This window comes from Pseudomonas sp. W2Aug9 (genome assembly GCF_023127755.1).
GTDB classification, from domain to species: domain Bacteria; phylum Pseudomonadota; class Gammaproteobacteria; order Pseudomonadales; family Pseudomonadaceae; genus Aquipseudomonas; species Aquipseudomonas synxantha_A.
In genome coordinates this window covers 1-57,671 of the sequence record NZ_SPKL01000001.1, presented here as the reverse complement: position 1 = coordinate 57,671, position 57,671 = coordinate 1, and the positions used below count along the sequence as shown (strand labels likewise).

The 57,671-nt window shown below is 58.9% G+C and carries 49 protein-coding genes and 2 tRNA genes (1 of these 51 running past the window's edge); 33 read left to right on the top strand and 18 right to left on the bottom strand.

All coding sequences use genetic code 11. From position 1 onward, the window contains the following. The 3 genes in view from carB to E3O56_RS00245 are tightly spaced (at most 28 nt apart) and all read left to right on the top strand, a layout consistent with a single transcriptional unit that may run on beyond the window. A protein-coding gene (carB, locus tag E3O56_RS00255; RefSeq protein ID WP_005791497.1) for a carbamoyl-phosphate synthase large subunit crosses the window boundary here: on the top strand, nucleotides 1–2,970 show its 3' portion. Its footprint begins 252 nt before the window's first position; 2,970 of the gene's 3,222 nt are visible here — the last part of the coding sequence; its start codon lies off the left edge, out of view; its stop codon occupies nucleotides 2,968–2,970. Further along, nucleotides 2,967–3,443 (top strand): transcription elongation factor GreA, encoded by a 477-nt coding sequence (gene greA / locus E3O56_RS00250; RefSeq protein WP_005791494.1) that lies wholly within the window; start codon nucleotides 2,967–2,969, stop codon nucleotides 3,441–3,443. The genes carB and greA overlap by 4 nt, the downstream gene beginning before the upstream one ends. A gap of 28 nt (nucleotides 3,444–3,471) precedes the next feature. Beyond that, the gene (locus E3O56_RS00245; protein ID WP_032879441.1) at nucleotides 3,472–3,876 is read left to right on the top strand and encodes a hypothetical protein; all 405 of its coding nucleotides are present in this window, start codon (nucleotides 3,472–3,474) and stop codon (nucleotides 3,874–3,876) included. 9 nt (nucleotides 3,877–3,885) lie between these two features. On the opposite strand, the gene E3O56_RS00240 is transcribed toward E3O56_RS00245, so the two are convergent. Then, a complete protein-coding gene (locus tag E3O56_RS00240) occupies nucleotides 3,886–4,194 on the bottom strand; it encodes a YhbY family RNA-binding protein (protein WP_003176146.1) in 309 nt (102 codons plus the stop codon). A gap of 106 nt (nucleotides 4,195–4,300) precedes the next feature. On the opposite strand from E3O56_RS00240, the gene rlmE reads away from it, so the two are divergent. The 16 genes from rlmE to E3O56_RS00160 all read left to right on the top strand — a co-directional run bounded on the left by rlmE (nucleotide 4,301) and on the right by E3O56_RS00160 (nucleotide 20,516). After that, nucleotides 4,301–4,951, top strand: coding sequence for a 23S rRNA (uridine(2552)-2'-O)-methyltransferase RlmE (gene rlmE / locus E3O56_RS00235; protein WP_003194199.1), 651 nt, complete (start codon nucleotides 4,301–4,303; stop codon nucleotides 4,949–4,951). 200 nt (nucleotides 4,952–5,151) lie between these two features. Beyond that, a complete protein-coding gene (gene ftsH / locus E3O56_RS00230; protein ID WP_032803717.1) occupies nucleotides 5,152–7,062 on the top strand; it encodes an ATP-dependent zinc metalloprotease FtsH in 1,911 nt (636 codons plus the stop codon). 8 nt (nucleotides 7,063–7,070) lie between these two features. Then, the gene (folP, locus tag E3O56_RS00225) at nucleotides 7,071–7,922 is read left to right on the top strand and encodes a dihydropteroate synthase (RefSeq protein WP_248127565.1); all 852 of its coding nucleotides are present in this window, start codon (nucleotides 7,071–7,073) and stop codon (nucleotides 7,920–7,922) included. Nucleotides 7,923–7,938: 16 nt separating this feature from the next. Beyond that, complete coding sequence (gene glmM / locus E3O56_RS00220; protein ID WP_005791485.1) at nucleotides 7,939–9,276, top strand: phosphoglucosamine mutase; 1,338 nt, start codon at nucleotides 7,939–7,941, stop codon at nucleotides 9,274–9,276. A gap of 66 nt (nucleotides 9,277–9,342) precedes the next feature. Continuing rightward, the gene (tpiA, locus tag E3O56_RS00215) at nucleotides 9,343–10,098 is read left to right on the top strand and encodes a triose-phosphate isomerase (protein WP_005791483.1); all 756 of its coding nucleotides are present in this window, start codon (nucleotides 9,343–9,345) and stop codon (nucleotides 10,096–10,098) included. Nucleotides 10,099–10,102: 4 nt separating this feature from the next. After that, nucleotides 10,103–10,486 carry a preprotein translocase subunit SecG gene (gene secG / locus E3O56_RS00210; protein WP_003194191.1) on the top strand — a complete coding sequence of 128 codons (384 nt, stop codon included), beginning with the start codon at nucleotides 10,103–10,105 and terminating at the stop codon, nucleotides 10,484–10,486. A 22-nt stretch (nucleotides 10,487–10,508) separates the two neighbouring features. After that, nucleotides 10,509–10,594: transfer RNA gene (locus E3O56_RS00205), tRNA-Leu, on the top strand. Nucleotides 10,595–10,690: 96 nt separating this feature from the next. Next, nucleotides 10,691–10,767, top strand: a tRNA-Met gene (locus E3O56_RS00200). A 140-nt stretch (nucleotides 10,768–10,907) separates the two neighbouring features. Next, nucleotides 10,908–11,366 (top strand): ribosome maturation factor RimP, encoded by a 459-nt coding sequence (rimP, locus tag E3O56_RS00195; protein ID WP_003235029.1) that lies wholly within the window; start codon nucleotides 10,908–10,910, stop codon nucleotides 11,364–11,366. 47 nt (nucleotides 11,367–11,413) lie between these two features. Then, complete coding sequence (gene nusA / locus E3O56_RS00190) at nucleotides 11,414–12,895, top strand: transcription termination factor NusA (RefSeq protein WP_005791481.1); 1,482 nt, start codon at nucleotides 11,414–11,416, stop codon at nucleotides 12,893–12,895. A 27-nt stretch (nucleotides 12,896–12,922) separates the two neighbouring features. Then, entirely contained in the window at nucleotides 12,923–15,439 is a 2,517-nt protein-coding gene (infB, locus tag E3O56_RS00185; RefSeq protein ID WP_032879444.1) for a translation initiation factor IF-2, read from the top strand. Nucleotides 15,440–15,598: 159 nt separating this feature from the next. Next, complete coding sequence (gene rbfA, locus E3O56_RS00180) at nucleotides 15,599–15,994, top strand: 30S ribosome-binding factor RbfA (RefSeq protein ID WP_003176137.1); 396 nt, start codon at nucleotides 15,599–15,601, stop codon at nucleotides 15,992–15,994. A gap of 3 nt (nucleotides 15,995–15,997) precedes the next feature. After that, nucleotides 15,998–16,915, top strand: coding sequence for a tRNA pseudouridine(55) synthase TruB (gene truB, locus E3O56_RS00175; protein WP_005791476.1), 918 nt, complete (start codon nucleotides 15,998–16,000; stop codon nucleotides 16,913–16,915). 115 nt (nucleotides 16,916–17,030) lie between these two features. Continuing rightward, nucleotides 17,031–17,300, top strand: coding sequence for a 30S ribosomal protein S15 (gene rpsO, locus E3O56_RS00170; protein WP_003177875.1), 270 nt, complete (start codon nucleotides 17,031–17,033; stop codon nucleotides 17,298–17,300). Nucleotides 17,301–17,495: 195 nt separating this feature from the next. Continuing rightward, entirely contained in the window at nucleotides 17,496–19,601 is a 2,106-nt protein-coding gene (pnp, locus tag E3O56_RS00165) for a polyribonucleotide nucleotidyltransferase (protein ID WP_005791474.1), read from the top strand. Nucleotides 19,602–19,895: 294 nt separating this feature from the next. After that, nucleotides 19,896–20,516: a BON domain-containing protein gene (locus E3O56_RS00160; protein WP_032879445.1), complete on the top strand. Its 621-nt coding sequence runs from the start codon at nucleotides 19,896–19,898 to the stop codon at nucleotides 20,514–20,516. Nucleotides 20,517–20,810: 294 nt separating this feature from the next. Here the strand turns inward: E3O56_RS00160 and E3O56_RS00155 are convergent, their stop codons facing one another. The 13 genes from E3O56_RS00155 to dksA form a co-directional block, all read right to left on the bottom strand. Next, the gene (locus tag E3O56_RS00155; RefSeq protein WP_248127563.1) at nucleotides 20,811–23,726 is read right to left on the bottom strand and encodes a DUF748 domain-containing protein; all 2,916 of its coding nucleotides are present in this window, start codon (nucleotides 23,724–23,726) and stop codon (nucleotides 20,811–20,813) included. Nucleotides 23,727–23,813: 87 nt separating this feature from the next. Further along, on the bottom strand, nucleotides 23,814–24,830 hold the full coding sequence (locus E3O56_RS00150; RefSeq protein ID WP_223018239.1) for a class I SAM-dependent methyltransferase: 1,017 nt from the start codon (nucleotides 24,828–24,830) through the stop codon (nucleotides 23,814–23,816). A 93-nt stretch (nucleotides 24,831–24,923) separates the two neighbouring features. After that, on the bottom strand, nucleotides 24,924–26,861 hold the full coding sequence (acs, locus tag E3O56_RS00145) for an acetate--CoA ligase (protein WP_032879448.1): 1,938 nt from the start codon (nucleotides 26,859–26,861) through the stop codon (nucleotides 24,924–24,926). Between the two features lie 105 nt (nucleotides 26,862–26,966). Beyond that, a complete protein-coding gene (pgi, locus tag E3O56_RS00140; RefSeq protein WP_032879450.1) occupies nucleotides 26,967–28,631 on the bottom strand; it encodes a glucose-6-phosphate isomerase in 1,665 nt (554 codons plus the stop codon). 223 nt (nucleotides 28,632–28,854) lie between these two features. Continuing rightward, on the bottom strand, nucleotides 28,855–29,706 hold the full coding sequence (gene panC, locus E3O56_RS00135; RefSeq protein WP_032879451.1) for a pantoate--beta-alanine ligase: 852 nt from the start codon (nucleotides 29,704–29,706) through the stop codon (nucleotides 28,855–28,857). Then, complete coding sequence (gene panB / locus E3O56_RS00130) at nucleotides 29,703–30,503, bottom strand: 3-methyl-2-oxobutanoate hydroxymethyltransferase (protein ID WP_032879452.1); 801 nt, start codon at nucleotides 30,501–30,503, stop codon at nucleotides 29,703–29,705. The genes panC and panB overlap by 4 nt, the downstream gene beginning before the upstream one ends. Nucleotides 30,504–30,865: 362 nt before the next feature. Further along, nucleotides 30,866–31,351 carry a 2-amino-4-hydroxy-6-hydroxymethyldihydropteridine diphosphokinase gene (gene folK / locus E3O56_RS00125; RefSeq protein ID WP_216092106.1) on the bottom strand — a complete coding sequence of 162 codons (486 nt, stop codon included), beginning with the start codon at nucleotides 31,349–31,351 and terminating at the stop codon, nucleotides 30,866–30,868. A 2-nt stretch (nucleotides 31,352–31,353) separates the two neighbouring features. Further along, nucleotides 31,354–32,757, bottom strand: a complete 1,404-nt coding sequence (locus E3O56_RS00120) for a polynucleotide adenylyltransferase PcnB (protein ID WP_032879455.1) — start codon at nucleotides 32,755–32,757, stop codon at nucleotides 31,354–31,356. Between the two features lie 697 nt (nucleotides 32,758–33,454). Continuing rightward, nucleotides 33,455–34,894 carry a sigma-54 dependent transcriptional regulator gene (locus tag E3O56_RS00115; RefSeq protein ID WP_032879456.1) on the bottom strand — a complete coding sequence of 480 codons (1,440 nt, stop codon included), beginning with the start codon at nucleotides 34,892–34,894 and terminating at the stop codon, nucleotides 33,455–33,457. Nucleotides 34,895–34,916: 22 nt separating this feature from the next. Continuing rightward, a complete protein-coding gene (locus tag E3O56_RS00110) occupies nucleotides 34,917–37,871 on the bottom strand; it encodes a sensor histidine kinase (RefSeq protein WP_005791453.1) in 2,955 nt (984 codons plus the stop codon). Next, entirely contained in the window at nucleotides 37,855–38,031 is a 177-nt protein-coding gene (locus E3O56_RS00105; protein ID WP_003176118.1) for a hypothetical protein, read from the bottom strand. The genes E3O56_RS00110 and E3O56_RS00105 overlap by 17 nt, the downstream gene beginning before the upstream one ends. A gap of 62 nt (nucleotides 38,032–38,093) precedes the next feature. Then, entirely contained in the window at nucleotides 38,094–38,981 is an 888-nt protein-coding gene (gluQRS, locus tag E3O56_RS00100; protein WP_228308968.1) for a tRNA glutamyl-Q(34) synthetase GluQRS, read from the bottom strand. Between the two features lie 82 nt (nucleotides 38,982–39,063). Continuing rightward, nucleotides 39,064–39,498, bottom strand: coding sequence for an RNA polymerase-binding protein DksA (gene dksA / locus E3O56_RS00095; protein ID WP_005791430.1), 435 nt, complete (start codon nucleotides 39,496–39,498; stop codon nucleotides 39,064–39,066). A gap of 319 nt (nucleotides 39,499–39,817) precedes the next feature. On the opposite strand from dksA, the gene E3O56_RS00090 reads away from it, so the two are divergent. Both E3O56_RS00090 and sfsA read left to right on the top strand, forming a co-directional pair. Then, complete coding sequence (locus E3O56_RS00090; protein WP_223018243.1) at nucleotides 39,818–40,990, top strand: pyridoxal phosphate-dependent aminotransferase; 1,173 nt, start codon at nucleotides 39,818–39,820, stop codon at nucleotides 40,988–40,990. Further along, nucleotides 40,990–41,703 (top strand): DNA/RNA nuclease SfsA, encoded by a 714-nt coding sequence (sfsA, locus tag E3O56_RS00085; protein ID WP_005791427.1) that lies wholly within the window; start codon nucleotides 40,990–40,992, stop codon nucleotides 41,701–41,703. The genes E3O56_RS00090 and sfsA overlap by 1 nt, the downstream gene beginning before the upstream one ends. On the opposite strand, the gene E3O56_RS00080 is transcribed toward sfsA, so the two are convergent. Beyond that, nucleotides 41,700–42,017: a Rieske (2Fe-2S) protein gene (locus tag E3O56_RS00080; RefSeq protein WP_032879462.1), complete on the bottom strand. Its 318-nt coding sequence runs from the start codon at nucleotides 42,015–42,017 to the stop codon at nucleotides 41,700–41,702. The genes sfsA and E3O56_RS00080 overlap by 4 nt on opposite strands. Before the next feature lie 156 nt (nucleotides 42,018–42,173). On the opposite strand from E3O56_RS00080, the gene E3O56_RS00075 reads away from it, so the two are divergent. Genes E3O56_RS00075 through E3O56_RS00065 form a run of 3 tightly spaced genes read left to right on the top strand, consistent with a single transcriptional unit; the run spans nucleotide 42,174 to nucleotide 44,853 of the window. Continuing rightward, the gene (locus E3O56_RS00075; RefSeq protein ID WP_248127561.1) at nucleotides 42,174–43,052 is read left to right on the top strand and encodes an ABC transporter substrate-binding protein; all 879 of its coding nucleotides are present in this window, start codon (nucleotides 42,174–42,176) and stop codon (nucleotides 43,050–43,052) included. Between the two features lie 50 nt (nucleotides 43,053–43,102). Continuing rightward, nucleotides 43,103–44,086 (top strand): iron ABC transporter permease, encoded by a 984-nt coding sequence (locus E3O56_RS00070; protein WP_177327434.1) that lies wholly within the window; start codon nucleotides 43,103–43,105, stop codon nucleotides 44,084–44,086. Continuing rightward, nucleotides 44,086–44,853, top strand: a complete 768-nt coding sequence (locus E3O56_RS00065; protein ID WP_078822315.1) for a heme ABC transporter ATP-binding protein — start codon at nucleotides 44,086–44,088, stop codon at nucleotides 44,851–44,853. Before E3O56_RS00070 ends, E3O56_RS00065 begins: the two co-directional genes overlap by 1 nt. Nucleotides 44,854–45,096: 243 nt before the next feature. Here the strand turns inward: E3O56_RS00065 and E3O56_RS00060 are convergent, their stop codons facing one another. The 3 genes from E3O56_RS00060 to E3O56_RS00050 form a co-directional block, all read right to left on the bottom strand. Then, on the bottom strand, nucleotides 45,097–45,369 hold the full coding sequence (locus E3O56_RS00060; protein WP_005791418.1) for a TfoX/Sxy family protein: 273 nt from the start codon (nucleotides 45,367–45,369) through the stop codon (nucleotides 45,097–45,099). Nucleotides 45,370–45,571: 202 nt separating this feature from the next. Next, nucleotides 45,572–45,916, bottom strand: coding sequence for a pentapeptide repeat-containing protein (locus E3O56_RS00055; RefSeq protein ID WP_032879466.1), 345 nt, complete (start codon nucleotides 45,914–45,916; stop codon nucleotides 45,572–45,574). 90 nt (nucleotides 45,917–46,006) lie between these two features. Then, nucleotides 46,007–47,563 carry a bifunctional aminoglycoside phosphotransferase/ATP-binding protein gene (locus E3O56_RS00050; RefSeq protein ID WP_032879467.1) on the bottom strand — a complete coding sequence of 519 codons (1,557 nt, stop codon included), beginning with the start codon at nucleotides 47,561–47,563 and terminating at the stop codon, nucleotides 46,007–46,009. A 118-nt stretch (nucleotides 47,564–47,681) separates the two neighbouring features. Between E3O56_RS00050 and mrcB the strand changes: the two genes are divergently transcribed. The 9 genes from mrcB (at nucleotide 47,682) to msrQ (ending at nucleotide 57,500) form a co-directional block, all read left to right on the top strand. Continuing rightward, a complete protein-coding gene (gene mrcB, locus E3O56_RS00045; protein WP_248127558.1) occupies nucleotides 47,682–50,006 on the top strand; it encodes a penicillin-binding protein 1B in 2,325 nt (774 codons plus the stop codon). 16 nt (nucleotides 50,007–50,022) lie between these two features. After that, on the top strand, nucleotides 50,023–50,757 hold the full coding sequence (locus tag E3O56_RS00040; RefSeq protein WP_005791411.1) for a tetratricopeptide repeat protein: 735 nt from the start codon (nucleotides 50,023–50,025) through the stop codon (nucleotides 50,755–50,757). Next, entirely contained in the window at nucleotides 50,757–51,086 is a 330-nt protein-coding gene (locus E3O56_RS00035) for a YqcC family protein (protein WP_103734791.1), read from the top strand. The genes E3O56_RS00040 and E3O56_RS00035 overlap by 1 nt, the downstream gene beginning before the upstream one ends. Nucleotides 51,087–51,517: 431 nt before the next feature. Next, a complete protein-coding gene (locus tag E3O56_RS00030) occupies nucleotides 51,518–53,242 on the top strand; it encodes an acetolactate synthase 3 large subunit (protein ID WP_005791407.1) in 1,725 nt (574 codons plus the stop codon). A 2-nt stretch (nucleotides 53,243–53,244) separates the two neighbouring features. Next, nucleotides 53,245–53,736, top strand: coding sequence for an acetolactate synthase small subunit (gene ilvN / locus E3O56_RS00025; RefSeq protein WP_003176102.1), 492 nt, complete (start codon nucleotides 53,245–53,247; stop codon nucleotides 53,734–53,736). 47 nt (nucleotides 53,737–53,783) lie between these two features. After that, on the top strand, nucleotides 53,784–54,800 hold the full coding sequence (gene ilvC / locus E3O56_RS00020; RefSeq protein WP_003194132.1) for a ketol-acid reductoisomerase: 1,017 nt from the start codon (nucleotides 53,784–53,786) through the stop codon (nucleotides 54,798–54,800). 145 nt (nucleotides 54,801–54,945) lie between these two features. After that, nucleotides 54,946–55,803, top strand: a complete 858-nt coding sequence (pssA, locus tag E3O56_RS00015; RefSeq protein WP_005791399.1) for a CDP-diacylglycerol--serine O-phosphatidyltransferase — start codon at nucleotides 54,946–54,948, stop codon at nucleotides 55,801–55,803. Nucleotides 55,804–55,866: 63 nt separating this feature from the next. After that, a complete protein-coding gene (gene msrP, locus E3O56_RS00010) occupies nucleotides 55,867–56,880 on the top strand; it encodes a protein-methionine-sulfoxide reductase catalytic subunit MsrP (RefSeq protein WP_032879471.1) in 1,014 nt (337 codons plus the stop codon). Then, entirely contained in the window at nucleotides 56,880–57,500 is a 621-nt protein-coding gene (gene msrQ / locus E3O56_RS00005) for a protein-methionine-sulfoxide reductase heme-binding subunit MsrQ (protein ID WP_248127556.1), read from the top strand. The genes msrP and msrQ overlap by 1 nt, the downstream gene beginning before the upstream one ends. Nucleotides 57,501–57,671: the final 171 nt, after the last annotated feature.

Sequence of the window (57,671 nt, the reverse complement as noted above, 5' to 3'; positions counted from 1 at the left end):
GCGCTGCTGCCAACCATGGGCGGCCAGACTGCATTGAACTGCGCCCTGGACCTGGAGCGCGAAGGCGTCCTGGAAAAGTTCGGCGTAGAGATGATCGGCGCCAATGCCGACACCATCGACAAGGCTGAAGACCGTTCGCGTTTCGACAAGGCCATGAAGTCCATCGGCCTGGCGTGCCCGCGTTCCGGTATCGCCCACAGCATGGAAGAAGCCAATGCGGTCCTTGAGACCCTGGGCTTCCCGTGCATTATCCGTCCGTCCTTCACCATGGGTGGCACCGGTGGCGGCATTGCCTACAACCGTGAAGAGTTCGAAGAAATCTGTGCGCGTGGCCTGGACCTGTCGCCGACCAAAGAGCTGCTGATCGACGAATCGCTGATCGGTTGGAAAGAATACGAGATGGAGGTGGTCCGCGATAAAAAGGACAACTGCATCATCGTCTGCTCCATCGAAAACTTCGATCCGATGGGCGTGCACACCGGTGACTCGATCACCGTAGCTCCGGCGCAGACCCTGACCGACAAGGAATACCAGATCCTGCGTAACGCCTCCCTGGCGGTACTGCGCGAGATCGGCGTTGAAACCGGCGGTTCCAACGTTCAGTTCGGCATCTGCCCGGACACCGGCCGCATGGTCGTGATCGAGATGAACCCGCGTGTATCGCGTTCTTCGGCGCTGGCCTCGAAAGCTACCGGCTTCCCGATTGCGCGTATCGCTGCCAAGCTGGCTATCGGCTACACCTTGGACGAACTGCAAAACGAAATCACCGGCGGCGCTATGCCGGCGTCTTTCGAGCCGTCTATCGACTACGTTGTGACCAAGCTGCCACGCTTTGCCTTCGAGAAGTTCGCCAAGGCTGATGCGCGCCTGACCACCCAGATGAAGTCGGTCGGCGAAGTCATGGCGATCGGCCGCACGTTCCAGGAATCCCTGCAGAAAGCCCTGCGCGGCCTGGAAGTCGGTGTTTGCGGCCTGGACGAGAAGCTCGACCTGAGCAATCCGGAAAGCATGAGCATCCTCAAGCGCGAGCTGACCGTGCCGGGTGCCGAGCGTATCTGGTACGTGGCTGACGCCTTCCGTGCCGGCCTGAGCGTCGAAGATATCTTCGGCATGAACATGATCGATCCGTGGTTCCTGGTGCAGATCGAAGATCTGATCAAGGAAGAAGAGAAGGTCAAGACTCTGGGCCTGTCGTCTATCGACCGCGACCTGATGTTCCGCCTCAAGCGCAAAGGCTTCTCCGACCAGCGCCTGGCCAAGCTGCTGGGTGTGACCGAGAAGAACCTGCGTACTCATCGCCACAAGTTGGATATCTTTCCGGTCTACAAGCGCGTTGACACCTGCGCCGCAGAGTTCGCCACCGACACTGCCTACATGTACTCCACCTATGAGGAAGAGTGCGAAGCCGCGCCGTCGGATCGCGACAAGATCATCATCCTGGGTGGCGGTCCGAACCGTATCGGCCAGGGCATCGAGTTCGACTACTGCTGCGTACACGCCGCCCTCGCCCTGCGCGAAGACGGGTACGAGACCATTATGGTCAACTGCAACCCGGAAACGGTTTCCACCGACTACGACACTTCCGACCGTCTGTACTTCGAGCCGGTAACGCTGGAAGACGTATTGGAAATCTGCCGCGTCGAGAAGCCTAAAGGCGTGATCGTCCAGTACGGCGGCCAGACCCCGCTGAAGCTGGCGCGTGCCCTGGAAGCTGCCGGCGTGCCGATCATCGGTACCAGCCCGGACGCTATCGACCGTGCCGAAGACCGTGAGCGCTTCCAGCAGATGGTTGAGCGCCTGAACCTGCGTCAGCCGCCGAACGCTACTGTGCGCAGCGAAGACGAAGCCATCCGTGCAGCCAGCAAGATCGGCTACCCGCTGGTGGTGCGCCCGTCCTACGTACTGGGCGGTCGCGCGATGGAAATCGTCTACGAAGAAGACGAACTCAAGCGCTACCTGCGTGATGCGGTGAAAGTGTCCAACGACAGCCCGGTGCTGCTGGACCACTTCCTCAACTGCGCCATCGAAATGGACGTGGATGCGGTATGCGACGGTACTGACGTAGTGATCGGCGCGATCATGCAGCACATCGAGCAGGCCGGCGTTCACTCCGGTGACTCCGCGTGCTCGCTGCCGCCGTACTCGCTGCCGGCGCACATCCAGGACGAGATGCGCGAACAGGTCAAGAAAATGGCCCTCGAGCTGGGTGTGGTCGGCCTGATGAACGTTCAGTTGGCGCTGCAAGGCGAAGACATTTACGTCATTGAAGTCAACCCGCGTGCCTCGCGTACCGTGCCGTTTGTATCCAAGTGCATCGGTGTGTCCCTGGCCATGATCGCTGCCCGTGTGATGGCCGGTAAGACCTTGAAGGAAATCGGCTTTACCAAGGAAATCATTCCCAACTTCTACAGCGTGAAAGAGGCGGTGTTCCCATTCGCCAAATTCCCTGGTGTGGACCCGATCCTGGGCCCAGAGATGAAGTCCACCGGTGAAGTGATGGGTGTGGGCGATACCTTCGGTGAAGCGTTCGCCAAGGCCCAGATGGGTGCCAGCGAAGTGCTGCCGACCGGCGGTACTGCATTTATCAGCGTGCGTGATGACGACAAGCCACTGGTTGCGGGCGTGGCCCGTGATCTGATCAACTTGGGCTTTGAAGTTGTCGCGACTGCCGGGACCGCCAAGCTGATCGAGGCTGCGGGCTTGAAAGTACGTCGCGTGAACAAGGTGACGGAAGGCCGTCCGCATGTGGTCGACATGATCAAGAATGACGAAGTCACGCTGATCATCAACACCACCGAAGGTCGTCAGTCGATCGCGGATTCCTACTCCATTCGTCGTAATGCCTTGCAGCACAAGATCTACTGCACCACCACCATTGCTGCTGGCGAAGCTATCTGCGAAGCGCTCAAGTTCGGTCCGGAAAAGACCGTGCGTCGCTTGCAGGATCTACACGCAGGATTGAAGGCATGATCAAATACCCAATGACCGTCCAGGGCGCCAAGGCCCTGGAAGAGGAGCACGCCCATCTGACCAAGGTTGTACGTCCGAAGCTGAGCCAGGACATCGGTACGGCCCGCGAGCTGGGTGACTTGAAGGAAAACGCCGAATACCACGCTGCTCGCGAGCAGCAGGGTATGGTCGAGGCGCGGATTCGTGATATCGAGGGCCGCATGCAGAATGCGGTGATCATTGATGTCACGACCATCCCGCATACCGGCAAGGTGATTTTCGGCACGACCGTGGAAATCGCCAACGTCGAGACTGACGAAAGCGTGACTTACCAGATCGTGGGTGAGGATGAGGCTGATTTCAAGCAAGGCAAGATCTCTGTCGGCTCGCCGATCGCTCGCGCCTTGATTGCCAAGGAAGAGGGTGACGTCGTTGCCGTGAAAACGCCGAGCGGCGTCATCGAGTACGAGATTGTCGAAGTCCGCCACATCTGAAAGACGGCGCCCGCTACGTGCGGGCGCCATGCTTTGGCAGCTCTCTCAGATGCTTTGGGTGGGCGGCCTGTGGCTGTTGCATATGGGTGTATTACCGGTGCTGGGCCTTATTGGTCTGGCACCGTTACTGATCGATGAGATCGACAAATTGCTGAGCGCGCTGCTGGTGGGTTTTGCGGCGGCGTGTGTGTTGCTCCAGGCGTTAGTGCTGGTCAAGGCTGAGGGCTTTGAGAGTTTGTGGCGGGACATTCGCGGGCAACTGCTGTTGATGGCGCTGTATGCGTGCGCGATGTTTTGCGTGGTGTATATTTGGCTGCCGCAAGCGTTGCGCTGGCAGTTATTCAGCTATCTTGTGCTAGGGTTTTCCGGTTTGGTGCTGGTCATGCAGCCGGCGCCGGGGTGGAGTGGCAGGGCGCGCGAAGCACGCCCGTGACCCTTTTCATCATTTGAAGCGATGAACGTTCGACAGTTGCTTGTTGACGCTGAAGTTCTTGCGATACAGCAGCGCCATCTTGCCGATGACCTGAACCAGGTCCGCTTTGCCCACCTTGCACAGTTCTGCAACGGCGGCCAAACGCGCTTCGCGATCAAGGATATTGACCTTGATCTTGATCAGTTCGTGATCGTTCAGTGCGCGTTCAAATTCGGCTAAAACACCTTCAGTCAACCCGTTGTCTGCCACAATCAGAACTGGTTTCAGATGGTGGCCAATGGATTTGTACTGTTTCTTCTGCTCTTGAGTGAGCGGCATAATCTGACCCCTGCGTCTGATCTTGTAAAAAGCGGCGGCCAGTTTACCCGAGCGAGTCCGGGACCGCCCAGTTAATCACGACCCGTTTTATTTTTCGAGGTGGCCCGTGGCCCGTTCCAAAACCAGCCTTAAGTGGCTACAAGAACATTTCAATGATCCTTACGTCAAAAAGGCGCAAAAGGACGGCTACCGTTCCCGGGCCAGCTACAAGCTGCTGGAGATCCAGGACAAGGATAAACTGATCCGTCCGGGCATGAGCGTTATCGATCTCGGCGCGGCCCCCGGTGGCTGGTCCCAGGTGACCAGTCGTCTGATTGGTGGGCAAGGCCGATTGATCGCTTCCGACATCCTCGAGATGGACAGCATCCCGGACGTGACCTTTGTTCACGGCGACTTTACCGAAGACAAGGTATTGGCCGAGATCCTGGAGGCTGTGGGAAATTCGCAGGTAGACCTTGTGATTTCCGACATGGCCCCCAATATGAGTGGATTACCGGCTGTTGATATGCCGCGTGCCATGTTCCTGTGTGAGCTGGCGCTGGATTTGGCAGGTCGGGTATTGCGTCCGGGTGGCGATTTCCTGGTGAAGGTCTTCCAGGGCGAAGGTTTCGACGAGTACCACAAGAACATTCGCAAGTTGTTCGACAAGGTGCAGACCCGTAAACCGGACTCTTCCCGTGACCGGTCCAGGGAGCAGTATCTGCTGTGCCGTGGCTACCGCGGTGTGGAAGGCGCAGCGAGCGAAGAGCGTTTTTGAGAAATTCGAGGAGGGCGATAGGTTTTTTTATATCGCTTTCGTCACGAAGCTTTACGAATATTGTGTAGTCAAAGTTTCACAAAGGGTTACAGACGGCGCCTGCCAGAGTTGTAGGTAATGTAGTAAGTTAGGCCGGTGAATATCATGCGAAGCGCGCGCCAGTAGCGGAGCTTGCTTCAGAGGGTAGTTAATTGAACGATATGGCAAAGAATCTGATCCTGTGGTTGATCATCGCGGCTGTCCTGGTGACGGTGATGAACAACTTCTCCAGCCCTAACGAGCCGCAGACCCTCAACTATTCCGACTTCATCCAGCAAGTTAAGGATGGCAAGGTCGAGCGCGTAGCGGTTGATGGCTACGTGATTACCGGTAAGCGCAACGACGGCGACAGCTTCAAGACCATTCGTCCGGCAATCCAGGACAACGGTCTGATCGGTGACCTGGTGGATAACCACGTGGTTGTCGAAGGCAAGCAGCCTGAACAGCAAAGCATCTGGACTCAGCTCCTGGTGGCAAGCTTCCCGATCCTGGTGATTATCGCCGTGTTCATGTTCTTCATGCGCCAGATGCAAGGTGGTGCGGGAGGCAAGGGCGGGCCGATGAGCTTTGGCAAGAGCAAGGCACGTCTGCTCTCCGAGGACCAGGTCAAGACTACCCTGGCTGACGTTGCAGGTTGCGACGAAGCCAAGGAAGAAGTGGGTGAGTTGGTCGAGTTCCTGCGTGATCCGGGCAAGTTCCAGCGCCTGGGTGGTCGTATTCCTCGCGGCGTGTTGATGGTAGGTCCACCAGGTACCGGTAAAACCTTGCTGGCCAAGGCGATTGCCGGCGAAGCCAAGGTGCCTTTCTTCACTATTTCCGGTTCTGACTTCGTCGAGATGTTCGTCGGTGTGGGCGCCAGCCGTGTTCGCGATATGTTCGAACAGGCCAAGAAGCATGCGCCGTGCATCATCTTCATCGATGAGATCGATGCCGTTGGTCGCCATCGTGGCGCTGGCATGGGTGGTGGTCATGATGAGCGTGAGCAGACCCTCAACCAGTTGCTGGTAGAGATGGATGGTTTCGAGATGAATGACGGCATTATCGTCATCGCCGCGACCAACCGTCCGGACGTACTGGACCCGGCGTTGCTGCGCCCGGGCCGTTTCGACCGTCAGGTCGTGGTTGGCCTGCCGGATATCCGCGGTCGTGAACAGATTTTGAAAGTACACATGCGCAAGGTGCCAATGGGTGACGACGTGGCTCCGGCTGTGATTGCCCGTGGTACGCCTGGCTTCTCCGGTGCCGACCTGGCCAACCTGGTCAACGAGGCTTCGTTGTTTGCTGCCCGTACCGGCAAGCGCATTGTTGAAATGAAAGAGTTCGAATTGGCAAAAGACAAGATCATGATGGGCGCTGAGCGCAAATCCATGGTCATGTCCGAGAAAGAGAAGCAGAACACGGCTTATCACGAAGCCGGTCACGCCATTGTTGGTCGCGTTGTGCCTGAGCATGACCCGGTCTACAAGGTGTCGATCATTCCTCGTGGCCGTGCGCTGGGTGTGACCATGTTCCTGCCGGAAGAGGATCGCTACAGCCTCTCCAAGCGTGCATTGATCAGCCAGATCTGTTCGCTGTATGGCGGGCGGATTGCCGAGGAGATGACCCTGGGCTTCGATGGCGTCACCACAGGCGCTTCCAATGACATCATGCGTGCCAGCCAGATTGCACGAAATATGGTGACCAAGTGGGGCTTGTCGGAAAAACTCGGTCCTTTAATGTATGCAGAGGAAGAGGGTGAGGTGTTCCTCGGTCGTGGTGGTGGCGGTCAAAGTGCCAGCTTCTCCGGTGAGACTGCCAAGCTGATCGACTCCGAAGTTCGCAGCATCATTGACCAGTGTTATGGCACGGCCAAGCAGATCCTCACCGATAACCGCGACAAGCTTGATGCCATGGCTGATGCGCTGATGAAGTACGAGACCATTGATGCCGATCAGATCGACGACATCATGGCCGGTCGTACACCGCGTGAGCCTCGCGATTGGGAAGGTGGTTCAGGTACTTCGGGTACCCCACCCGTCGTTCAGAACGAACGCCCTGAGACCCCGATCGGCGGCCCGGCAGCTGACCACTAAGGTTTGAAATGACTTCTGCTTTGTCCTCTACCCGGTTGCCTTGCGGCAACCGGGTTCTTGATTTGGCCCATACGCATGTCATGGGTATTCTCAATGTAACTCCCGATTCCTTTTCCGATGGTGGCCGTTTCAGCCAGCTGGATGCCGCGTTGCGTCATGCCGAGGCGATGGTGGCTGCCGGCGCGACCTTGATTGATGTGGGCGGCGAGTCCACTCGGCCTGGGGCTCGTGTGGTATCCCCGTTGGAAGAGCTTGAGCGGGTAGCGCCCATTGTCGAGCGTATCGCCCGCGAGCTGGATGTGATCATTTCTGTGGACACTTCAACTCCCGCGGTAATGCGTGAAACCGCGCGTCTGGGGGCGGGGCTCATCAATGATGTGCGTTCGTTGCGGCGTGACGGTGCTCTCGATGCAGCTGCAGCGACCGGCCTGCCGGTGTGCCTGATGCACATGCTGGGTGAGCCCGGTAACATGCAGGACAGTCCTCACTACGACAACCTGGTCGGCGAGGTCACTGGCTTCCTGGCAGACAGGATCGCTCAGTGTGTCGAGGTGGGCATCGCGTGCGAAAAGATCATCCTTGACCCGGGGTTTGGCTTCGCCAAGACCCTGCAACATAATTTAAGCCTGTTCAAGCATATGGAGGCGCTGCATGCCCTTGGTCGGCCGCTGCTGGTCGGTGTGTCGCGCAAGAGCATGATAGGGCTGGCCTTGAATCGCCCGGTGGGTGAGCGCTTGTACGGCGGCCTCGCGCTTGCAGCGCTTGCCGTGACCAAGGGCGCTGGTATTTTGCGTGTGCATGATGTCGCCGAGACGGTGGATGTGGTGCGCATGATTGCCGCTGTAGAATCAGCCGAATAAGAATGATGGAGCACTTATGACTAAAAAATACTTTGGCACCGACGGCATCCGTGGTCGGGTCGGCGAGTTTCCGATTACCCCTGATTTCATGCTCAAGTTGGGTTGGGCGGCAGGCATGGCGTTCCGCAGCATGGGGGCGTGCCGGATCCTGGTTGGCAAGGACACCCGTATTTCGGGTTATATGTTTGAATCCGCGCTTGAGGCAGGCTTATCTGCTGCCGGCGCCGACGTAATGCTGTTGGGGCCCATGCCGACGCCAGCGATCGCTTACCTGACGCGTACCTTTCACGCTGAAGCCGGTATTGTGATCAGTGCGTCGCACAACCCGCATGACGACAATGGCATCAAGTTCTTCTCGGGGCAGGGCACCAAGTTGCCTGACGAGATCGAGTTGATGATCGAAGAGCTGCTGGATGCGCCGATGACGGTGGTCGAATCCAGCAAGCTGGGCAAGGTGTCGCGTATCAATGATGCGTCCGGCCGTTATATCGAATTCTGCAAAAGCAGCGTGCCGAGCAGTACCAATTTTGCCGGGCTGAAGATCGTTGTCGATTGTGCCCATGGTGCGACCTACAAGGTAGCGCCAAGTGTTTTCAAGGAGCTGGGAGCGCAGGTCACTGTACTATCGGCTCAGCCTAACGGCTTGAACATCAACGACAACTGCGGCTCCACGCATATGGAGCAACTGCAGGCGGCGGTTCTGGCCGAACATGCGGACCTGGGTATCGCGTTCGATGGCGACGGCGATCGTGTGCTGATGGTGGATCACACCGGCATGATTGTGGATGGTGATGATTTGCTGTTCATCATTGCCCGTGATCTGCATGAGCGTAACAAGCTGCAGGGCGGCGTCGTGGGTACCCTCATGAGCAACCTGGGGCTTGAGTTGGCATTGGCGGAGTTGGGTATTCCGTTTATCCGCGCCAATGTCGGCGACCGTTATGTGATCGCCGAGCTTCTGGAGCGTAACTGGCTGGTAGGCGGCGAGAACTCGGGACACGTCGTATGCTTCCAGCATACGACTACGGGCGACGCCATCATCGCTGCGCTGCAGGTGCTTCTGGCCTTGCGTCGTCGTGACGAGAGCCTGGCGCAGGCGCGTCAGGCCCTGCGCAAGTGTCCGCAGGTGCTGCTCAATGTGCGTTTTGCCGGTGGTGAAAATCCGATCGAGCACCCTGCCGTCAAAGAGGCTTGTGAGCGTGTTACCCAGGCAATGGCTGGGCGTGGGCGTGTGTTGTTGCGCAAGTCGGGCACTGAGCCTCTGGTGCGTGTCATGGTCGAAGGCGAGGACGAAACTCAGGTTCGCGGCCATGCCGAAGACCTGGCAAAACTGGTAACTGAAGTTTGCGCCTGAATTCGGCTTGCCAGTGATGGTGTGGTTGGGTAACATCTGCGCCCACTTTGACCGACGGGGTACAGCATGCGTCGCACTATGGTAGCTGGTAACTGGAAGATGCACGGTACCCGCGCCAGTGTCGCTGAGCTGATCAATGGCCTTCGTCACTTGGCCTTGCCTAGCGGTGTTGATGTCGCGGTTTTCCCACCTTGCTTGCATATCAACCAAGTGGTTGATGGCTTGAAGGGCAAGTCGATCCAGGTCGGCGCGCAGAATTCTGCGGTGGAGCCCATGCAAGGCGCATTGACCGGTGAGATTTCGCCGAGTCAGTTGGTTGATGCGGGTTGTGCCTATGTACTCGTTGGGCACTCCGAGCGCCGTCAGATGATGGGCGAGCGGGATGCGACGCTCAATCGCAAGTTCGCCGCGGCACAGGCTTGTGGCTTGGTTCCGGTGTTGTGCATAGGGGAGACCCTTGAGCAGCGCGAATCGGGCAAGACTCTTGAGGTTGTCTCGCGTCAGCTGGGCAGCATCATCGAGGAGTTGGGTGTTGGTGCGTTTGCAAAGGCGGTTATTGCTTACGAGCCGGTCTGGGCCATTGGCACCGGACTGACTGCTACACCGCAACAGGCGCAGGATGTGCACGCAGCCATCCGCGCGCAGTTGGCGGCAGAGAATTCTGAAGTCGCGCAAGGTGTGCGGCTTCTATACGGCGGCAGCGTGAAGGCGGCCAATGCGGTCGAACTGTTCGGCATGCCGGATATCGATGGGGGGCTCATTGGTGGAGCTTCCCTGAATGCAGATGAGTTCGGTGCGATCTGTCGCGCCGCGGGAAACTGAAAAAATGCTGGAAACAGTCGTAGTCGTTTTTCATCTGTTGGCTGCCCTGAGCGTAGTTGCTCTGGTTTTGTTGCAACAGGGTAAAGGTGCGGATGCTGGTGCGTCTTTCGGTGCAGGTGCTTCAAATACTGTGTTCGGAAGCCAAGGTTCCTCTACCTTTCTTAGTAAGTTTACTGCTATACTTGCCGCAGGTTTCTTCATAACCAGCTTAGGGTTAGGTTACTTTGCTAAAGAGAAAGCTCATGTGCTGACTCAGGTAGGTTTGCCAAACCCAGCAGTGTTGGAAGTTCCAAAAGCAAAACCGGCTTCTGATGATGTCCCGGTGCTTCAAGAGCAAAAGTCGGCTACTCCAGCGACTGACGTACCTCCAGCTCAAGAGCAGAAGTAAGAAGGGTTGTAAGCGCTGTATTGCCGAGGTGGTGGAATTGGTAGACACGCAACCTTGAGGTGGTTGTGCCCATAGGGTGTAGGGGTTCGAGTCCCCTTCTCGGTACCAATTATCAGGAGAGCCCGCTGTTGCGGGCTTTCTTGTAGGTGGAAGGTTACATTGACCCTGTAAGGGATCGGTCGTATACTTCCGCCCCAGCTTTGTCGCGGGGTGGAGCAGTCTGGTAGCTCGTCGGGCTCATAACCCGAAGGTCGTCGGTTCAAATCCGGCCCCCGCAACCAGTTTTAGCGGAGCCCCTTTTAAGGGGCTTTTTGTTAGCTGGACACTTTCAACGCCGCTGTTCGACGGCGTTTCAAGGATGGGCGTTTCGCCCATTTTTTTATTTTGCACAGCATGCACATACATGCACGAGGGGGTTCAGGTGTCGAGCAAGCTAGAAGAGTTGCAGGCCTTGCTGGCCCCGGTGGTCGTGGCCCTAGGCTATGAATGCTGGGGTATTGAGTTTTCGGCTCAAGGTCGCCACTCAATGTTGCGCGTTTATATCGATAAAGAGGGCGGCGTGCTGGTGGACGATTGTGCCATTGTCAGCCGTCAGATCAGCGGTGTGCTGGATGTTGAAGATCCGATTTCCGTTGAGTACACCCTTGAAGTTTCCTCGCCAGGCATGGAACGCCCACTGTTCACTATTGATCAGTTTGCAAAATTTGCCGGTGAACAAGTGAAGATCAAGCTGCGTTCGCCCTTCGAAGGGCGACGCAACTTTCAGGGCCTTCTGCGCGGTGTAGAAGAACAGGATGTCGTGGTGCAGGTAGAAGACCATGAGTTCCTGTTGCCGATCGATATGATCGACAAGGCCAACATTATTCCCAGTTTTGACTGAGACGCGGATCCCGCGGATCCAATGGCTTGCGAAAGGCGAGGCGTACGATGAGCAAAGAAGTACTGCTGGTTGTTGAGTCGGTATCCAATGAAAAGGGCGTACCGGCAAACGTGATTTTTGAAGCGCTGGAGCTGGCCCTGGCCACTGCTACCAAAAAGCGTTTTGAAGACGAAGTTGATCTGCGTGTGGAAATCAACCGCCACACCGGTGCCTATGAGACTTTCCGTCGCTGGACGGTCGTCGAAGAAGCCGATCTTGATGATCCGGCCATCGAAACCTGGCCGAGCAAGGTTGCGCAAACGCACCCGGGCGCCCAGGTCGGTGATGTCGTCGAAGAAAAGATCGAATCGATCGAATTCGGCCGTATTGCTGCACAGACCGCCAAGCAGGTCATCGTGCAGAAGGTTCGTGAAGCCGAGCGAGCTCAAGTCGTTGACGCTTATCGCGAGCGCCTGGGGGAAATCATCTCCGGCACCGTGAAAAAAGTTACCCGCGACAATGTGATCGTCGACCTGGGCAACAACGCCGAAGCGTTGCTGGCCCGCGAAGACATCATCTCTCGCGAAACCTTCCGTGTCGGCGTGCGTCTGCGTGCGCTGCTCAAGGAAATCCGCACCGAGAACCGCGGTCCTCAGCTGATCCTGTCGCGTACCGCGCCGGAAATGCTGATCGAGCTGTTCCGCATCGAAGTGCCGGAAATTGCCGAAGGTCTGATCGAAGTCATGGCTGCGTCCCGCGATCCGGGTTCGCGTGCCAAGATCGCGGTTCGCTCCAAGGACAAACGCATCGACCCGCAAGGCGCTTGCATCGGTATGCGCGGTTCGCGCGTCCAGGCAGTGTCGGGCGAATTGGGCGGTGAGCGTGTGGATATCGTCCTGTGGGACGATAACCCGGCGCAGTTCGTGATCAACGCCATGTCGCCGGCTGAAGTGGCGGCAATTATCGTTGACGAAGATGCCCATGCAATGGACATCGCCGTTGGCGCAGACAATCTGGCTCAGGCCATTGGTCGTGGTGGTCAGAACGTGCGTCTGGCCAGCCAACTGACCGGCTGGACCCTGAACGTGATGACCGAATCGGACATCCAGGCTAAGCAGCAAGCTGAAACCGGTGACATCCTGCGCAACTTCATCGAAGAGTTGGAAGTCGATGAAGACCTGGCACAGGTACTGGTAGATGAAGGCTTCACCAGCCTGGAAGAGATTGCCTACGTACCGTTGGAAGAAATGCTCAACATCGACGGCTTTGACGAAGACACCGTCAACGAGCTTCGCGCTCGGGCCAAGGATCGTTTGTTGACTAAAGCCATCGCTACTGAGGAAAAGCTGGCAGACGCCCATCCGGCCGAAGACCTGCTCTCGCTTGAGGGTATGGACAAGGATTTGGCGATGGAACTGGCGGTGCGCGGCGTAATTACCCGCGAAGACCTGGCCGAGCAGTCTATTGACGATCTGCTCGACATCGACGGCATTGACGAAGATCGTGCCGGCAAGTTGATCATGGCCGCCCGAGCCCATTGGTTCGAGTAATTAGGCGCGGCCTGAGGAGAGAAGTGCATGACGCAAGTCACGGTGAAACAACTGGCCGATGAGGTCAAAACACCGGTAGAGCGCCTGTTGCAGCAGATGCGTGAGGCAGGTCTGCCGCACACCGCCGCCGATGAAGGTGTGAGCGATAGTGAGAAGCAGTCTTTGCTGACTCACTTGAAGAGCAGCCACAAGGCGAAAGTGGAAGAACCGCGCAAGATTACATTGCAGCGCAAAACCACCAGCACCCTGCGTGTTGCGGGTAGCAAGAGCATCAGCGTAGAAGTACGCAAGAAGAAAGTCTTCGTACAGCGCAGCCCGGAAGAAATCGAAGCCGAGCGCAAACGCGAGCTGGATGAACGTCGCGCAGTAGAAAATGCTGCTCGCCAGAAGGCTGAAGAAGAAGCCAAGCGTCGCGCCGAAGAAGAAGCGCGTCGCCAGCCTGCTGCTGCGCAACCTGCCAACACTGAAGCGGTTGCCGCTCCTGTTGAAGCTGTGCGTGAGGCCGCCCCGATTGCTGCTGCGCCTGCTCCTGCAGCTGACGCCCGCAAGCGCGACGAACCTCGTCGTCCGGACAAACCACGTGCCGACGATAACAATCGTCGCGGTGGTGGTGGCGATGGCGAGCGCAAAAACGCTCCGCATCGTGCCTCGGTCAAAGAGAAAGCGCCTGCTCCACGCGTTGCCCCACGTACTACCGACGAAGAAAGCGATGGCTTCCGTCGCGGTGGTCGCGGCAAGGCCAAGCTGAAAAAACGCAACGCCCACGGTTTCCAGAGCCCAACCGGCCCTGTCGTGCGTGAAGTGAAGATCGGCGAGACCATCACTGTGGGCGATCTGGCCCAGCAGATGTCGGTCAAGGCTGCTGAAATCATCAAGTTCATGTTCAAGCTGGGCACCCCGGCCACCATCAACCAGGTACTGGATCAGGAAACTGCCCAGTTGGTTGCTGAAGAGCTGGGCCACAAAGTGACCCTGGTCAGCGACACCGCCCTGGAAGATTCCCTGGCCGAGTCCCTGAAGTTTGAAGGCGAGGCAGTTTCCCGTGCACCGGTTGTGACCGTAATGGGCCACGTTGACCACGGTAAAACTTCCCTGCTCGACTACATCCGTCGTGCCAAGGTTGCCGCAGGCGAAGCCGGTGGTATTACCCAGCACATCGGTGCATACCACGTTGAAACCGAACGCGGCATGGTCACCTTCCTCGACACTCCAGGTCACGCCGCGTTTACCGCAATGCGTGCCCGTGGTGCCAAGGCGACCGACATCGTGATCCTGGTGGTTGCAGCGGACGACGGCGTAATGCCGCAGACCATTGAAGCTGTCCAGCACGCCAAGGCTGCCGGTGTTCCTCTGGTTGTAGCCGTGAACAAAATCGACAAGCCCGGCGCCGATCTCGATCGCATCCGTAGCGAACTGTCGGTTCACGGCGTGACATCCGAGGAATGGGGTGGCGAGACGCCATTCGTATCGGTCTCGGCGAAAATGGGTACCGGCGTTGACGAACTGCTCGAAGCGGTCCTGTTGCAAGCTGAAGTCCTGGAATTGACTGCTACGCCTTCGGCTCCTGGCCGTGGTGTGGTAGTTGAATCGCGCCTCGACAAGGGCCGTGGCCCGGTCGCGACCGTGCTGGTTCAAGACGGTACCCTGCGCCAAGGCGACATGGTGCTGGTCGGTTCGAACTACGGCCGTGTACGTGCCATGCTCGACGAGAACGGCAAGCCAATCAAGGAAGCAGGTCCTGCTATCCCGGTCGAGATCCTCGGCCTGGACGGTACGCCGGACGCTGGCGACGAGATGAGCGTAGTTGCCGACGAGAAGAAAGCCCGTGAAGTGGCTCTGTTCCGTCAAGGCAAGTTCCGCGAAGTCAAGCTGGCCCGTGCTCACGCCGGCAAGCTGGAAAACATCTTCGAGAACATGGGCCAGGAAGAGAAGAAGACGCTTAACATCGTCCTCAAATCCGACGTCCGTGGTTCCCTCGAAGCGTTGAACGGCGCCTTGAACGGCCTGGGTAACGACGAAGTGCAAGTGCGTGTTGTCGGTGGCGGTGTCGGTGGTATCACCGAGTCCGACGCCAACCTGGCACTGGCTTCCAACGCTGTACTGTTCGGCTTCAACGTGCGTGCCGATGCTGGCGCTCGCAAGATCGTCGAGCAGGAAGGTCTGGACATGCGTTACTACAACGTCATCTACGACATCATCGAAGACGTCAAGAAAGCCCTTACCGGTATGCTTGGCAGCGATGTCCGGGAGAACATCCTGGGTATCGCCGAGGTGCGTGACGTGTTCCGCTCGCCGAAATTCGGCGCGATCGCCGGTTGCATGGTTGTCGAAGGCACCGTGTACCGTAACCGTCCGATCCGTGTACTGCGTGAAGACATCGTTATCTTCGAAGGCGAGCTGGAATCCCTGCGCCGCTTCAAGGATGACGCTGCCGAAGTACGTGCCGGCATGGAATGCGGTATCGGCGTCAAGAGCTACAACGACGTCAAGGTTGGCGACAAGATCGAAGTCTTCGAGAAGGTTCAGGTTGCTCGCAGCCTCTAACTCGCGCACTTCAGGAGCCACACAGCGCGTGGGCATGTATTTGCCCCGCGCCGTGTCCGGACTCTAAACGCAACGCCCGGTCTGGCTTTTGTCAGGCCGGGCGTTTGCCGCTTTCAGACCCCACGGGTTTCACCGTGTGGCAGTAACAGGTAACAAGACATGGCAAAAGAATACAGCCGTACCCAGCGTATCGGCGATCAGATGCAGCGTGAGCTGGCTCAACTGATCCGTCGCGAAGTCAAAGACCCCCGCGTTGGCCTGGTCACCATCACCGCCGTTGAAGTGAGCCGTGACGTGGGTCATGCCAAAATCTTCATCACCGTGATGGGGCAGGACAACAGCGAAGAAATCGCGCAAAGCATCAAGGTGCTCAACTCCGCCGCAGGTTTCCTGCGGATGCAGTTGGCCCGCGAAATGAAGCTGCGCAGCGTTCCGCAGTTGCACTTCCATTACGACGAAAGCGTCGTGCGTGGCGCGCACCTCTCGGCCTTGATCGAGCGCGCCGTGGCTGAAGACAGTCAGCATCCGTCCACACCTGAAGACGCCAAGGAGTAAGCGGTGGCTCAGGTCAAACGTATCCGTCGCAACGTCAGTGGCATCATTCTGCTCGACAAGCCCATTGGTTTTACCTCCAATGCGGCGCTGCAGAAGGTCCGCTGGCTGCTTAACGCCGAGAAGGCGGGACACACCGGCAGCCTGGATCCACTGGCCACCGGCGTTCTGCCGTTGTGCTTTGGTGAGGCCACCAAGTTCTCGCAGTACCTGCTTGATTCGGACAAGGGTTATGAAACCCTCATGCAACTGGGCAAGACAACCACCACGGCAGACGCCGAAGGTGATGTTTTGCAGGTTCGCGACGTGACCGTTGGTCGTGCGGATATCGAAGCTGCATTACCTGCTTTTCGTGGGCAAATCAGTCAGATACCGCCGATGTACTCGGCGCTCAAGCGGGATGGGCAACCTCTTTATAAGCTGGCACGTGCGGGCGAAGTGGTGGAGCGCGAACCGCGTTCTGTTACTATTGCCCGGCTGGAACTGCTCGCCTGTGAAGGTGACACTGCTCGATTGGCGGTGGACTGCAGCAAAGGCACCTATATCCGTACCCTCGTGGAAGATATTGGTGAGAAGCTGGGCTGCGGTGCTTATGTAGCTGAACTGCGACGTACCCAGGCAGGCCCTTTCACCCTGGCCCAGACGGTCACGCTGGAAGAGCTGGAAGCGGTGCACGCCGAAGGCGGCAACGAAGCGGTTGATCGCTTCCTGATGCCCTCGGACAGCGGTTTGCTGGATTGGCCATTGCTGCACTTCTCGGAGCACAGCGCGTTCTACTGGCTCAACGGCCAGCCGGTACGCGCCCCGGATGCCCCGAAGTTCGGCATGGTGCGAGTACAGGATCATAACGGTCGCTTTATCGGTATCGGTGAAGTGAGCGAAGACGGGCGCATCGCGCCGCGTCGACTGATTCGGTCAGAATGACCGAACGAGGGTGGCTGTTAATAGGCATGGTCACTTCTCATTTATAGATACGGGGGTATGCCCTCGGCCTATTGAGATCACCCCTTGGGTGGTTTCCTGAAAAAAGGATTGCCTCATGGCTCTCGACGTTCAAGAAAAAGCACAAATCGTAGCTGACTATCAGCAAGCTGTTGGTGACACTGGTTCGCCAGAAGTGCAAGTTGCACTGCTGACCCACAACATCAACAAACTGCAAGGTCACTTCAAGGCCAACGGTAAAGACCACCACTCCCGTCGTGGTCTGATCCGCATGGTAAACCAGCGCCGTAAGCTGCTGGACTACCTGAAAGGCAAGGATCTGGGTCGTTATCAGACTCTGATCGGTCGCCTGGGTCTGCGTCGCTAATCAGCGATTGCGCTAGAGGTTGGTTGTCTGCCGTGTGCCAGTGGGATTCCCGCTGGCCCATGGTAGGCTCCCAGCCTCAAGTTTTATCTGGATACACGTTTTACCCTGGACGAGGGTCGGGCCGATTCCCGACATTGCCCAAGAATTTCGCAAGAAGACAAGTTCCCCCAAGAGCCACAAAGAAGGTAGGACACCGTGAACCCGGTTATCAAAAAATTCCAGTTCGGTCAGTCGACCGTTACCCTCGAGACAGGCCGTATCGCCCGTCAAGCCTCCGGCGCAGTGCTGGTTACCGTTGACGACGACGTTACCGTACTGGTGACCGTGGTTGGCGCCAAGACCGCTGACCCGAGCAAGGGCTTCTTCCCTCTGTCCGTTCACTACCAGGAAAAGACTTACGCTGCCGGTAAGATCCCTGGCGGTTTCTTCAAGCGCGAAGGCCGTCCTTCCGAGAAAGAAACCCTGACATCCCGACTGATCGACCGTCCGATCCGTCCGCTGTTCCCAGAAGGCTTCATGAACGAAGTGCAGGTTGTCTGCACCGTCGTTTCCACCAGCAAAAAGACCGATCCGGACATCGCTGCGATGATCGGTACTTCGGCTGCGCTGGCGATCTCGGGCATTCCGTTCGATGGTCCTATCGGTGCCGCTCGCGTTGCTTTCCATGAAAGCACCGGTTACCTGCTGAACCCATCTTACGAGCAGCAGAAAGCTTCGAGCCTGGACATGGTCGTTGCCGGTACCTCCGAAGCCGTATTGATGGTTGAGTCGGAAGCCAAAGAGCTGACCGAAGACCAGATGCTGGGCGCCGTACTGTTTGCTCACGACGAGTTCCAGGTGGTAATCAACGCGGTCAAGGAATTGGCTGCCGAAGCTGCCAAGCCAACCTGGACCTGGGCTGCTGCCCCGGAAGCCACCGACCTGCTGGGCGCTATCCGCTCCGAGTTCGGCGCTGCCATCTCCGACGCCTACACCATCACCGTCAAGGCCGACCGTTACGCTCGCCTGGGCGAGTTGAAGGACCAGGTTGTCGCCAAGTTGTCCGGTGAAGAAGGCCAGCCTTCTGCCAGCGACGTCAAGGCTGCATTCGGCGAAATCGAATACCGCACCGTTCGCGAAAACATCGTTAACGGCAAGCCACGTATCGACGGTCGCGACACTCGCACCGTGCGCCCGCTGAACATCGAAGTCGGCGTGCTGCCCAAGACTCACGGTTCGGCGCTGTTCACCCGTGGTGAAACCCAGGCCCTGGTAGTCGCGACTCTGGGTACTGCCCGTGACGCACAACTGCTGGACACCCTGGAAGGCGAGAAAAAAGACCCGTTCATGCTGCACTACAACTTCCCTCCGTTCTCGGTGGGCGAGTGTGGCCGCATGGGTGGTGCTGGTCGTCGTGAAATCGGTCACGGCCGTCTGGCCCGTCGTTCGATTGCTGCGATGCTGCCGGCTGCCGATGTGTTCCCGTACACCATCCGTGTCGTATCGGAAATCACTGAGTCCAACGGTTCCAGCTCGATGGCTTCCGTTTGCGGTGCTTCCCTGGCGCTGATGGACGCTGGTGTGCCGATGAAGGCGCCGGTTGCCGGTATCGCCATGGGCCTGGTTAAAGAAGGCGAGAAGTTCGCCATCCTGACCGACATCCTGGGCGACGAAGACCACCTGGGCGACATGGACTTCAAAGTAGCCGGTACCGCTAAAGGCGTAACCGCGCTGCAGATGGACATCAAGATCAAGGGCATCACTGAAGAGATCATGGAAATCGCTCTGGGCCAAGCCCTGGAAGCGCGCCTGAACATCCTCGGCCAGATGAACCAGATCATTGGCCAGTCGCGTACCGAACTGTCGGAAAACGCTCCGACCATGATCGCGATGAAAATCGACACCGACAAAATCCGTGATGTTATCGGTAAAGGCGGCGCGACCATCCGTGCGATCTGTGAAGAAACCAAGGCTTCGATCGACATCGAAGACGACGGCTCGATCAAGATCTTCGGCGAAACCAAGGAAGCGGCTGAAGCTGCACGCCAACGCGTCCTGGGCATCACCGCTGAGGCCGAGATCGGCAAGATCTACGTCGGCAAGGTTGAGCGCATCGTCGACTTCGGCGCATTCGTCAACATCCTGCCGGGCAAAGACGGTCTGGTTCACATCTCCATGCTGAGCGACGCTCGTGTTGAGAAAGTGACCGACATTCTCAAAGAAGGCCAGGAAGTGGAAGTGCTGGTACTGGACGTGGACAACCGCGGCCGTATCAAGCTGTCCATCAAGGACGTAGCAGCAGCCAAGGCTTCGGGCGTTTAATCACCCCGCGTTCTAGCTGAAAAAAAGGGACTCTTCGGAGTCCCTTTTTTGTGGGAGAAGGAAATCCCCTAAAATCAGTTGTTTAGTCGCCTGCAAAAAACCGCAACTTGCACGCAGGCACGACCTGCTTCATGCAACTTGCACGATTTCGAAAATCACTCTGTTTTTTAACTTGTTGTTTTATAACGATTTTGTCCTGTTATCCCACTTGGCACGCCGCCTGCACTATCCCTGTTAGCGCTGCAGCATCAAGGTTTACGTCTGCAGACTTTTAATAAAACAGGAGTTATTCGTATGAAGAAGTTCGCTCTCGCTACTGCTACCGCTCTGACCCTGGCGATGGGTGCTAACGTAGCCTTTGCTCAGACTTCCCAAGCCCCTATGACTTTGGCGGCCGGTGAAGCGACCAAGGCTAAGGAAAGCGTTTCGGATACTTGGATCACCACTAAAGTCAAAGCCGACCTGCTGACCGAAAAAGGCATTCCGGGTTCGGACATCAAGGTTGAGACCAACAAAGGTGTGGTTTCCCTGTCCTCCGACGTAGCAGTCTCGGATTCGCAGAAAGCCACTGCTGTAGCCATCACCAAGAAAATCAAAGGTGTGAATGCTGTTTCGGCTGACGGTCTGCTGGCTGGCGGCGCTGTCAAAGCTGACGGCATCGACAAAACCAAAGGTGCGGCACACGACGCTAAAGAAACCACCAGCGACACTTGGATCACTACCAAAGTGAAGGCTGACCTGGTTACCGAGAAGGGCATTCCTGGCACTGACATCAAGGTTGAGACCAACAAGGGCGTAGTGTCTCTGTCGTCTCCGACTGCCGTGACTGCATCGCAGAAAGAAACTGCGGTTGCCATCACCAAGAAAATCAAAGGCGTTAAAGCTGTATCGGCCGACGGCCTGAAAGCAGAGTAACGTTAAAGGTTTCGTTTGAACGATATAGCGGCGGCTTAGGGTGAGCTAGTTATCCACCCGATGCACCTCTGGAGTTCATGCGACCGACCACACGGATGTGGTCATTACAGGCCCCGGCACTTGTGTCGGGGCCTGTTCTATTTTGGGGTTGAAACAAAACTGCCAGCCAACCCCCCAAAAAAAATGTGGGAGCTGGCTTGCCAGCGATGTTGGCACCTCAGTCATTCAGTTGCACCGAGGTGATGCTATCGCAGGCAAGCCAGCTCCCACATTAGGATAGGCGTTGCTCAGAAGTTACTCGGCATCCAGATGCATTGGGGTGATGACCCGACCATCTTTCTCCGCCTGCCCCAGTTGCGCATCAATGAAGTACACCCGCTCATCTTCCAACTGGCCCTTGTCCACCAAGTAATCCTTGATGGTACTGGCGCGCTCCTGGCCCAGTTGGCGCAGCAGCACATCACTGCCGCTCCAGAACTTGATCACACCCTCTTTGAGCTTCGCCGAGCGCTCATCGCTGCCAAGGTTTTTCCATTCGGCGGGAGGTTGCTGTTTAAGACGGGTGCGGTAGATACCTTCCAGCAACGGTGCTTTTTCTTTCTCGGGCACTTCAAGCAACGAAGCTTGGGCCGGGACTTTGTCGCCACGGCGCTGGAGGATCTTGTAGTAGTTGTACTGGTATTCACGTTCCAGTCGCTGCGCCGCCAGGAACGGCCCATCGCTGCTGGCAGCAGCCGTGCCTTCGATTTCCAGGCGCAGGGTAGGGCGCTCTTTCAGTGCCTTGGCCAAGGTGTTCAGCGCGCCCTCGGCATCTTTGTTCAGCTCACTGGAGCCGGCGGCGAACGAAACATTACCCAGGTCTTCAGAGCCGCCACCCGTCACCAGCCCGCCAATAAACTTGAAGGGCGCGGTCGCTGCGCGGACGACGAGGTTACGCAGGGTCTGCCACACAATCGGCATCACGCTGAATTGCGGGTTGTTCAGGTCGCCACTGACCGGCAGTTCGATCGAGATCTTGCCGTCGCTGTCCTTGAGCAGAGCGATGGCCAGGCGAATCGGCAAGTCCACCGCATCGGAGCTGTCGACTTTCTCACCCAGTTGCAACTGTTCGACCACCACTTTGTTTTCGGCCTTCAACTGGCCCTTGGTGATCACGTAGTGCAAGTCGAGATTCAGCCGGCCCTTGCGGATACGGAAGCCTGCGAACTTGCCCGAGTAAGGTGTCAAGTTGGTCAACTCGACACGTTTGAAGCTGGTCGCGATATCCAGGGCTGCCATCGGATCAAACGGGTTCACGCTGCCCTTGATGGTCACTGGGGCGTAACGGTCTACCTTACCCTTGATATCGACGCTGGCCGGTTTGGCCTGGCGACTATCGATGGTGCCAATCTGGCCGTTGAGCTGTTGAATCGCGGTGGCGAAGTTGGGCGTGAGGCTGAAGTCGGCAAAGTTGGCCGAACCATCGTTAATTGCGATCTGCCCGATGTGGATGCCCAAAGGCTTGTCTTTGCTGGCCGCCGGCTTGGCGGCTGATTTGGCACCACTGTCGGCAGGCTGGGGAATCAGCAAGTCATCGATGTTGGTGGTGCGATCGTCGTTGATCATGAAGCGCGCATACGGCTGCAGCAGGTTGACCTTGTCGATCGACAGGCTCTGACCATGCTGATAGTTCACACCCTCCAGTACCAGGCGCTGCCACTTGAGGAAGTCGCGGGTCTTGAGGGTGTCCAGGGTATGCAGCTGATCGACCTGAGCGCGGCCGGTGATTTGCAGGGCCAACGGCTCGGTGCTCTTGAGGTTCACATCCAGGTTGCCGCCCAACATGCCGCTGCGCAGTTCCAGGCGAATAAACGGGCTGATATACGACTGGGCCACCCGCAGGTCGATGTCCTGGGTATTCACTTTCAGCTTGGCGCTGACCGGGTTGAGGTTAACCTCGCCGGTTGCCTGGATCTTGCCTTGCTTGCCCACGCCACTATCGACCTTCAAGGTGAAGGGGCTTTGGTTGAGGCTGTCGAAGTTCTGCATGTCGATATTCAACGGGCCCAGTTCCAGCGCCACCGCAGGTTTGGCCTGGCGGTCGGCCAGGTGTACCTGATAGTTACGCAGTTGCACATCCTTGAGCATCACTTGCCAGGGTTTGCTCGGCGCCGCCGGTTGGGCTTCAGGCGCGTCGGCGTTGGCCGGTGCCGGTGTTGGCTTGCTTGGCTGGCTGGCGAACAGTTTCTGCCAGTCGAGTTGGCCATCGGCTTCAAGAGCGGCCCAGGTTTCCAGCTTGTTGCTGCGGATTTTGCCGACGACTACCTGCTGCTTGGCCAGGTCTACCGTAGTTTCGCTGACATCCAGGCGTTCCAGGCGTACCAATGGCCGGCCATCCGGCGCCTTGATCGCGAAGGGCGCAATGCTGGCGGCGGTGTTGGTCAGGTTCAGCTCGGTCTCTTTGGCCAGGCTGAACTTATAGTCGGTGCTGAAGTTAAGCACGCCGTCTTCCAGCACCAGCGGCAAGGCGTCACGTACATACGGCCACCAGGCTTTCATCTTGCCGTCGGTGACCTTCAAGGTACCTTCGGAGGTGATCGGTACCAGGCTAACATTACCTTTCCAGTCGATCTGCCCGCCGTCAGGGCCAGCGGCCACCAGGGTCATGTCGGCGTTGTCTTCGGGCAAGGTGCTGAGGTTTTTCAGCTCGAAGTCGAGTTTGTCGTAGAGGAATTCGATAGGTTCGCTGGGGCGCAGATCTCGGAAATGCAGATTGCCGCCCGCCAGTTTGATGCTGTCGATACGCAGCGGGAACGGTTTGGCATCGGGATCTGCGGGAGTCGGTTCGCTCGGCGGCAGTTTGAACAACTGCGCCAGGTTCAACTGGCCGGATTTGTCGAACAGCAGTTCGGTCTTGGGCTGGTCCAGTTGCACATCAGCCAGGTGCAGGGCGCGGGTCCAGAGACTGTCGGCCTGCAGGTTGGCGTAGAAGCGCTGGAAGCCCACTTGTTCTTTGCCCGGCTCACCGATCTTCAGGCCCCACAGCGTGAGTTCCAGGCTGAACGGGTTGAGCTCGATGCGCTCGATTCGCGCCGGCACCGTGGCGTAATTCGCCAACTGTTGGTTGGCAATGCGAAGAGCGATGCCGGGTAAAATCAGAAAGCCCAGCAAGCTGTACAAAGCAAGGGCGGTCAACAAGGCGCCTGCGGCGCGGATCAATCCTTTGGGCATGGGTGACGCCATCTGTGTCGAACGAGAGTGCCTTGGAGTATGGCACGGTAATTCGGTTCCGAAGAACAGTGGCTGCTGGGAAACTTCCTACAAATGCAGGATCAAGGTCTTTAACGGAGGCTGCTGATCCGTGGAAGGAAAGTCTGCCCCAGGTGTCATGACCTGCCAGTCGCGCACTGGGCGGCCGGCTTTTTCTGCGCAACGCAGCACCTGTTCACGCCAGTCATCCATGCTGACTTTCGCCAGGTTGTTACAACAGATCAGTACCCCATTGTCAGCGGTGGTCAGCAGCGCGGGCTTGAGCAAGCTCTGATAGTCGCGCAGCAGGTCGACGGTGCCGAACGCGCTTTTGGCCCAGGCGGGCGGATCAAGCAGGACCAGGTCGTACTGGCGCTGCTCCAGGCGCGGATAGCTCGGCAGCTTTTGGCCGCGACGCTGGGTGATCGGCAGGCCCGCCAGTTGGCGAATGGCCGGGAAGTAATCGGACTGTATGAACTCCATGCTCGGCAATTGTGGATTGAGCAGGCCATTTTCACGCCCCACCGCCAGGTTGCCCTCGGCAAAATCCAGGTTGCACACTTCGCGTGCGCCGCCGGCGGCCGCGCTCAAGCCCACGCCGCAGGTGTAGGCGAACAGGTTCAGCACGCTTTTGCCGGCGCTGTGATCCTTCACCCAACCACGGGTGTTACGCAGGTCGAGGAACAGCAACGGGTCCTGCCCGGCATGGCGCCCCCGCACACGGTAGCTGAGGCCCCACTCGTGGCCGACCAGGTCTTCCAGCGCCGCAGGCTCTGCGCGGTATACCGTGTCTTCACGATCGATACGCGAGTTGCCTCGGGCACGGTCGTTGTACACCAGCAGCAATTCCAGGCCCATGTATTGGTTGATCAGTTGATGCAGGTCCAGAAGGTCTGCGCTGTCCAGCGACTGATGGAAGCTCTGCACCAGCAATTGCGGGCCGTAGCGGTCGATGGTCAAGCCGCCGGCGCCTTCCTGGCTGCCGTGGAACAGCCGGTAGCAGTCTGTACCCTGGGCGTGCAGTTCGTTGATCAGGTCTTGGCGGTGATCGAGGGCGGCGCGCAGCGCCTGATTCAGGGGGGTCATGAAGCGCGCCTTGCTTGCAGAAAAATAAGAAAATCGGGGCGCGGAGTTTAACAGTTAACCCCGGCCTGCACAGGCCGGGGATTATCCTGAGCGCTATCGGTTCAGGCGTTTGTCGATCAACCCGTCTACGACGCTTGGGTCAGCCAGGGTTGAGGTATCGCCCAGGCTGTCCAGTTCGTTGCAGGCGATCTTGCGCAAGATGCGCCGCATGATCTTTCCGGAGCGGGTTTTCGGCAAGGCAGGCGCCCACTGGATCAGTTCCGGTTTGGCAAAGCTGCCAATTTCCTTGCTGACCAGGTCCAGCAGGTGTTTTTTCAGCGCATCGCTGGGTTCGACGCCGTTCATTGGCGTTACAAAGGCATAGATGCCCTGGCCCTTGACGTCATGGGGATAGCCGACCACAGCGGCTTCAGCGACCTGGTCATGCAGCACTAGGGCGCTTTCGACCTCGGCGGTGCCGATGCGATGGCCGGACACGTTGATCACATCATCGATGCGGCCGGTGATCCAGTAGTCGCCGTCTTCATCGCGGCGCGCGCCGTCGCCGGTGAAGTAGTAGCCGGGATAGGGCTTGAAGTAAGTGTCGATCATACGCTGCGGGTCGCCGTAGACGCTGCGAATCTGCCCCGGCCAGCTTGATTTGATAGCGAGGACGCCGCTGCCGGCGCCGCTGATTTCCTTGCCCTGCTCATCGAGCAGCACCGGTTGTACGCCGAACATCGGCTGTGTCGCGCAGCCCGGCTTGATGCGCTGGGCGCTGACCAGCGGGCTGAGCATGATGCCGCCGGTTTCGGTTTGCCACCAGGTATCGACGATGGGGCAGCGCTGTTCGCCCACCGCATTGAAGTACCAGTCCCAGGCCTCCGGGTTGATCGGCTCACCGACACTGCCCAGCAGGCGCAGGCTGGCGCGGGAGGTGCTCTCCAATGGGCCGTGGCCTTCACGCATCAGGGCGCGCAAAGCGGTGGGCGCGGTGTAGAAAATATTCACCTGATGTTTATCGATCACCTGCCAGAAGCGCGAGCTGTCCGGATAACTCGGCACGCCCTCGAACATCAGCGAAGTGGCGCCATTGGCCAGCGGACCGTAGACGATGTAGCTATGCCCGGTAACCCAGCCCACATCGGCGGTGCACCAGAACACTTCGCCCTCTTGGTAGTCGAGTACGTACTTGAAGGTCATCGCCGCTTGCAGCAGGTAGCCGCCAGTGGTGTGCAGCACGCCCTTGGGTTTGCCGGTGCTGCCGGAGGTGTAGAGGATGAACAGCGGATCCTCGGCGTCCATCGGCTCGGGTGGGCAGTTGTCGCTGGCGGCGTCCAGGGCCGCTTGATACTTGAGGTCGCGGCCCTCGTTCCAGTTCACGCTGGCTCCGGTGCGCTCGACCACCAGCACCGTGCTGACGTTCGGGCAACTGGCCAGGGCTTTATCGACATTCTGTTTCAGCGCCACGGGCTTGCCGCCGCGCACGCCTTCGTCGGCGGTGATCACGGTGCGGCAGTCGGCATCGAGAATACGGTCACGCAGGGCGTCAGGCGAAAACCCGCCAAACACCACCGAGTGCACCGCGCCAATTCGCGTGCAGGCCAGCATGGCGTAGGCCGCTTCCGGGATCATCGGCATGTAGATGCACACGCGGTCGCCTTTTTTCACGCCACGGTTTTTCAGCACATTGGCCAGGCGGCTGACGTTTTGATGCAGTTGGCGGTAAGTGATCGTGGAGGATTTTGACGGATCGTCGCCCTCCCAGATGAAGGCCGGCTGATCGGCGCGTTGCGCCAGGTGACGGTCAATGCAGTTGTAGCTGACGTTCAGTTGGCCGCCGGCAAACCATTGGGCGGCACCGGTATTGATGTCTGACTGCTGGACGGTGTGCCACGGTGTTATCCAGTCCAGAAAGCCCTTGGCCTGTTCGGCCCAGAAGGTCTCTGGCTGCTTGATGGATTGGCGATAGAGGCGCTGATAGTCTTCTTGACTGAGTTGCGCAGCCCGGCGGACGGCATCGGCGGTGGGAAACGTGCTGATATCGAACATGAGCGATCCTTATTCTTGTTTTTGCGACAAGTGATAAAGATGCACCCTGTGGTGGGAGGGTTCAAGGCCAACGTCCAAACAGACGTTGGCCTTGAGTGATCAGCATCAGCCGCGGTGACGACCGCGGAAGTAGTTGATCAGGCCCTGGGTCGAAGCGTCCTCGGCTGAGGTTTCTTCGGCGCCCGTCAGGCGGTTGTAAACGCCTTTGCCCAGTTCCTTGCCCAGTTCAACGCCCCATTGGTCAAAAGCGTTGATGCCCCAGACCACGCTCTGCACGAACACCTTGTGCTCATACATCGCCACCAGCGCGCCGAGGCGACGAGGGCTGATGCGTTCGACCACGAGGGTGTTGCTCGGACGGTTGCCCGGGATCACCTTGTGCGGTGCCAGCTTCTGCACTTCCGCTTCCGGCAGGCCCTTTTCACGCAGCTCGGCTTCGGCTTCGCCGCGGGTCTTGCCGAGCATCAGTGCCTGGCTCTGGGACAGGCAGTTGGCGTATAGCCACTGGTGGTGATCGGAGACCGGGTTGAAGCTGACGATCGGCACGATGAAGTCGGCCGGGATCAGTTGCGTCCCTTGGTGCAGCAACTGGTGGTAAGCGTGCTGCCCGTTGCAGCCTACGCCACCCCAGATCACCGGGCCGGTATCAGTGGACACTGGCGTGCCGTCCTGGCGGACGCTCTTGCCGTTGGATTCCATATCCAGCTGTTGTAAATGCTTGGTGATATTACGCAGGTAATGGTCGTACGGCAGGATCGCGTGGCTCTGCGCGCCCCAGAAGTTGCCGTACCACACGCCCAGCAAACCCAGCAGTACGGGCATGTTGGCTTCGAACGGCGCGTTCAGGAAGTGCTGGTCCATGGTGTAGGCACCCGACAGCAGTTCCTTGAAGTTGGACATGCCGATGGCCAGGGCGATTGGCAAGCCAATCGCCGACCACAGCGAGTAACGCCCGCCTACCCAATCCCACATCGGGAAGATGTTCTCTTCGCGAATACCAAAGGCTACGGCCGCTGCGTTGTTGCTCGAAACGGCGATGAAGTGGCGATACAGCTCAGCTTCCGAACCACCCTGGGCCAGGTACCAGGCGCGGGCGGCCTGGGCGTTCTTCAGGGTTTCAAGGGTGTTGAAGGATTTGGACGAAACAATGAACAGCGTGGTCTCGGCGCGCAGCTTCATGGTCAGCTCGTGGAACTCGCTGCCGTCGATATTCGCCAGGTAGTGGCAACGCACGCCTTTGTGGGCGTAGGACAACAGCGCTTCGGAGACCAGTTCCGGACCGAGGAACGAACCACCGATGCCGATGTTCACCACGTCGGTGATCGGCTTTTCGGTGTAGCCACGCCACAGGCCGTCGTGGATGCGGCCGACCAGGTCAGTAATCTGGTTCAGCACCTTGTGCACGTCCGGCATGATGTTCACGCCGTTGACCGACAGCTTGTCACCCACCGGGCGGCGCAGGGCGGTATGCAGCGCCGGGCGGCCTTCGGAAGAGTTGACGGGCTCGCCCGCGTACAGCGCATCAATCGCGCCTTTAAGGTTCACTTCCTTGGCCAGGTCCACCAGCAGGTCGCGGGTTTCGCTGGTGATCAGGTTTTTCGAATAATCGAGGAAAAGTCCGCAGCTGCTCAAGGTAAATTGGGAAAAGCGCTGAGGGTCGGCATTGAACGCTTCGCGCATGCTGAAATCCTGCATGGCTTGGCGATGTTGAACAAGCGCTTGCCAGGCGGGCAGAGCGGTAACGTCATGAGGGGTGCGGTAGTACGCCATCGCTGCGGGTTTCCTTTTATTACAGGGACTGCCTTTAGGACACTTAAAAGCCCGGAACATCCATTCTTGTCTCAACGACTGGGTTCCAGACAGCGCTAACCATAGCGCAGGGCGATTACATTAAACCTAGCGTGTGGATATGTCTTGGCTTTGTCTGCGCTGTGGCCGGTACTTTTTTATACCGGCACAGCCGTCGGGGCAACAGGTGGAGGGTAAAGTGGGGTCAGGCGAGGTTCAGGTGCAGGTTATCGATCAGGCGTGTGGCGCCCAGATAAGCGGCGACCAGGATCACCACATCCCGATCTTCAGCCGTGGCCGGGCGCAGATGTACGCCTTGGCGCACTTCCAGGTAGTCCATGCGTAGCCCTGCGGCTTCAATCTGCCGGATTTGCTCGGCGCGAAGCTTGGCGAAATCATGATCACCGTCTTGGATGGCCGTGGCGATCTGGCTGAGGGCGCGGTACAGCACCGGCGCGACCGCACGTTGCTCCTCGGTGAGGTAACCGTTGCGTGATGACAGCGCGAGGCCGTCCGCTGCACGCACGGTGGGTTCGCCGATGATCTGGATCGGCATGTTCAGATCGCGGACCATGGCGCGAATGACCGCCAACTGCTGGTAGTCCTTCTGGCCAAATACGGCCATGTCGGGCTGGACCATGTTGAACAACTTGCTGACCACCGTGGCCACGCCTTCGAAATGCCCTGGGCGGCTGGCGCCGCACAAGCCTTCGGACAGTTGTGGCACGCTGACGCGGGTCTGGCCGTTCATGCCATCGGGGTACATTTCCTCGACAGTGGGCGCAAACAGCAGGTTGCAGCCCGCCTGCAGGAGTTTTTCCTGGTCGGCGGCCAATGTGCGCGGGTATTTATCCAGATCTTCGCCGGCACCGAATTGCAGTGGGTTGACGAAAATGCTCGCCACCACGAAATCTGCCTGCTGCGCGGCCTTGGTCACCAGGGTGGCATGGCCGCTATGCAGGTTGCCCATGGTAGGCACAAAGCCGATGCGTTTGCCGGCGCTGCGGGCGTGGGTCACGGCAGCCCGCAGTTCGCGGACGGTTTTAACGGTGTTCATGCCGAGAATCCGTGTTCAGCGCCTGGGAAAGTCACATTCTTGACTGCGCTGACGTAAGCGCTCAGGGCTGCGTGAATGCTGTCCTGGCCGGCCATGAAGTTCTTCACGAACTTGGGTACGTGACCGCTAATCGACAGGCCGAGCATGTCGTGCAGGACCAGCACCTGACCATCGGTGGCGGAGCCGGCGCCAATGCCGATTACCGGCACTTTGACGGCCTGGGTGATTTCTGCGGCCAGTTCGCTGGGGACGCACTCCAGCACAATCATCGCGGCACCGGCTTGTTCCAGGGCGATGGCATCGGCGCGCATCTGGCGCGCCTGGGCTTCATTGCGACCCTGTACCTTGTAGCCGCCGAGGATGTTCACCGACTGCGGGGTCAGGCCCATGTGTGCACATACCGGTACACCGCGTTCAGCCAGCAGCCGGATCGACTCGGCCAGCCACACGGCGCCTTCGACTTTGACCATATGGGCGCCGGCCTGCATCAGCTTGCCGGCGTTCTGGAAGGTTTGCTCAAGCGTGGCGTACCCCATGAACGGCAGGTCGGCGATGATCAAGGCGCCGTCGTTGCCACGCTTGACGCTGGCGGTGTGGTAGGCCAGTTCATCCGTGGTCACGGGCAGGGTGCTGTCATTCCCTTGAAGAACCATGCCCAGGGAGTCGCCCACTAACAACACTTCAACCCCGGCCTGGCAACAGGCGTTGGCGAAGGTGGCGTCATAGCAGGTCAGCATGGTGATTTTTTCACCCTTGAGCTTGAGGCTCTGCAAGGTGGTCAGGGTAATGTCTGGCATGAAAAGGGTCCTCGTTCAGGCGCTTGGAAACAGCGAGTAACGCGCGTGAGTCTTCGTTTATACAGGCGCACTGTCTTGAAAGCAGTGCTTATAAGGCCTGGATTGCGCCCTGTAGCGCCGGGTTGGCGGCAGCGGGACGCCTATAGTCGTGAGGAGGACACGGGAAGTCAATTGGATGTGTTACCGCATTGTTACGATGGCGGTGTTACCGCTGTTACTGACGCGATTGCGCAACTTGTGCGCGGTTTACGGCAGCGCAGATCAAATGTGGGAGCTGGCTTGCCTGCGATGGCATCCACGGGGTGTGGCTGATACACCGAGTCGCTTGTATCGCAGGCAAGCCAGCTCCCACATTGAGCGAGTTATTCTTGCGGTAAGCGTTCCAGGCCGACGAATGGGCAGGCTGTGAGCAGGGCGCTCAAGCGTTGGCCGTCAGGCAGTTGCAGGTCGGTTGACGCCAACTCAGCCAGCGGATACAGCACAAAGGCACGCAGATGCATTTGGTAGTGCGGCACCTTGAGGCGCGGTTCGTCGATCAGGCGATCACCGAACAGCAAGATATCCAGATCCAGTGTACGTGGGCCCCAGCGCTCAAGACGTTCGCGGCCCTGGTCATTCTCGATGGCTTGCAGTGCGTCGAGCAGGTCCAGCGGCGCCAGGCTGCTGTCCAGTGCCGCAACCGCGTTGGTGTAGCGCGGTTGGCCCGGGAGCAGGGAGTCACTTTGATAGAAGGCGGACACACCAGCGAGGTGGGTGCCAGGCAGTTGCGCCAGCGCCTCGATCGCGCTGCGCAATTGCTGTTGCGGGGCAGCCAGGTTGCTGCCCATGCCGATGTAGATACGTTCCACGTTTATTCGCCCGCGGCGCCCGAGGCATCGGCACTGCTGCGTTTACGCTTGCTGCCGCTGCGGCGACGCTTTTTCGGCCCTTCACCGGCACCATCGCCTTTGCTGCCAAGCTCACGAATCATTTCGCGACGCTGGCTGTCATTGGCGTCCTGATAGTCAGTCCACCATTCGCCCAGGCCATCGGTCTGCTCACCGGCGCTTTCGCGCAGCAGCAGGAAGTCGTAGCCGGCACGGAAGCGTGGGTTGTCCAGCAGCAGGTCAGCACGCTTACCGCTGCGACGCGGCAAACGTTCCTGCATGTCCCAGATTTCGCGGATCGGCATGGTGAAGCGTTTCGGGATGGCGATGCGTTGGCACTGCTCGGCGATCAGTTCGTGGGCGGCTTCCTGCATGGCCGGGATTGGCGGCATGCCACGGTCCTGCAGGCGCAGTACGCGCTTGGGCAACGCTGGCCACAGCAGGGCGGCAAACAGGAATGCCGGGGTTACCGGTTTGTTCTGCTTGATGCGCAGGTCGGTGTTGACCAACGCTTCGCTGATCAGCGTGTGGGTGTACGTGGGGTTGTATTCCAGCGCCTCGGCACTGGCCGGGAACAGCGGGTCGAACAACTGCAGGTCGACGAGCATTTCGAAGGTGTCGGCGGCATACCCCGAGAGGAACAACTTGAGCACCTCTTCAAACAGGCGTGCCGAGGGGATTTCCCGCAGCATGGGCGCCAGCTCGCGAATCGGCGCGGCAGTGTGCTTCTCGATACCGAAGTTGAGTTTGGCCGCGAACCGCACGGCGCGCAGCATACGCACCGGATCTTCCTGATAGCGCTGGGTCGGGTCACCGATCAGGCGGATCAGGTTATTGCGAATGTCGTGTACGCCATTGGCGTAATCGAGGATGCGCTCGCTGACCGGATCGTAATAAAGGGCATTGATGGTGAAGTCGCGACGTTGCGCGTCCTCTTCCAGGGTGCCGTAGACGTTATCACGCAGGATGCGCCCGCTCTCGTTGCGGGAAGACTGATTGGTGTCTTCCTCTTCATCGTTTTGCGGGTGGCCGGCGCGGAAGGTCGCAACCTCGATGATTTCGCGACCAAAATGGATATGCACCAGCTTGAAGCGCCGGCCGATGATTCGTGCGTTACGAAACTCGGCGCGCACTTGTTCAGGCGTGGCGCTGGTGGCGACGTCGAAATCCTTGGGCGTGATATTGAGCAGCATGTCGCGTACGCAACCACCCACCAGGTAAGCCTGGTAGCCGGCGTTCTGCAAACGTTCGACGATGTTCACTGCATAACGGCTGAATTGAGCGCGCTGCAACGAATGCTGGCTGCTGTTGAGCACTTCAGGCGTGCTGCGTTTGTGTTGCGTACGACGCAAGGGAGAACGGAATGACTGGAACAACTTCTTCAGCATGGGATGCACTGTTTGAAGGAATGTTCGGCCATAACGAAGAATGACCGCATGATGGGCGGGGATTCTAGCATTTAGTCAGGGGATGGTGTAGGAACAAGCTACAGGCATTGCGCCATAAGCGTTTTGGAGTCAAATCCCGGAAACTACAAGGGGAGCCGAAGCTCCCCCAGAAGTAGTTGCGTGCTCTATTTTTATTATTGATTTCGGGCTTCTTGTTTTTGTTGATCGCCCTCGCCATGAAGCTTCACCTTCATGACACTCCCAATCGAGAGTCAAGAGCAAACGGATTGCTTTGGTCGCTGTGTTGCTGATCTACGATCCAACCAGTTCAGGCTCTGCCTTAGGGCAGTTTTTGTTGTTCTCGGCCTGGTTGCGGGGCAAGCCCCAAATGCAACGCCTCTCCAAAAGAATCAGTTAGCTGCGCCTCCGCCGTGTTGTTTTTGTTATGCGTGAGTCGATTCGTCTTATTTTTATTGTCTTGTACATAGCTTGTTATTGTTTTTGTACTAAGCATATAGCAGGGTGCGTGCCAACTTTTGTACCGGCCAGCAAAATCAGGGGGTTGAGGTGGTTTTGCAGTTTTCGAGGGCAAAAAAAAGCCGGGGCTTCGTTACCGTAAGCCCCGGCTTTTGTTACGTGAAAAGTCAGCGGTAACAGTTTTTTCACATCAACAGGTGTTACCCATGGGGGCGCACCCTCAGCTCTCGCTGGCAACCCCGGTCTTGCGCCGCGGAATGCCCAGGCGCTGGCGCCGCTCCCACAGGCACTTGCGACTCACACCCAGTTTGCGGGCCAGTTCGGTCTCGGTCATATGGTCCTGATGTTCCAGGACGAAATGCTGGAAGTAGTCTTCCAGTGACAAATCCTCCGTCGGCTCATGACTGGTATTGCTACCGCCGCCCTGTTGTGGGGCCAGGCCGATGAAGTCATCGTCTTCCAGGTCACTGAGCTCGATATCGATGCCCAAAAGCTCGGCGGAAATCTCCGGGCTTTCCGACAGGATCACCGCGCGCTCCACGGCGTTCTCCAATTCCCGCACGTTACCCGGCCACGAGTAATGCCGGATTGCCTGCTCGGCGTCCGCGGCAAACTTCAGGTCGGTGCGGTTGATGCGTGCGCTCTGGCGTAACAGGAACGCACTGGCGATCTCGTTGACGTCGGCGCCGCGCTCGCGCAGGGCCGGCAATTTGAGGGCGATCACGTGCAGGCGGTAATACAAGTCTTCACGGAACTGGCCGATCTTGGCCAGGCTCTTGAGGTCACGGTGCGTCGCTGCAATAAGCCGCACATCAACCTTTTGCGATTGCACCGAACCGACTCGGCGAATCTCGCCTTCCTGCAACACCCGCAACAAGCGCGCCTGGGCTTCCAGTGGCAGTTCGCCGATTTCATCGAGGAACAAGGTTCCGCCGTCCGCCGCTTCAACCAGGCCAGCACGCCCGGCGCTGGCGCCGGTGAACGCGCCTTTCTCGTGACCGAACAGTTCGGACTCGATCAGCGATTCAGGGATTGCCGCGCAGTTCACCGAGATCATCGGTGCCTTGGCGCGCTTGGACAGGTTGTGCAGGGCGCGGGCAACCAGCTCCTTGCCAGTGCCCGACTCGCCCTGGATCAATACATTGGAATCGGTCGGCGCCACTTTGCGGATCTTGCTGTACAGATCCTGCATCGGCGGGCAGGAGCCGATGATGCCGATCTCGCCATTGCTGTTGTCCACACCGGGCTTGTCGGCGCCGTTGGTCGCTTTGCCGACTGGACGCTGTTCGGCAGGCGCGCTGCTGGCCGACTGACGGTCACGCAGGATGCGGGCCACGGCTTGGAGCATCTCATCGTGATCGAAAGGCTTGGCGATATAGTCCACCGCGCCCATCTTCATCGAGTCGACCGCCGAGCGCAGGCTGGCGTAGCTGGTCATGATCAGCACCGGGGTGCCTTGGCCCAGCTTGATCAGCTCGGTGCCCGGAGCTCCAGGCAGGCGCAGGTCGCTGACAATCAGGTCGAACGTGGGGATGCTGAACCGCTCCTGGGCTTCCTGCACCGAGCCGGCTTCGCTGACCTGGTACTGATTTCGTTCAAGCAGGCGACGCAAGGCAGAGCGGATAATGGTTTCGTCTTCGACGATCAAAATGTGCGGCATTGATTCAATTCTCTCGACGGTCTCAGTTCACAGCGGACGTCGCTTCGACATGACGCGGCAAGGTCACCCGGATACGGGTGCCGCGTTGGCTTTCGGTGTCAGCCGGGCTGTCGATGGTGATTTGTCCATAATGCTCTTCAACGATGGAATAGACCAGTGCAAGGCCCAGACCGGTACCTTCACCGGGGTCCTTGGTGGTGAAGAAGGGTTCGAACAATCGGTCCATGATGTTCTGTGGGATGCCGCTGCCTTCGTCCTCCACGATCAGGTCGACCGTGTGCTCGAAAGCCTCGCTCTTGACGCGTACAGCGCTGCCGGCCGGCGACGCATCGCGTGCGTTGGACAGCAAGTTGATCAGCACTTGGGCCAGGCGTTGCGAGTCGCCATCGACCCAATGTTCCGGATCACACAGATTAAAGAACTGTACTTCGAAATTGCGCCGATTCAAGGCCAGAAGCCCAATGGCGTCCTGCGCGACCTCGGCCAGGCACACCGCTTCGTCCTGGTTTTGATGCGCGCCGGAGTGGGCGAAGCTCATCAGCGACTGCACGATGCGCGAAACGCGCTTGGTCTGTTCAAGAATCTGCCCGCTGATTTCAGTGATTTCACCGTCTTCCTCGCGCTCTTCGCGCAGGTTCTGCGCCAGGCAGGCGATACCGGTGATCGGGTTGCCGATTTCGTGGGCCACGCCGGCTGCGAGACGACCAATACTGGCCAGGCGCTCGGAATGCACCAGCTTGTCTTCGAGCATCTGCGTGTCGGTGAGGTCTTCCACCAGCAAAACCAGGCCGCTGTTACCGGGGGCCAGGGGCTCATCAATGGCGGCTTTGTGCAGGTTGAGCCAGCGGGTCTGGCCGTCGAGGGCCAGGTGCTGCTTGTGCAAGTGCTCGTCGGGCAGGTTGATAAACCCCTGAAGCAGTTCTTTCCACGGATCGGCCAGGGTATTGAGGCGCGAGCCCACTACCCGCTGGGCGGCGATGCCGGTGAGTTCTTCCATGGCCTTGTTCCACATCAGGATTTCCTGGTCCTTGGCCAGGGAACAGACACCCATCGGCAGTTCCTGCAAGGTCTGGCGGTGGTAACGGCGCAAGGCATCGAGTTCGGCGGCCAGGCCGGTGAGGCGTGAGTGGTAATCCTCCAGCCGGCTTTCGATGAAATGGATGTCTTCGGTCACGTAGTTTTCGCCGCCCGCCTTGTAGGGCAGGAAGGTTTCGACCATGTCCTGGGACACGCTGGGGCCCATCAGGCCGGAGAGGTTGGCCTCGATACGGTCACGCAGACGGCGCAGGGCATAGGGGCGACGCTCGTCGAACGGCAGGTAGAGGTCACGCAGCGCTTGCTCGACCTCCTTTTGCGCCGCCTTGGCGCCCAGAGGCTTGGCCAGTTGCGTGGCAAACTCCTGGGGCGAGGCTGCGTGCAGTTCGCGGCGTTGCGGGCGACGCACGTTGTCCACTGCGCAGGCTTCGGCGGCGCTGGTTTCTTCGGCACTGGCGTTGGTGAACAATGAGATCAGGGTAAACATCAGTACGTTGGCGGCCAGCGAGGCAATGGCCGCCATGTGCCAACTGGTGTCGTCGAGCACGTAAATCATGTTCAGCAACGGGATGTAGAAGCCCTGCAAGTTGCCGACCAGTGGTAGCAACATGGTGACGATCCACACCAGGATCCCCGCCAGCAGCCCTGCGATAAAACCACGGCGGTTGGCGGTCGGCCAGTACAGCACCGACAACACCCCCGGCAGGAACTGCAAGGTGGCGACAAACGCGACAATGCCAAGGTTGGCCAGGTCTTGCCCGGCGCCGAGCAGCAGGTAGAACCCGTAGCCGGCGGTAATGATCGCAACGATCAGCGCGCGGCGGGTCCATTTCAACCAGCGGTAGATATTGCCCTCAGCCGGCGGCTGGTACAGCGGCAGCACCAAGTGGTTGAGTGCCATGCCCGATAGCGCCAGCGTGGTGACAATGATCAATCCACTGGCCGCCGACAAACCGCCGACATACGCCAGCAGTGCCAACGCCGGGCTGTTGGCGGCAATGCCGATGCCCAGGGTGAAATACTCAGGGTTGGTGGTGGCCCCCAGTTTCAGGCCGGCCCACAGGATCAACGGCACCGCCAGGCTCATCAGTAACAGGAACAGCGGCAAACCCCAGCTCGCACTCACCAGTGAGCGTGGGTTGAGGTTTTCGGTGAAGGTCATGTGGTACATGTGCGGCATTACGATCGCCGAGGCGAAGAACACCAACAGCAGCGTGCGCCATGGGCCTTCCTGCAAGGGTGTGTGCAGGGCGGCGAGGGCAGTCTGGTTTTGCAGCAGCCACAGCTCCAGCTGTTGCGGGCCGTCGAACACGCCGTAGAGCGCATACAGGCCGACGCCGCCGATGGCGATCAGCTTGATGACCGACTCAAAGGCAATTGCGAACACCAAACCTTCGTGTTTCTCGCGGGTAGCAATATGGCGCGAGCCGAAGAAAATTGTGAACAGGCTGATCAGTGCACAGAAAGCCAGGGCAACACGGTGTTGCACGGGTTCGCGGGTCAGGATGCTGATGGAGTCTGCCACTGCTTGAATCTGCAGGGCCAGCAACGGCAGTACGCCGATCAGCATGAAAATCGTGGTCAGCGCACCGGCCCAGGTACTGCGAAAGCGGAAGGCAAACAGGTCCGCCAGGGATGATAACTGGTAGGTACGAGTGATTTTCAGGATCGGGTACAGCAACACCGGTGCCAGCAGGAACGCACCGGACACCCCCAGGTAACTGGACAGAAAGCCGTAGCCGTACTGATAGGCCAGGCCCACCGTACCGTAGAACGCCCAGGCGCTGGCGTACACGCCCAGGGACAAGGTGTAGGTCAGCGGATGGCGAATGATCGCCCGCGGAATCATTCCGCGCTCACTGATCCAGGCCACGCCGAACAACGCAGCCAGGTAGGCGGCGCTGATCAGCAGCATCTGGGTGAGGCTAAAGCTCATCGGCATCTTTTTGGCTCTGCAGGATGAAGGTCACGACGATCAGGATCAGCCATAGCAGATAAGGGCGATACCAGGCGCCCGTGGCGTCGATCCACCAATCCATGATGGCGGGGGAGAACAGGTAGATCCCGACGACCAGCAACAGGACCAATCGATAGATGTACATATTGGCCTCTGATTAAAAATCTGCGGCGATGGTAACGGATGGCGGGCAACCTGCAAGCGCCTTCAACTCAATTGCGCTTCGGCCAGCGTGAGTGTGCGCGGGATCTGCGTCGCGTCCCAGTGCGTAATGCCCCAATCCAGCAGTTCCCGTGGGCTTGCGTAAAGCAGTTCGTTACCGGCTGGCTGGCCGAGGGCGCGCAGTGCGCGAAGCAGCAAGGGCGTGGCCTGGTCGGCGGTCAACGGTGGGGAGCGGTAGGATTTTCCCAGTTTGTTGCCGTCCGGCTGCACAATCAGTGGTACATGCAGGTAACGTGGCTGGCGCAGGCCGAGCAGCTCTTGCAAGTAAAGCTGGCGCGGCGTGGAGTCCAGCAGGTCGGCGCCGCGCACGATATCGGTAACCCCTTGCCAGGCATCGTCGAGGACCACGGCCAACTGATAGGCGTAGAGGCCGTCGCGGCGCCGGATGATGAAGTCGCCGGCGTCGCGGCCCAGATGCTGTCGGAACTCGCCCTGCACGCGGTCGGTAAAGTGGTATTCCAGTTCAGGCACACGCAGACGGATGGCAGCATTCTGCTGGTCGTGGCCGGCATTGCGGCACAAGCCTGGGTAAATCCCGTTGTAGGGTTCCAGTTGCTTGCGCGAGCATGTGCAGGCATAGGCCAGGCCATGGTTGAACAGGTCATTCAGCACTTTGGCGTAGGCGTCATGCCGCTCGCTCTGCCGAACCAGCTCGCCATCCCATTCAAAGCCGTAGCTTTGCAGGGCATGCAGGATCGCTGCCTGGGCGCCGGGCTCTTCACGGGGAGGGTCAAGGTCTTCCATGCGCATCAACCAGCGGCCATGTTGGGCGCGTGCGTCGAGGTAGGAGGCGAGGGCAGCAACCAGGGAGCCGAAGTGCAAATGGCCGCTGGGCGTGGGGGCGAAACGCCCGATATAGGTAGAGGCTGTCATGGGCGGATACTACTGCAAAACCGGTAAACGCCAGAAACAAAAATGGGGCGTTTGCACGCCCCATTCGTTCAGTTCGGCAGGGTTACTTGCCGACCTGTTTTTCCTTGATTTCAGCCAAGGTCTTGCAGTCTACGCACAGGTCCGCAGTCGGGCGGGCTTCGAGGCGGCGAATACCGATCTCGACGCCGCAGGATTCGCACCAGCCATACTCTTCGTCTTCGATCAATTGCAGGGTCTTGTCGATCTTCTTGATCAACTTGCGTTCGCGATCACGAGCGCGCAGTTCAAGGGCGAATTCCTCTTCCTGGCTGGCACGGTCTGCCGGGTCCGGGAAGTTGGCTGCTTCGTCCTTCATATGGTCAACCGTGCGGTCGACTTCCTGCATCAAGTCCTGCTTCCACTGCTTCAGGATTTTGGAGAAGTGCTCGCGCATGGGCTTGCCCATGTATTCCTCGCCCTTGGATTCAACGTAGGGCTGGAAACCGCTGATGCTCTGTTGCTTTGCTTGGGTGGACATGAATAGACCGCCTCTCACTCTTCTAATCCATTGCGCAGGATTGCAACGTCACCGACACCTGCCGGCCCTGCGGCTGCAAGCGGGCGAACTTACCAGATAGATTCAGGGTGCGCTACTCCCGGTTGTCGAGCTCCAGGGCAAAGGGGTTGCAAACTGCAGCAGCCCGCCATGACTGGGTATGTATCGCCTCGAATGTTGATTTTAGCTGTTTTACGAGCGTGCGCAGGGTGCACTTGCAGCCCCAATCAGGCAATAGAGCATGTTTTACCGCGAGGGTTCGGTAGAATCCTGATTTTGTCCTCACCGTTAAGGAAGGCTAATGGCTCAGCCCTACAGTGCGCGCAGTCGCGCCATCGAACCTTTTCATGTCATGGCGTTGCTGGCACGCGCCAATGAGCTGCAGGCTGCCGGCCACGACGTGATCCATCTGGAAATCGGCGAACCGGACTTTACCACCGCCGAGCCGATCATCCAGGCCGGCCAGGCTGCGCTGGCCAACGGCAAGACGCGCTACACGGCGGCCCGTGGGGTGCCCGAGTTGCGCGAGGCCATCAGCGGGTTTTACCAGCAGCGCTACGGCTTGAGTGTCGATCCCGAGCGTATCTTGATTACGCCCGGTGGCTCCGGCGCGTTGCTGTTGGCCAGCAGCTTGCTGGTCGACCCTGGCAAGCACTGGCTGCTGGCTGATCCAGGCTACCCCTGCAATCGACACTTTCTGCGGCTGGTAGAGGGCGCGGCGCAATTGGTGCCGGTGGGGCCTGAGGTCCGCTATCAGTTGACCGCCGATCTGGTCGCCAGGCATTGGGACCAGGACAGCGTGGGCGCGCTGGTTGCGTCACCGGCCAACCCTACCGGCACAGTCCTCACGAGGGACGAACTGGCAGGCTTGTCGAGTGCAGTCAAAGCGCGTAACGGCCACTTGGTAGTGGACGAGATCTACCACGGCCTTACCTACGGCACCGATGCCGCCAGCGTGCTGGAAGTCGACGATGACGCCTTCGTCTTGAATAGTTTTTCGAAGTATTTCGGCATGACCGGATGGCGCCTCGGTTGGCTGATAGCGCCTCCTGCTGCGATCAGCGAATTGGAAAAACTGGCGCAGAACCTCTACATCAGTGCGCCGAGCATGGCCCAGTACGCTGCCTTGGCCTGTTTTACCCCGCAGACCCTGAGCATTCTTGAAGAGCGCCGCGCCGAATTCGGCCGGCGTCGTGACTTTCTGCTGCCGGCGCTGCGCGAGCTTGGATTCAGTATCGCCGTGGAGCCGGAAGGGGCGTTTTATTTGTATGCCGATATCAGCGCGTTCGGCGGCGATGCCTTCGCGTTCTGCCGTCACTTTCTGGAGACCGAGCACGTGGCTTTTACACCCGGGCTGGATTTCGGTCGTTATCAAGCGGGCCACCATGTGCGTTTTGCCTACACGCAAAATATTGACCGGCTGCAAGAAGCGGTGGAGCGCATCGCTCGTGGCCTGCGGAGCTGGCAAGGCTGATGCGCTTTTATCCTCCTCTTGAAGAAGGGCGGCTGATCCGCCGCTACAAGCGTTTTCTCACCGATATCGAAACCGTTACCGGCGAGTTGCTTACCATTCATTGCCCGAACACCGGCTCGATGCTCAATTGCATGGTCGAAGGTGGCCAGGTCTGGTTCAGCCGGTCCTCGGACCCCAAGCGCAAGTTGCCAGGCACCTGGGAAATTGCCGAAACGCCTCAGGGCCGGCTGGCGTGCGTCAACACCGCGCGGGCCAATCAGCTGGTTGAAGAGGCGCTGCTGGCTGGCGTGATCACTGAACTCAATGGCTTTACGGCGCTCAAGCGTGAAGTGCCTTACGGTCAGGAGAAGAGCCGCATTGACTTCCGCCTGGATTACCCACAGGGCGCCGCCTTCGTGGAGGTCAAAAGCGTCACCCTGGGTTTTGACGCAACCTCGGTGGCGGCTTTTCCTGATGCAGTGACGCAGCGCGGCGCCAAGCACTTGCGCGAACTGGCTCACCTGGCGCGTGAAGGCGTGCGGGCGGTGCAGTTGTATTGCGTGAATTTGTCGGGCATCGATGCGGTTCGCCCAGCGGTGGAAATTGACGCCGGTTACGCTGCGGCGTTACGCGAGGCCAAGGCCGCGGGTGTGGAGGTGCTGGCTTACGGCGTACGGGTCACACCGCAAGAGATGTATGTCGAGCGTCGACTGAAGGTGTTGTTGGGCGACTAGAGTTCTACCCACAAGCCTTGTTCATCCTCATGGCCGGGCAGGGCGGTGAGACTCTGGCCTGCGCACGGGCCGGCGATGCACTCGCCGCTCTCGATCAGGAATAGGGCGCCATGGGTGGCGCATTGGATCAGGCTGGCGCTGGCGTCGAGGAAGCGGTCGGGCTGCCATTCCAGCGGGACGCCGCGATGGGGGCAGCGGTTGCGATAAAAGTAGGCAATGCCGTCTCGGCGCACGGCCAGCAGTTTATGGCCATCGATATCAAAACCGCGGCTGCTGTCGGGTGCGAGGTCGCTTGAGGGGCAGAGAAACTTCATTTCAATCCTTAAGTGCCTTGACGTTCAAATGCAAACAATTATCAAATGGCCGCTTTGCCCGTCAGCTGACTGGGTGCTTAATACGATGTCCGGCAGCAATGTTCTGTCACATTGATGAGTGCCTGAATGGCCCTGCTCTAGGAAGGAAACCCTGTTATGCGCCTGAGTACCAGCGCTATTGCGCTTGTTGCCTCATTACTGGTCAACCACGGGGCACACGCCTCTGAACTGCCACAACGCTGGGTCAGTGCTGGAGGGGCGCTATCGGAATGGGTGACGGCTTTAGGCGGCGAATCGAAATTGGTCGGGGTCGACACCACCAGCCAGCATCCGCAGTCGCTCAAGGCGTTGCCGAGCATTGGCTACCAGCGGCAGCTGTCGGCTGAAGGCATTCTCAGCCTGCGCCCGCAAATCCTTGTGGGCACTGAGGAAATGGGGCCGCCGCCGGTACTGGCGCAGATTCGCAATGCCGGCGTGCAGGTCGAGATGTTTTCGGCCCAGCCGGATCTGCCGACATTGAAGGGCAACCTTGAACACTTGGGAAAACTGCTGGGCAGTGAGACCCGGGCAGACGCACTGTTTGCCAAATACGGGCAGGCGCTGGAGCAGCAAAAAAGCTGGGTGATCAAGGCCCAGGCGGCGCAAAAGGCTCCGGGCGTGCTGTTGTTGCTGGGCCATGCCGGTGGCAAGCCGCTGATCGCGGGCAAGGACACGGCTGCCGATTGGATATTGCAGCAGGCCGGCGGTCGTAACCTGGCCACGCACTCGGGCTATAAGCCCTTTTCAGTCGAGTCTTTGGCGGGGTTGAGCCCTGATGTGCTGGTGTTTGCCGATCGCGCGCTGACCGGTGATGCGGCGCGCGCTGCCTTGTTCAAGGAAAACCCGATTCTCGCGTCGACACCGGCAGCCAAGCGTGGGCGAGTGTTTGAACTGGATCCGACCTTGCTGGTGGGTGGCCTGGGGCCGCGATTGCCGGAAAACCTGGTGAAACTGTCCGCTGGTTTTTATCCGGCCCAGGCTAAATCGGCTCCATGACCACTCTGCTTAAGCCCAAGACACTGTTTATTGGCCTGTCGCTGCTGTGTGTGTTGGCGATCTGGCTTTCATTGGCCCTCGGACCGGTCAGCTTGCCGTTGATTGATACGCTCAGAGCCGCGTTAAGGCTATTGGGCGTGCCGATTGAGGCGGCGGGGTTGGAGCAGGCTGAATTGATTCTGGGGCAGATTCGCCTGCCGCGGACCCTCTTGGGGCTGGCCGTCGGCGGTGTCCTTGCGTTGTCGGGCGTGGCGATGCAGGGGTTGTTTCGCAACCCGCTGGCCGATCCTGGGTTGGTGGGTGTGTCCAGCGGTGCGGCGTTGGGGGCAGCGGTGGCGATTGTCGGCGGTTCGTTCTTCGGTGGGCTGCCGGATGCGTTCGGTCCCTATTTGTTGTCGCTGTGCGCATTTCTGGGGGGGCTGGGCGTTACCGCACTGGTCTACCGATTGGGGCGTCGCAATGGCCAGACCAATGTCGCAACGATGCTGCTTGCCGGTATCGCGCTGACGGCACTGGCCAGCTCAACGGTGGGGCTGTTTACCTATCTGGCCGACGATGCCACCTTGCGCACCCTGACGTTCTGGAACCTGGGCAGCCTCAATGGCGCGAGCTATTCGCGGTTGTGGCCCTTGCTGTTGGTAAGCGCGGGCGTGGCGCTGTGGTTGCCGCGCCGGGCGAAAGCGCTGAACGCATTGCTGCTGGGTGAGTCGGAGGCCAATCATCTGGGCATTGATGTTGAGGGGCTCAAGCGCGAGTTGGTGTTCTGCACGGCCCTGGGCGTTGGTGCAGCCGTGGCGGCTGCGGGCATGATTGGTTTTGTCGGTTTGGTGGTGCCACATCTGGTGCGGCTGCTGGCGGGGCCGGATCATCGGGTGCTGTTGCCGGCGTCAGTGCTGGCGGGCGCGAGCCTGCTGTTGTTTGCCGACCTGGTGGCGCGCTTGGCGTTGGCGCCGGCGGAACTGCCGATCGGTATTGTCACTGCATTTATCGGTGCGCCATTTTTCCTCTATTTATTGTTACGAGGGCGCGCCTGATGCTGCGGGTAGAAGCGTTGCAGATTCGGCGCGGTGGTAAAACCGTGTTGTCCGATGTCACCTTGGACCTGCTGCCGGGCGAAGTGCTGGGCGTGCTGGGGCCCAATGGTGCGGGCAAAAGTACCTTGCTCGGAGCGCTGTGCGGGGAGTTGTCGCCTGATGAGGGCAAGATCTGGTTGGACCAGCAAGAATTGAAGAGTCTGGGAGGGGCGCAACGTGCCCAGCGTCTGGCGGTGTTGCCACAGACGTCCACCCTGGACTTCGCCTTTCGTGTCGAAGAGGTGGTGGGCATGGGGCGCTTGCCTCATCAGACCGGGCGAGTGCGCGACGATCAAATCGTCCGCGCGGCGCTGCACGCGGCCGACGTGGGCCACCTGAGTGGCCGCAGTTACCTGGCCTTGTCGGGCGGCGAGCGACAAAGGGTGCACTTGGCGCGGGTGTTGGCGCAGTTATGGCCAGGTGAGGCGGGGCAAACGTTGTTGTTGGACGAGCCAACGTCGATGCTTGATCCCCTGCACCAGCACACCACCTTGCAGGCGATTCGCAGCTTTGCCGACAAGGGGGCTGCGGTGCTGGTGATCCTGCATGACTTGAACCTGGCGGCGCGTTACTGCGACCGGATCCTGCTGCTGGAAGGCGGACGCCCCCATGCTCTGGATAGGCCCGCAACAGTCCTGCAACCTGAGCCACTCAAGGCTGTATTTGGTCTGGATGTGCTGGTACAACCGCATCCGGAGCGGGGGCATCCGCTGATCATTGCGCGCTGAAGTCAGTAATTTGCAGGCAAAAAAAGACCCGGCAAGAGCCGGGTCAAATAACCGTGATTAGCCTGATGAGGAGATAATCTGAGAGTCCGAACCAATGGTCTTTCAGTTATCGGCTGATCTCGCGACCAGTTGTGATAATCATAACGATTCTCATTTGAGAGTCAACTATTGTTTTATCTGCTCATCCAGTTTTTCTCAAACGCTCGTTTGTAATGCCTGTAAACATTGGGCTTGAGGGCCGATCTAGTTTTTCTGCCGCGCTGACAGGGCATCCAACTGGCGGTTCAGCGCCTCCTTGCGTTCAGAGGGGAGGTCGTTCCAGTGCACATCCATCAATGCGCCTTCAATGGCGTACAGCAGAACTTTCGAAGCTCGGAAGCCGCGAGTCCGTACGGCTCGGTAAGCATCGACCGCGCCCAGGCGGCGCAAGTCAGACGCGCTGTGGATACCCACCGCATGCAGCCACTGCGCTGATGTCTTGCCGAGGTTTTTCAGGTGTTGCAGCTCATCGTTCATCAAGCCTCCTTGCGACGGCCGAATGGTGCGGTGGGTATCGTGACCAGGCAGCCTGAAAATGAGTGTAGCGCTCAGTAGGAAAAACGCAGTTCTTTGGGCAGGAACGGCTGAAAAGCTTATAAGAATGTGGCGATGCTTTAGCTGACGGGCAGGCGTGAAACGCCCGGCACGCTTGAGGCGAAGCCGGGGTTCAGAAGGTGGATTACTTGGTGCGGTAGCGTAGGCGAGTGCCGAAGTTGACTGACATCAGGATCTCGTCAGCCGTGAGCTCGGGTGGGAAGTAAGTGCCGGAAATCTGCGCGTGGGCCAGGCTCGCGCCTTCCATCGAGCAGTCGCGTAAATCCAGGCCGCGCAAGTCGGCAGAGCGAAAATAGGCGTCGGTGAAGTCAACGCCTGCGGCGTTCAGATCTCGCAGGTCCAGCCCTCGGAAGTCGCCACCGCGCATATCGATGGTGCCGTCTTGAGGGCGCTGCTGGTTGAAGCCGCGGATGTCATCCTTGTGCAGGAGCGCATAAAGCGGGGTATCAAGAAGCTTGGGCTGACTCACGATAGCGACTCCTGTTAGGTGGTGATGTCATTATAGTGGCTATATTGCCGGGTCGTGCGCCATGTGGGCGACACGACCAGGAAATATTGCTTACAAGCCCGGGAGGCGCTGGCGAATATGCGCGACCAACGCATCCAGCGTTCCGCTTTCATTGGTTTCCACGCGCTTGCTCAGCAACAGCTCTTGCGCCGTCAACGGCTCACGACTGGCTTGCTGCTCTTGGATAACGCTCAGCGTTGCGTCGGACGGATCGTTTTGATCCGCCTGACGTTGTGCCAGCCAACTGCTGATAACCGCTTGAGGTGCGTTGCAATCGAGGATCAGGAATGGCGCGCCGGTGGCTTCGGCGATCTGGGCTGCCGCATCACGTTGAGCGCGTTTCAAGAAGGTCGCATCCAGCACCACCGGGTAACCTGCGCGTAGTACCGTCTCGGCAATTTCGTTCAAGCGTGTATAGGTGGCAATGCTGGCGTCCTGATTGTAGATGCCGGCCTGTGGCGCGTTTTCGACCTGCTGCTCGCCAAACAGACGCTTGCGCTCCACATCCGAACGCAGGCGTACGGCGCCCAGGGCCTCGACCAGGCGCATGGCTACATGGCTCTTGCCTACCGCTGAAACACCATGGGTGATTGCCAGAAAGCGCGACGGAATGGTGCTGTAGCTTTCCGCCAGGTTGGCGTAGTTGCGGTACTGGCGCAGGGTAGTGGCGCGCTGCACCGGGCTTGCCTCGCTCGGCATGCTGAACAGCGCAACCTTTGCACGTACCAGCGCACGGTAGGCTTTATAGAAATTCAGCACTTCCAGGCCTTGATAGTCGCCGGTCAGTTCCAGGTACTGGCTGATGAAGCGGCGCGCCAGAGACTTGAGCCCACGGTCTTCAAGGTCCATGGCGAGGAAGGCGGTATCGGCGTACACATCGGTAAAGCGGAAAGGCTCGTTGAACTCGATGCAGTCGAAGATCACGACGTGGCCGTCAATCAGGGTGGCGTTGCCCAGGTGGATGTCACCGTGGCATTCGCGAGTGAAACCATCGAGCTTGCGTTGTTCAAGCAGCGGCTTGAGGCGCTCGAAGCTGCTTTCGGCCCAGGCTTGCAGGGCCTCAAGTTGAGTCAGGTCAGCTTTGTCGCTGAGGAATGGGCGAATCTGGTCGAAGTTCTGGCGTACCGGCGCCATGACTTCATCCGGCGTGCCGGCCGGGTGCTCTTGCGGGACCTTGGGGGCAGTGAGGTGAAAGTGCGCAATCTGACTGGCCATCTCGTCGATGTGGGCGTTGGTCAGTTCGCTGTTGGCTTGCAGGGTGCTGAGCATCTGGCTTTGCGGGAACTGGCGCATTTTCAGTGCGTACTCGATGACCGGGCCGTCGCCGCCCAACTGCGGCGCGTCGGCCGTGCCGGTAATCGGCAACACTTCAAGATACAAATCTTTGGTCAAGCGCTGGTTGAGACGCAGCTCCTCATTGCAGAAGTGGCCACGTTTTTCCAGATCGGTGAAATCCAGAAATCCGAAGTTCATCGGTTTCTTCAATTTGTAAGCATAGGGACCTGTCAGAACCACCCAGGAAATATGGGTCTCGATGACTTGAAATGCTTCAACCGGATGAGGGTATAAAGCCGGGTTTTGCAGGGCAGCGATCAGGGACTGGCTCACGGGCGATCCTTCAAAGTCTGGGAGAAATCATCGTGGCCATTATGGCTGCTGATGCCAGTCGTGCAAACCGCTGTCCGGCTCATGTTGATCATCAATAAAGTGCGTATAATCCGCCGCCATGACTCGAACCCGATCTCCCCGTTCCCGTAAAAAACTTCCTTCCCGCAGCTTGCGCCCCTGGTTGGGCTGGGCGCTCAAGCTGGGCCTGGTTGGCCTTGTGGTGGTCGCCGGCTTTGCGGTGTACCTCGATGCCGTGGTGCAGGAAAAATTCTCTGGCAAGCGCTGGACGATTCCGGCCAAGGTGTATGCACGCCCGCTGGAACTGTTCTCCGGGCAGAAGCTGAGCAAGGAGGACTTCCTTACCGAGCTCGACGCACTGGGCTATCGCCGCGAACCTGTGAGCAATGGCCCCGGCGCCGCAGCCGTCAGCGGCAACACCGTCGACCTGAACACCCGTGGGTTCCAGTTCTACGAAGGCCTGGAAAAAGCTCAGCCGGTACGCGTGCGTTTCTCCGGCGATTATGTGGCTGAACTGTCCTCGCTCAATGGCTCCAAGCTGCCGGTAGTGCGCCTGGAACCGTTGATGATTGGCGGTATTTATCCGAAAAACCTAGAAGATCGCATCCTGATCAAGCTTGATCAGGTACCGCCTTATTTGCTGGAAACCCTGGTGGCGGTCGAAGACCGCGATTTCTACAGCCATTGGGGCGTCTCGCCGAAGTCGATTGCCCGCGCTGTCTGGGTCAACACCTCCGGTGGCAAGATGACCCAGGGCGGCAGTACGCTCACGCAACAATTGGTCAAGAACTTCTACCTGACCAACGAGCGCAGCCTCACCCGTAAACTCACCGAAGCCATGATGGCGATGTTGCTGGAGCTGCATTACAGCAAGCAGGAAATCCTTGAGGCGTACCTCAACGAGGTATTCGTCGGTCAGGATGGCCAGCGCGCGGTGCACGGTTTCGGTTTGGCCAGCCAGTTCTTCTTTGGGCAACCGTTATCCGAGTTGAAGTTGCATCAGGTCGCGCTGCTGGTGGGCATGGTCAAGGGGCCGTCCTATTACAATCCGCGTCGCAACCCGGAGCGTGCGCTCGAACGTCGCAACCTGGTACTCGATGTATTGGAGCAGCAGGGTGTCGCGACGGCTGAACAAGTGGCCGCCGCGAAGAAAATGCCGTTGGGTGTGACCACTCGCGGCAAGTTGGCCGATAGCTCGTTCCCCGGCTTTATCGATCTGGTCAAGCGCCAGTTGCGTGAAGACTACCGCGACGAAGACTTGACCGAAGAGGGCTTGCGGATTTTCACCAGCTTCGACCCGATCCTGCAGATGAAGGCCGAGGCGTCCGTCAACGACACCTTCAAACGCCTGACCGGCCGTAAAGGCTCGGATGAAGTTGAAGCCGCCATGGTCGTGACCAACCCGGAAACCGGTGAAGTCCAGGCCATGATCGGCAGCCGCCAGGCCAGTTTCGCCGGCTTCAACCGCGCACTGGACGCCGTGCGGCCGATTGGCTCGCTGGTCAAGCCTGCGGTCTACTTGAGTGCGTTGGAAAAACCCAGCAAGTACACGCTGACCAGTTGGCTGTCGGATGACCCGTTGTCGGTCAAAGGCGCGAATGGCCAGGTATGGACGCCGAAGAACTTCGATCGCCGTTCCCACGGCACGGTGTTCCTGTATCAGGGGCTGGCGCATTCCTACAATATTTCCACCTCGCGCCTGGGGCTTGAGGTCGGTGTGCCAAATGTCCTGAAAACCATCGCGCGACTGGGGGTGGAGCGTGAGTTCCCGGCATTCCCGTCCATGCTTCTGGGCGCTGCGGCCATGACCCCGATGGAAGTGGCGACCATGTACCAGACCCTCGCCAACGGTGGCTTCAATACACCGATGCGCGGGATCCGCAGTGTGCTGACCGCCGAAGGCGAACCGCTCAAGCGCTACCCGTTCCAGATCCAGCAGCGTTTTGACGCGGGCTCTATCTACCTGATCCAGAACGCCATGCAGCGTGTGATGCGTGAGGGTACAGGGCGCTCGGTGTACAGCGTGCTGCCGTCGAACCTGACGCTGGCGGGCAAGACCGGTACCAGTAACGACTCGCGTGACAGCTGGTTTGCGGGTTTCGGCCAGGATGTATTGGCCGTGGTGTGGCTGGGGCGTGACGATAACGGCAAGACGCCGTTCACCGGTGCGACCGGCGCGCTGCAGGTATGGACCAGTTTCATGCGCAAGGCTGACCCGTTGCCGCTCAACATGCCCCAGCCGGACAATATCGTGCAGGCCTGGATTGATCCGCACACCGGCCAGGGCTCTGATGCCAACTGTCCGGGGGCGGTGCAGATGCCGTATATTCGCGGCAGCGAACCACCACCCGGCCCTGCGTGCGGTGGCAGTGCCCCTGCTGACGCGGATTCGGTGATGGATTGGGTCAAGGGCTGGATGAATTAAGCAAAGAGGGTTTCAAGTGAACAAGTTGTGGATTCCAGCAATTACGGCTCTGGCTTTGCTCGGCGGTTGCTCCAGCGTGCAGCGCGGCTCCATCCCTGTGGTGGACTCAAGCACGTCCGTCTCCAATAACGACCGCATTTCGGCCAATGGCGGCTTCCGTCAGACGGTAGTCAAGCGGCCTGCCCAGGCTGCAACCCAGGCAATTCCCCAGGACTCCGGCGTCGTGGTGATGGTGCCTGGCAGTGGTGCTGCAACCTCGGCGCCTATCAGCGCCGAGCCATGGACCCCAGGCCCTAGCACTTCCGGGCCGGTTAACGCCACGCCGATTCAAACCGCGCCGGTCAACCAGGGCACCTACAACATGCCTTCGACGCCGAGCGGTATTCCGTCATCGTCCAATGCGGGCGGGTTGTCGGCTGACGAACAACTCGATGGCCCGGTGCTGGCGCTGCTCACCACCGCTCAGCAGCAGCAGGCGGGTGGCGATTTGAATGGCGCCTCGTCGAGCCTTGAACGTGCCCAGCGCGTGGCGCCGCGTGAGCCACAAGTGCTGTATCGCCTGGCCCAGGTGCGCATGGCCCAGGGCGATGCGCCCCAGGCGGAGCAATTCGCTCGCCGTGGCCTGAGCCTGGCCAATGGCCGCCCAGACCTGCAAGCCAGCCTTTGGGCCTTGATCGGTGATGCGCGTGCCGCCCAGGGCGATGCAGCGGGTGCCGCCCAGGCGCGACAGAAAGCCAAGGTCAGCCTCTGATGGATGCACGTTTCCCAGCGATCGCCGAACAGCTATTGCTGATCGAGCGAGAACTGCGCGTGCAGGGCAGGTGGGATGAAGAGTCCCCCGGTGCTGAAGCGCTCAGCAGTGTCGAACCCTTTTCAGTCGATACCCTGGACTTCCACCAGTGGCTGCAATGGATCTTCCTGGTACGCATGAAGCAGATCCTTGAACAGGACCTGCCCTTGCCGAATGCATCGGGGATCCTGGAAATGGCCGAGATGGTCTATGCCGACCGACCGCGGGAGAGCCTCGGCTTGCGTAACGCGCTGAAAAAGTTCGATCAATTGATCGTCGACGCTCGTTAATTGCCTGACTGCCGGGTTTTCCGGCAGTCTTGCGCACATTTCTACCGCTTGACGACATTCAGGCGAGTTTTATCCCTCCTCAAAGCCCTTTCTTCTACGTTCTCATGCGCTTAGTTGGAAAAAAGCGCAATTATTGCTTGACTTGAAGGGCCTGAAACAGAAGAATCCAAAGTCCGCTGTATCGGGACTGCCAGAAGCAGGCCCGCTCAGCAGATCATGAGGCGCACACCCGCGCCGACCTGTAACACCCGCAACGCGTTACCTCGCGCTGGGTGGGAAAAGCCCGCAACACTTGGGACGATCCCAATACTTGCTCAGTCAGTGCTGACGTAGTCGGCGACCACCGTCGCTCATGCTCTGTTGAGAAGTAAACCTATTAAGACCCGTCGGTTTTTAACGGACGGTATTCTGGCGTTTTAGAGGTGAACAACGTGGAGCTTTTATCTGGCGGTGAGATGCTCGTCCGCTTTTTGCGTGACGAAGGCGTCGACTATATCTACGGGTACCCAGGTGGTGCTCTGCTGCATGTCTACGACGCACTGTTCAAGGAACCGGCTGTTACCCACATCCTGGTTCGCCACGAACAGGCCGCGACCCATATGGCTGACGGTTACGCCCGTGCCACCGGTAAAGCCGGCGTGGTACTGGTAACGTCTGGCCCAGGCGCAACCAATGCCATTACCGGTATTGCGACTGCGTATATGGACTCCATCCCGATGGTGATCATTTCTGGCCAGGTGCCAAGCACCATGGTCGGCACCGACGCTTTCCAGGAAACCGACATGATCGGTATTTCCCGCCCGATCGTGAAACACAGCTTCATGATCAAGCACGCGTCGGAAATCCCGGAAGTCATGAAAAAGGCGTTCTACCTCGCACAGTCCGGTCGTCCGGGCCCTGTGGTGGTGGATATCCCGAAAGACATGACCAACCCGGCCGAAAAATTCGAATACATCTTCCCCAAGAAAGCCAAGCTGCGTTCCTACAGCCCGGCCGTCCGCGGGCACTCGGGGCAAATCCGCAAGGCGGCGGAAATGCTCCTGGCAGCCAAGCGCCCCGTGTTGTACTCCGGCGGTGGCGTGATTCTGGGCGGCGGTTCCGCTCCGCTGACCGAACTGGCCAAGCTGCTCAACCTGCCGGTGACCAACACCCTGATGGGCCTCGGCGCATTCCCGGGTACGGACCGCCAGTTCGTCGGTATGCTCGGTATGCACGGCAGCTACACCGCCAACCTGACCATGCACCACGCTGACGTGATCCTGGCCGTGGGCGCGCGGTTCGATGACCGTGTGATCAATGGTGCGAGCAAGTTCTGCCCGAATGCCAAGATCATCCATATCGACATCGACCCGGCGTCCATCTCCAAGACCATCAAGGCCGATGTGCCGATCGTGGGGCCGGTGGAGAGCGTGTTGACCGAAATGGTCGCAGCGCTCAAGGACATCGGCGAGGCACCGAACAAGGAGTCCGTTGCCAGCTGGTGGAAGCAGATTGACGAATGGCGTGGTGATCGCGGCCTGTTCCCTTATGACAAGGGCGACGGCAGCATCATCAAGCCACAAACCGTGATCGAAACCCTGTGCGAAGTGACCAAGGGCGACGCCTTTGTAACCTCCGACGTGGGCCAGCACCAGATGTTCGCGGCGCAGTACTACAAGTTCGACAAGCCTAACCGCTGGATCAACTCCGGTGGCCTGGGCACGATGGGCTTTGGTTTCCCTGCGGCCATGGGTGTGAAACTGAGCTTCCCGGATGCCGACGTTGCCTGCGTCACCGGCGAAGGCAGCATCCAGATGAACATCCAGGAGCTGTCGACGTGCCTGCAATATGGTCTTCCAGTGAAGATCGTCTGCTTGAACAACGGCGTGCTCGGCATGGTTCGTCAATGGCAGGACATGAGCTACGGTAGCCGTCACTCCCACTCCTACATGGAATCGTTGCCGGATTTCATCAAGTTGGTTGAAGCCTATGGCCACGTCGGCATTCGCATCACTGATTTGAAAGATCTGAAGCCGAAGATGGAAGAAGCGTTCGCCATGAAAGACCGCCTGGTGTTCATCGATATTCAGGTCGATACCAGCGAGCACGTCTATCCGATGCAAATCAAAGACGGCTCCATGCGCGACATGTGGCTGAACAAGACGGAGCGTACTTAATCATGCGGCATATTATCTCCCTGCTTCTGGAGAACGAGCCCGGCGCCTTGTCCCGTGTTGTCGGCCTGTTTTCGCAACGCAACTACAACATCGAAAGCCTGACCGTGGCGCCGACCGAAGACCCGACCCTGTCGCGCCTGACGTTGACCACTGTTGGCCACGATGAGGTGATCGAGCAGATCACCAAGAACCTCAACAAGCTGATCGAAGTGGTCAAGCTGGTCGACCTGTCGGAAAGCGCCCACATCGAGCGCGAACTGATGCTCGTCAAGGTCAAGGCCACGGGTGCCCAGCGTGCCGAGATCAAGCGCACTACCGATATTTATCGCGGGCAGATCGTCGATGTGAGCGCCAGCGTTTATACCGTTCAACTGACCGGTACAAGCGACAAGCTGGACAGCTTCATCCAGTCGATCGGGACAGCCTCGATTCTGGAAACCGTACGCAGTGGTGTCACCGGGATTGCCCGTGGCGACAAAGTACTCAGCATCTAACCCAAATTAGCGAATGGCCTTACGGCCTGGATATATAGAGGAACCTCATGAAAGTTTATTACGATAAAGATTGTGACCTGTCGATCATCCAGGGCAAGAAAGTCGCCATCATCGGCTACGGTTCCCAGGGCCACGCACAAGCGTGCAACCTGAAAGATTCCGGCGTGGACGTCACCGTTGGCCTGCGCAAAGGTTCGGCTACTGTTGCCAAGGCTGAAGCCCACGGCCTGAAAGTGACCGACGTTGCTTCCGCCGTAGCGGCTGCCGACCTGGTCATGATCCTGACCCCGGACGAGTTCCAGTCCTCGCTGTACAAGAACGAAATCGAGCCGAACATCAAGAAGGGCGCCACCCTGGCCTTCTCCCACGGCTTCGCGATTCACTACAACCAGGTTGTGCCGCGCGCTGACCTCGACGTGATCATGATCGCGCCGAAAGCGCCGGGCCACACCGTGCGTTCCGAGTTCGTCAAAGGCGGTGGTATCCCTGACCTGATCGCGATCTACCAGGACGCGTCGGGCAACGCCAAAAACGTTGCACTGTCCTACGCTGCTGGCGTCGGTGGCGGTCGTACCGGCATCATCGAAACCACGTTCAAGGACGAGACCGAAACCGACCTGTTCGGCGAGCAAGCCGTTCTGTGCGGCGGTACCGTTGAGCTGGTCAAGGCCGGTTTCGAAACCCTGGTTGAAGCTGGCTATGCGCCGGAAATGGCCTACTTTGAATGCCTGCACGAACTGAAGCTGATCGTTGACCTCATGTACGAAGGCGGTATCGCCAACATGAACTACTCGATCTCCAACAACGCCGAGTACGGCGAGTACGTGACCGGTCCGGAAGTGATCAACGCCGAGTCCCGCCAGGCCATGCGCAACGCCCTGAAACGTATTCAGGACGGCGAATACGCCAAAATGTTCATCAGCGAAGGCGCTACCGGCTACCCTTCGATGACCGCCAAGCGCCGTAACAACGCCGCTCACGGTATCGAAGTCATCGGCGAGCAACTGCGCTCCATGATGCCGTGGATCGGTGCCAACAAGATCGTCGACAAAGCCAAGAACTAAGTCGTACGCATCAAGGGAAAACGCGGCTTAGGCCGCGTTTTTTCGTTTGAGGGGCCGGTTCTGGTATAAAGCTGCATCGTTTGCGGGCGAACACTCGCCGCAAGTATCTGTCGAATTTTTTTCACACCGTTGCAAGGTAAAGTCCATGAGCGAACGTCCCGAAGAGCCAAACCAGGCTTCCGACGCCGAAAGCATGCTGCCGATCGATGAACATGTCGAAGAAGGGCATGACGCCGAAGGCCGTAAGGTCCGGCATCGTGGCATCTATCTTCTGCCCAACCTGTTTACCACGGCGAACCTGTTTGCCGGCTTTTATTCCATCATCAACTCCATGAGTGCCCAAAGTGCGCTGGCGGCAGGTGATGCCGCGAGTGCCAGCAAGTACTTTGGTTTTGCTGCCATCGCAATCTTCGTGGCCATGGTGCTCGACGGCCTGGATGGGCGCGTAGCGCGGATGACCAACACCCAAAGTGCTTTTGGCGCCGAGTACGACTCGCTGTCGGACATGGTTGCCTTTGGTGTCGCCCCTGCGCTGCTGGCATTTGCCTGGGCATTGGGTGACATGGGCAAGGTCGGCTGGATGGTTGCCTTCATCTATGTAGCCGGTGCCGCGTTGCGACTGGCGCGTTTCAATACGCAGGTGGGCACTGCCGACAAGCGTTACTTCATCGGGCTTGCCAGCCCGGCAGCCGCCGGCGTCGTGGCGGGTATCGTCTGGGCGTTCAGTGATTACGGCATCCAGGGGTCGAAGATGTCGTTCCTGGTAGCGTTGATGGTTGCAGCGGCCGGGATGCTGATGGTCAGCAATATCAAGTACAACAGCTTCAAGGAGCTGGACCTCAAAGGGCGCGTGCCTTTCGTGGCGATCCTTGTGGTGGTGCTTGTGTTTGCTGTGGTGTTCAGTGATCCGCCGCGGATTCTGCTGCTGGCGTTCCTGGTTTACGCCGCGTCTGGTCCGATTCAGTATTTGCTGCATCTGCGCCGGGACAAAACATTGCCTTAATGTAATTTCCCCCATACTCCGCAGTCTATTGGTGCATCAGTTCTCCAATGCTGCGGAGTTGCCATGTTAATCAAACTACCCAAAGCGTCCGATTGCCATGAATCGGATGTCACGCCTGAATCCCTCTATTTCTCTCGTCGCAGTTTGCTCGGCGGTGCGCTGGCCGGTATTGCCGCCAGTAGCTTGCCGCGTTGGGCCAGTGCGGGCGATGCGGCGCGTTATGCCGATGTCGAAGCGGGCAGGGCGCCCAACTGGTTTGCCGAGAAGCTTCCTGGTACGAAATGGCAGGCGGTGACGGTCAAGGACGAGGCGATCACGCCGTTCAAGGATGCAACCCACTACAACAATTTTTATGAGTTCGGTACCGACAAGGGCGACCCGGCGGCGAATGCAGGTGCGCTCAAGACCGAGCCGTGGAGTGTTGTGATCGATGGTGAGGTGGCCAAGCCTGGGCGTTATGCCTTGGAAGACTTCATGAAACCCTATGAGCTGGAAGAACGGATCTATCGATTGCGCTGCGTTGAAGCCTGGTCGATGGTGATTCCGTGGATCGGTTTCCCGATCTCGGCCTTGCTCAAGCAGGTTGAACCTACCTCCAAAGCGAAGTACATCCGTTTTGAAACCCTCCAGGACCCGAAGAGCATGCCTGGGCAGCGCTCCAGTTTCGGCTTGATCGACTGGCCTTATGTAGAAGGGCTGCGTCTGGACGAAGCGATGAACCCGCTGGCGATTCTCGCCGTAGGTATGTATGGGCGCGAGCTGCCTAATCAGAATGGTGCGCCGTTGCGCTTGGTGGTGCCGTGGAAGTACGGCTTCAAAAGTGTCAAATCCATCGTGCGGATCAGCCTTGTCAGCGAGCAGCCGAAAACCACCTGGCAGAGCATTGCGGCTGATGAGTATGGGTTCTACGCAAATGTGAACCCTACGGTCGATCATCCGCGGTGGACCCAGGCGCGGGAGCGACGTCTACCCAGTGGCCTGTTCAGCCCGAACGTGCGCGATACGCAGATGTTCAATGGCTACGCGGATGAGGTCGCGTCTTTATATACAGGTCTCGATCTGCGGAAGAACTACTGATGCGCTTTCCAATCTGGCGCATTGGAGTCTTTATAGCTTCGGCGGTTTGGCCATTGCTCTGGTTGTATGAAGCATGGAGTTTTGCCCTGGGGCCTGATCCGGGCAAAGTGCTGGTCGATCGCTTGGGGCTGGGTACGTTGATCCTGCTGCTGATCACGCTCGGGATGACGCCGCTGCAGAAGTTGAGCGGTTGGGCAGGGTGGATCGCGGTACGCCGGCAGTTGGGGCTGTGGTGCTTCGCCTATGTAGTACTGCATTTGGCGGCATACTGCGTGTTCGTCCTTGGGCTCGATTGGTCGCAGCTCGGCGTAGAACTGCGCAAGCGGCCCTACATAATTGTGGGGGCGCTGGGGTTTATGGCTCTATTGGTGCTGGCTGTCACATCCAACCGCTATAGCCAGCGTCGATTGGGTAGCCGCTGGAAGAAGTTGCATCGCTTGACCTATGTGATCCTGGGCCTGGGTTTGCTGCACATGCTCTGGATAGTTCGGGCTGATCTGAAGGAGTGGGCTGTCTACGCTTCCATTGGTGCACTGCTTCTTTTGTTGCGGGTGCCACCGGTGATGCGCCGAATCCCTCGCCTTATTGCTAAAAAGACACCTTCTGCCACAAAAGTGTAATTAACCCTTGACGGCAGATTCTGGAAGCCTATAATTCGCCCCACTTCCGGCGCAGTCGAAACGGAAAGCTCCTTGGTAAACAATGAGTTACGTGGTTTTCGGCAGCGAGTTGCTTCAGTTCATCGAAGCCAAAAGGAAGTTGAAAAAGAGGTGTTGACAGCAGCGTGTAAC

What these genes read in the sequence shown, in the direction of transcription:
- nusA (WP_005791481.1), top strand. Translation starts at nt 11,414, where the DNA reads ATGAGCAAAGAAGTACTGCTGGTTGTTGAGTCGGTATCCAATGAAAAG.
- ftsH (WP_032803717.1), top strand. Translation starts at nt 5,152, where the DNA reads ATGGCAAAGAATCTGATCCTGTGGTTGATCATCGCGGCTGTCCTGGTG.
- sfsA (WP_005791427.1), top strand. Translation starts at nt 40,990, where the DNA reads ATGCGCTTTTATCCTCCTCTTGAAGAAGGGCGGCTGATCCGCCGCTAC.
- E3O56_RS00240 (WP_003176146.1), bottom strand. Translation starts at nt 4,194, where the DNA reads ATGCCGCTCACTCAAGAGCAGAAGAAACAGTACAAATCCATTGGCCAC.
- ilvN (WP_003176102.1), top strand. Translation starts at nt 53,245, where the DNA reads ATGCGGCATATTATCTCCCTGCTTCTGGAGAACGAGCCCGGCGCCTTG.
- E3O56_RS00090 (WP_223018243.1), top strand. Translation starts at nt 39,818, where the DNA reads ATGGCTCAGCCCTACAGTGCGCGCAGTCGCGCCATCGAACCTTTTCAT.
- panB (WP_032879452.1), bottom strand. Translation starts at nt 30,503, where the DNA reads ATGCCAGACATTACCCTGACCACCTTGCAGAGCCTCAAGCTCAAGGGT.
- E3O56_RS00110 (WP_005791453.1), bottom strand. Translation starts at nt 37,871, where the DNA reads ATGCCGATGAGCTTTAGCCTCACCCAGATGCTGCTGATCAGCGCCGCC.
- E3O56_RS00245 (WP_032879441.1), top strand. Translation starts at nt 3,472, where the DNA reads ATGCTTTGGCAGCTCTCTCAGATGCTTTGGGTGGGCGGCCTGTGGCTG.
- E3O56_RS00035 (WP_103734791.1), top strand. Translation starts at nt 50,757, where the DNA reads ATGGATGCACGTTTCCCAGCGATCGCCGAACAGCTATTGCTGATCGAG.
- gluQRS (WP_228308968.1), bottom strand. Translation starts at nt 38,981, where the DNA reads ATGACAGCCTCTACCTATATCGGGCGTTTCGCCCCCACGCCCAGCGGC.
- folP (WP_248127565.1), top strand. Translation starts at nt 7,071, where the DNA reads ATGACTTCTGCTTTGTCCTCTACCCGGTTGCCTTGCGGCAACCGGGTT.
- tpiA (WP_005791483.1), top strand. Translation starts at nt 9,343, where the DNA reads ATGCGTCGCACTATGGTAGCTGGTAACTGGAAGATGCACGGTACCCGC.
- E3O56_RS00060 (WP_005791418.1), bottom strand. Translation starts at nt 45,369, where the DNA reads ATGAACGATGAGCTGCAACACCTGAAAAACCTCGGCAAGACATCAGCG.
- ilvC (WP_003194132.1), top strand. Translation starts at nt 53,784, where the DNA reads ATGAAAGTTTATTACGATAAAGATTGTGACCTGTCGATCATCCAGGGC.
- E3O56_RS00065 (WP_078822315.1), top strand. Translation starts at nt 44,086, where the DNA reads ATGCTGCGGGTAGAAGCGTTGCAGATTCGGCGCGGTGGTAAAACCGTG.
- E3O56_RS00115 (WP_032879456.1), bottom strand. Translation starts at nt 34,894, where the DNA reads ATGCCGCACATTTTGATCGTCGAAGACGAAACCATTATCCGCTCTGCC.
- E3O56_RS00105 (WP_003176118.1), bottom strand. Translation starts at nt 38,031, where the DNA reads ATGTACATCTATCGATTGGTCCTGTTGCTGGTCGTCGGGATCTACCTG.
- greA (WP_005791494.1), top strand. Translation starts at nt 2,967, where the DNA reads ATGATCAAATACCCAATGACCGTCCAGGGCGCCAAGGCCCTGGAAGAG.
- E3O56_RS00155 (WP_248127563.1), bottom strand. Translation starts at nt 23,726, where the DNA reads ATGCCCAAAGGATTGATCCGCGCCGCAGGCGCCTTGTTGACCGCCCTT.
- glmM (WP_005791485.1), top strand. Translation starts at nt 7,939, where the DNA reads ATGACTAAAAAATACTTTGGCACCGACGGCATCCGTGGTCGGGTCGGC.
- rpsO (WP_003177875.1), top strand. Translation starts at nt 17,031, where the DNA reads ATGGCTCTCGACGTTCAAGAAAAAGCACAAATCGTAGCTGACTATCAG.
- E3O56_RS00160 (WP_032879445.1), top strand. Translation starts at nt 19,896, where the DNA reads ATGAAGAAGTTCGCTCTCGCTACTGCTACCGCTCTGACCCTGGCGATG.
- infB (WP_032879444.1), top strand. Translation starts at nt 12,923, where the DNA reads ATGACGCAAGTCACGGTGAAACAACTGGCCGATGAGGTCAAAACACCG.
- secG (WP_003194191.1), top strand. Translation starts at nt 10,103, where the DNA reads ATGCTGGAAACAGTCGTAGTCGTTTTTCATCTGTTGGCTGCCCTGAGC.
- dksA (WP_005791430.1), bottom strand. Translation starts at nt 39,498, where the DNA reads ATGTCCACCCAAGCAAAGCAACAGAGCATCAGCGGTTTCCAGCCCTAC.
- msrQ (WP_248127556.1), top strand. Translation starts at nt 56,880, where the DNA reads ATGCGCTTTCCAATCTGGCGCATTGGAGTCTTTATAGCTTCGGCGGTT.
- panC (WP_032879451.1), bottom strand. Translation starts at nt 29,706, where the DNA reads ATGAACACCGTTAAAACCGTCCGCGAACTGCGGGCTGCCGTGACCCAC.
- msrP (WP_032879471.1), top strand. Translation starts at nt 55,867, where the DNA reads ATGTTAATCAAACTACCCAAAGCGTCCGATTGCCATGAATCGGATGTC.
- E3O56_RS00120 (WP_032879455.1), bottom strand. Translation starts at nt 32,757, where the DNA reads ATGCTGAAGAAGTTGTTCCAGTCATTCCGTTCTCCCTTGCGTCGTACG.
- acs (WP_032879448.1), bottom strand. Translation starts at nt 26,861, where the DNA reads ATGTTCGATATCAGCACGTTTCCCACCGCCGATGCCGTCCGCCGGGCT.
- pssA (WP_005791399.1), top strand. Translation starts at nt 54,946, where the DNA reads ATGAGCGAACGTCCCGAAGAGCCAAACCAGGCTTCCGACGCCGAAAGC.
- pgi (WP_032879450.1), bottom strand. Translation starts at nt 28,631, where the DNA reads ATGGCGTACTACCGCACCCCTCATGACGTTACCGCTCTGCCCGCCTGG.
- E3O56_RS00080 (WP_032879462.1), bottom strand. Translation starts at nt 42,017, where the DNA reads ATGAAGTTTCTCTGCCCCTCAAGCGACCTCGCACCCGACAGCAGCCGC.
- mrcB (WP_248127558.1), top strand. Translation starts at nt 47,682, where the DNA reads ATGACTCGAACCCGATCTCCCCGTTCCCGTAAAAAACTTCCTTCCCGC.
- E3O56_RS00075 (WP_248127561.1), top strand. Translation starts at nt 42,174, where the DNA reads ATGCGCCTGAGTACCAGCGCTATTGCGCTTGTTGCCTCATTACTGGTC.
- rbfA (WP_003176137.1), top strand. Translation starts at nt 15,599, where the DNA reads ATGGCAAAAGAATACAGCCGTACCCAGCGTATCGGCGATCAGATGCAG.
- E3O56_RS00150 (WP_223018239.1), bottom strand. Translation starts at nt 24,830, where the DNA reads ATGACCCCCCTGAATCAGGCGCTGCGCGCCGCCCTCGATCACCGCCAA.